The organism is Geodermatophilus sp. SYSU D01176, assembly GCF_054050015.1.
This window is the reverse complement of record NZ_JBJGYN010000039.1, coordinates 1-47,403: the sequence shown is the minus strand read 5'-3', so window position 1 is coordinate 47,403 and position 47,403 is coordinate 1. Positions and strand designations below refer to the sequence as shown.

At 76.0% G+C, this 47,403-nt stretch carries 49 protein-coding genes, 3 tRNA genes and 1 pseudogene; 20 read left to right on the top strand and 33 right to left on the bottom strand.

The annotated features are described in order from the left end of the window. Positions 1 to 400 precede the first annotated feature (400 nt). The 4 genes from ACI78Z_RS18640 to ACI78Z_RS18625 are packed head-to-tail and all read left to right on the top strand — an operon-like array spanning position 401 to position 3,012. Positions 401 to 1,102: an energy-coupling factor ABC transporter permease gene (locus ACI78Z_RS18640; RefSeq protein ID WP_457038029.1), complete on the top strand. Its 702-nt coding sequence runs from the start codon at positions 401 to 403 to the stop codon at positions 1,100 to 1,102. Continuing rightward, positions 1,099 to 1,473: a PDGLE domain-containing protein gene (locus ACI78Z_RS18635; protein WP_457038028.1), complete on the top strand. Its 375-nt coding sequence runs from the start codon at positions 1,099 to 1,101 to the stop codon at positions 1,471 to 1,473. The genes ACI78Z_RS18640 and ACI78Z_RS18635 overlap by 4 nt, the downstream gene beginning before the upstream one ends. A gap of 1 nt (position 1,474) precedes the next feature. Beyond that, positions 1,475 to 2,257, top strand: a complete 783-nt coding sequence (cbiQ, locus tag ACI78Z_RS18630; RefSeq protein ID WP_457038027.1) for a cobalt ECF transporter T component CbiQ — start codon at positions 1,475 to 1,477, stop codon at positions 2,255 to 2,257. After that, positions 2,254 to 3,012, top strand: a complete 759-nt coding sequence (locus ACI78Z_RS18625; RefSeq protein WP_457038026.1) for an energy-coupling factor ABC transporter ATP-binding protein — start codon at positions 2,254 to 2,256, stop codon at positions 3,010 to 3,012. Before cbiQ ends, ACI78Z_RS18625 begins: the two co-directional genes overlap by 4 nt. Here the strand turns inward: ACI78Z_RS18625 and ACI78Z_RS18620 are convergent. After that, a complete protein-coding gene (locus tag ACI78Z_RS18620; protein ID WP_457038025.1) occupies positions 2,982 to 3,485 on the bottom strand; it encodes a hypothetical protein in 504 nt (167 codons plus the stop codon). The two genes, ACI78Z_RS18625 and ACI78Z_RS18620, sit on opposite strands and share 31 nt — an antisense overlap. A gap of 171 nt (positions 3,486 to 3,656) precedes the next feature. After that, positions 3,657 to 4,883 carry a signal recognition particle-docking protein FtsY gene (gene ftsY / locus ACI78Z_RS18615; protein ID WP_457038024.1) on the bottom strand — a complete coding sequence of 409 codons (1,227 nt, stop codon included), beginning with the start codon at positions 4,881 to 4,883 and terminating at the stop codon, positions 3,657 to 3,659. A gap of 71 nt (positions 4,884 to 4,954) precedes the next feature. On the opposite strand from ftsY, the gene ACI78Z_RS18610 reads away from it, so the two are divergent. Continuing rightward, entirely contained in the window at positions 4,955 to 6,634 is a 1,680-nt protein-coding gene (locus ACI78Z_RS18610) for an alkaline phosphatase D family protein (RefSeq protein ID WP_457038023.1), read from the top strand. A gap of 4 nt (positions 6,635 to 6,638) precedes the next feature. Then, positions 6,639 to 7,457 carry an endonuclease/exonuclease/phosphatase family protein gene (locus ACI78Z_RS18605; protein ID WP_457038022.1) on the top strand — a complete coding sequence of 273 codons (819 nt, stop codon included), beginning with the start codon at positions 6,639 to 6,641 and terminating at the stop codon, positions 7,455 to 7,457. 24 nt (positions 7,458 to 7,481) lie between these two features. Here ACI78Z_RS18605 and smc read toward each other — a convergent pair whose 3' ends face one another. The 12 genes from smc to ACI78Z_RS18545 form a co-directional block, all read right to left on the bottom strand. Further along, positions 7,482 to 11,048 (bottom strand): chromosome segregation protein SMC, encoded by a 3,567-nt coding sequence (smc, locus tag ACI78Z_RS18600; protein WP_457038021.1) that lies wholly within the window; start codon positions 11,046 to 11,048, stop codon positions 7,482 to 7,484. A gap of 77 nt (positions 11,049 to 11,125) precedes the next feature. After that, complete coding sequence (locus tag ACI78Z_RS18595; protein ID WP_091445619.1) at positions 11,126 to 11,317, bottom strand: hypothetical protein; 192 nt, start codon at positions 11,315 to 11,317, stop codon at positions 11,126 to 11,128. A 149-nt stretch (positions 11,318 to 11,466) separates the two neighbouring features. Further along, positions 11,467 to 11,736, bottom strand: coding sequence for an acylphosphatase (locus ACI78Z_RS18590; RefSeq protein WP_457038020.1), 270 nt, complete (start codon positions 11,734 to 11,736; stop codon positions 11,467 to 11,469). Then, a complete protein-coding gene (mutM, locus tag ACI78Z_RS18585) occupies positions 11,733 to 12,635 on the bottom strand; it encodes a bifunctional DNA-formamidopyrimidine glycosylase/DNA-(apurinic or apyrimidinic site) lyase (protein ID WP_457038019.1) in 903 nt (300 codons plus the stop codon). Before mutM ends, ACI78Z_RS18590 begins: the two co-directional genes overlap by 4 nt. A gap of 6 nt (positions 12,636 to 12,641) precedes the next feature. Then, positions 12,642 to 13,472 (bottom strand): ribonuclease III, encoded by an 831-nt coding sequence (gene rnc, locus ACI78Z_RS18580; RefSeq protein ID WP_457038018.1) that lies wholly within the window; start codon positions 13,470 to 13,472, stop codon positions 12,642 to 12,644. A 17-nt stretch (positions 13,473 to 13,489) separates the two neighbouring features. Next, positions 13,490 to 13,669: a 50S ribosomal protein L32 gene (gene rpmF / locus ACI78Z_RS18575; protein ID WP_457038017.1), complete on the bottom strand. Its 180-nt coding sequence runs from the start codon at positions 13,667 to 13,669 to the stop codon at positions 13,490 to 13,492. A gap of 1 nt (position 13,670) precedes the next feature. After that, complete coding sequence (locus ACI78Z_RS18570; RefSeq protein WP_457038016.1) at positions 13,671 to 14,318, bottom strand: YceD family protein; 648 nt, start codon at positions 14,316 to 14,318, stop codon at positions 13,671 to 13,673. Positions 14,319 to 14,454: 136 nt separating this feature from the next. After that, positions 14,455 to 15,147, bottom strand: coding sequence for a hypothetical protein (locus ACI78Z_RS18565; RefSeq protein WP_457038015.1), 693 nt, complete (start codon positions 15,145 to 15,147; stop codon positions 14,455 to 14,457). Beyond that, positions 15,144 to 15,626 (bottom strand): pantetheine-phosphate adenylyltransferase, encoded by a 483-nt coding sequence (coaD, locus tag ACI78Z_RS18560; protein WP_457038014.1) that lies wholly within the window; start codon positions 15,624 to 15,626, stop codon positions 15,144 to 15,146. Before coaD ends, ACI78Z_RS18565 begins: the two co-directional genes overlap by 4 nt. Continuing rightward, the gene (gene rsmD / locus ACI78Z_RS18555) at positions 15,623 to 16,177 is read right to left on the bottom strand and encodes a 16S rRNA (guanine(966)-N(2))-methyltransferase RsmD (protein ID WP_457038013.1); all 555 of its coding nucleotides are present in this window, start codon (positions 16,175 to 16,177) and stop codon (positions 15,623 to 15,625) included. Before rsmD ends, coaD begins: the two co-directional genes overlap by 4 nt. A 73-nt stretch (positions 16,178 to 16,250) precedes the next feature. Continuing rightward, a complete protein-coding gene (gene recG, locus ACI78Z_RS18550; protein ID WP_457038012.1) occupies positions 16,251 to 18,422 on the bottom strand; it encodes an ATP-dependent DNA helicase RecG in 2,172 nt (723 codons plus the stop codon). A gap of 11 nt (positions 18,423 to 18,433) precedes the next feature. Then, positions 18,434 to 20,056 (bottom strand): DAK2 domain-containing protein, encoded by a 1,623-nt coding sequence (locus ACI78Z_RS18545; RefSeq protein ID WP_457038011.1) that lies wholly within the window; start codon positions 20,054 to 20,056, stop codon positions 18,434 to 18,436. Positions 20,057 to 20,230: 174 nt separating this feature from the next. Here ACI78Z_RS18545 and rpmB point away from each other — a divergent pair, with 174 nt between their 5' ends. Continuing rightward, the gene (gene rpmB / locus ACI78Z_RS18540; RefSeq protein ID WP_012950027.1) at positions 20,231 to 20,422 is read left to right on the top strand and encodes a 50S ribosomal protein L28; all 192 of its coding nucleotides are present in this window, start codon (positions 20,231 to 20,233) and stop codon (positions 20,420 to 20,422) included. 106 nt (positions 20,423 to 20,528) lie between these two features. Here the strand turns inward: rpmB and ACI78Z_RS18535 are convergent, their stop codons facing one another. The 3 genes from ACI78Z_RS18535 to ACI78Z_RS18525 are packed head-to-tail and all read right to left on the bottom strand — an operon-like array spanning position 20,529 to position 22,685. Further along, on the bottom strand, positions 20,529 to 21,161 hold the full coding sequence (locus ACI78Z_RS18535) for a cytidylate kinase-like family protein (RefSeq protein ID WP_457038010.1): 633 nt from the start codon (positions 21,159 to 21,161) through the stop codon (positions 20,529 to 20,531). After that, positions 21,158 to 21,667, bottom strand: coding sequence for a GNAT family N-acetyltransferase (locus tag ACI78Z_RS18530; RefSeq protein WP_457038009.1), 510 nt, complete (start codon positions 21,665 to 21,667; stop codon positions 21,158 to 21,160). The genes ACI78Z_RS18535 and ACI78Z_RS18530 overlap by 4 nt, the downstream gene beginning before the upstream one ends. Then, positions 21,651 to 22,685, bottom strand: a complete 1,035-nt coding sequence (locus ACI78Z_RS18525) for a thiamine-phosphate kinase (protein WP_457038008.1) — start codon at positions 22,683 to 22,685, stop codon at positions 21,651 to 21,653. Before ACI78Z_RS18525 ends, ACI78Z_RS18530 begins: the two co-directional genes overlap by 17 nt. Before the next feature lie 92 nt (positions 22,686 to 22,777). Here ACI78Z_RS18525 and ACI78Z_RS18520 point away from each other — a divergent pair, with 92 nt between their 5' ends. Then, on the top strand, positions 22,778 to 23,011 hold the full coding sequence (locus ACI78Z_RS18520; RefSeq protein ID WP_457038007.1) for an Lrp/AsnC ligand binding domain-containing protein: 234 nt from the start codon (positions 22,778 to 22,780) through the stop codon (positions 23,009 to 23,011). 125 nt (positions 23,012 to 23,136) lie between these two features. Further along, a complete protein-coding gene (locus tag ACI78Z_RS18515; RefSeq protein ID WP_457038006.1) occupies positions 23,137 to 23,625 on the top strand; it encodes a DUF3515 domain-containing protein in 489 nt (162 codons plus the stop codon). A gap of 70 nt (positions 23,626 to 23,695) precedes the next feature. Here the strand turns inward: ACI78Z_RS18515 and ACI78Z_RS18510 are convergent, their stop codons facing one another. Both ACI78Z_RS18510 and ACI78Z_RS18505 read right to left on the bottom strand, forming a co-directional pair. Next, positions 23,696 to 24,343, bottom strand: a complete 648-nt coding sequence (locus ACI78Z_RS18510; protein WP_457038005.1) for a hypothetical protein — start codon at positions 24,341 to 24,343, stop codon at positions 23,696 to 23,698. After that, positions 24,340 to 25,473: a D-alanine--D-alanine ligase family protein gene (locus ACI78Z_RS18505; protein ID WP_457038004.1), complete on the bottom strand. Its 1,134-nt coding sequence runs from the start codon at positions 25,471 to 25,473 to the stop codon at positions 24,340 to 24,342. Before ACI78Z_RS18505 ends, ACI78Z_RS18510 begins: the two co-directional genes overlap by 4 nt. An 88-nt stretch (positions 25,474 to 25,561) precedes the next feature. On the opposite strand from ACI78Z_RS18505, the gene ACI78Z_RS18500 reads away from it, so the two are divergent. Beyond that, positions 25,562 to 26,320 carry a CDP-alcohol phosphatidyltransferase family protein gene (locus ACI78Z_RS18500; protein ID WP_457038003.1) on the top strand — a complete coding sequence of 253 codons (759 nt, stop codon included), beginning with the start codon at positions 25,562 to 25,564 and terminating at the stop codon, positions 26,318 to 26,320. A 148-nt stretch (positions 26,321 to 26,468) separates the two neighbouring features. Here the strand turns inward: ACI78Z_RS18500 and ACI78Z_RS18495 are convergent, their stop codons facing one another. The 4 genes and pseudogenes from ACI78Z_RS18495 to ACI78Z_RS18480 all read right to left on the bottom strand — a co-directional run. After that, positions 26,469 to 27,620 (bottom strand): cystathionine gamma-lyase, encoded by a 1,152-nt coding sequence (locus tag ACI78Z_RS18495; protein ID WP_457038002.1) that lies wholly within the window; start codon positions 27,618 to 27,620, stop codon positions 26,469 to 26,471. 26 nt (positions 27,621 to 27,646) lie between these two features. After that, positions 27,647 to 28,663, bottom strand: a complete 1,017-nt coding sequence (locus tag ACI78Z_RS18490) for an NAD(P)H-dependent glycerol-3-phosphate dehydrogenase (RefSeq protein WP_457038031.1) — start codon at positions 28,661 to 28,663, stop codon at positions 27,647 to 27,649. Beyond that, the gene (locus ACI78Z_RS18485; protein WP_457038030.1) at positions 28,660 to 29,136 is read right to left on the bottom strand and encodes a lysophospholipid acyltransferase family protein; all 477 of its coding nucleotides are present in this window, start codon (positions 29,134 to 29,136) and stop codon (positions 28,660 to 28,662) included. Before ACI78Z_RS18485 ends, ACI78Z_RS18490 begins: the two co-directional genes overlap by 4 nt. 97 nt (positions 29,137 to 29,233) lie before the next feature. Further along, a pseudogene (locus ACI78Z_RS18480) lies at positions 29,234 to 29,332 on the bottom strand (1-acyl-sn-glycerol-3-phosphate acyltransferase); the annotation flags it as partial. Between the two features lie 272 nt (positions 29,333 to 29,604). Here ACI78Z_RS18480 and cofC point away from each other — a divergent pair. From cofC to ACI78Z_RS18465, 3 genes are read left to right on the top strand one after another with little or no spacing between them, the layout of a single operon-like run. Next, positions 29,605 to 30,246: a 2-phospho-L-lactate guanylyltransferase gene (cofC, locus tag ACI78Z_RS18475; RefSeq protein ID WP_457038001.1), complete on the top strand. Its 642-nt coding sequence runs from the start codon at positions 29,605 to 29,607 to the stop codon at positions 30,244 to 30,246. Between the two features lie 48 nt (positions 30,247 to 30,294). Beyond that, the gene (locus tag ACI78Z_RS18470; protein ID WP_457038000.1) at positions 30,295 to 32,355 is read left to right on the top strand and encodes an RNA degradosome polyphosphate kinase; all 2,061 of its coding nucleotides are present in this window, start codon (positions 30,295 to 30,297) and stop codon (positions 32,353 to 32,355) included. Then, on the top strand, positions 32,345 to 33,292 hold the full coding sequence (locus ACI78Z_RS18465; protein ID WP_457037999.1) for an NUDIX hydrolase: 948 nt from the start codon (positions 32,345 to 32,347) through the stop codon (positions 33,290 to 33,292). Before ACI78Z_RS18470 ends, ACI78Z_RS18465 begins: the two co-directional genes overlap by 11 nt. A 148-nt stretch (positions 33,293 to 33,440) precedes the next feature. Here the strand turns inward: ACI78Z_RS18465 and leuD are convergent, their stop codons facing one another. Further along, complete coding sequence (gene leuD, locus ACI78Z_RS18460; RefSeq protein WP_457037998.1) at positions 33,441 to 34,046, bottom strand: 3-isopropylmalate dehydratase small subunit; 606 nt, start codon at positions 34,044 to 34,046, stop codon at positions 33,441 to 33,443. A 37-nt stretch (positions 34,047 to 34,083) separates the two neighbouring features. Continuing rightward, positions 34,084 to 35,502: a 3-isopropylmalate dehydratase large subunit gene (gene leuC, locus ACI78Z_RS18455; protein WP_457037997.1), complete on the bottom strand. Its 1,419-nt coding sequence runs from the start codon at positions 35,500 to 35,502 to the stop codon at positions 34,084 to 34,086. A 108-nt stretch (positions 35,503 to 35,610) separates the two neighbouring features. Between leuC and ACI78Z_RS18450 the strand changes: the two genes are divergently transcribed. Together ACI78Z_RS18450 and ACI78Z_RS18445 are read left to right on the top strand one after the other, a co-directional pair. Next, positions 35,611 to 36,288, top strand: a complete 678-nt coding sequence (locus ACI78Z_RS18450; protein ID WP_457037996.1) for an IclR family transcriptional regulator — start codon at positions 35,611 to 35,613, stop codon at positions 36,286 to 36,288. 61 nt (positions 36,289 to 36,349) lie between these two features. Continuing rightward, complete coding sequence (locus ACI78Z_RS18445) at positions 36,350 to 37,456, top strand: sulfite oxidase (RefSeq protein ID WP_457037995.1); 1,107 nt, start codon at positions 36,350 to 36,352, stop codon at positions 37,454 to 37,456. A 10-nt stretch (positions 37,457 to 37,466) separates the two neighbouring features. On the opposite strand, the gene galK is transcribed toward ACI78Z_RS18445, so the two are convergent. The 8 genes from galK to ACI78Z_RS18405 form a co-directional block, all read right to left on the bottom strand. Next, complete coding sequence (gene galK, locus ACI78Z_RS18440) at positions 37,467 to 38,624, bottom strand: galactokinase (protein ID WP_457037994.1); 1,158 nt, start codon at positions 38,622 to 38,624, stop codon at positions 37,467 to 37,469. Between the two features lie 150 nt (positions 38,625 to 38,774). Next, positions 38,775 to 39,875: a galactose-1-phosphate uridylyltransferase gene (gene galT, locus ACI78Z_RS18435; protein WP_457037993.1), complete on the bottom strand. Its 1,101-nt coding sequence runs from the start codon at positions 39,873 to 39,875 to the stop codon at positions 38,775 to 38,777. A 143-nt stretch (positions 39,876 to 40,018) separates the two neighbouring features. After that, positions 40,019 to 40,091, bottom strand: a tRNA-Glu gene (locus ACI78Z_RS18430). Between the two features lie 100 nt (positions 40,092 to 40,191). After that, positions 40,192 to 40,264 (bottom strand) — tRNA-Glu (locus ACI78Z_RS18425). 47 nt (positions 40,265 to 40,311) lie between these two features. Further along, positions 40,312 to 40,383, bottom strand: a tRNA-Gln gene (locus ACI78Z_RS18420). Beyond that, a complete protein-coding gene (locus ACI78Z_RS18415) occupies positions 40,369 to 41,688 on the bottom strand; it encodes a CPBP family intramembrane glutamic endopeptidase (protein ID WP_457037992.1) in 1,320 nt (439 codons plus the stop codon). Before ACI78Z_RS18415 ends, ACI78Z_RS18420 begins: the two co-directional genes overlap by 15 nt. A 4-nt stretch (positions 41,689 to 41,692) precedes the next feature. Beyond that, positions 41,693 to 43,195, bottom strand: a complete 1,503-nt coding sequence (gene gltX / locus ACI78Z_RS18410; RefSeq protein WP_457037991.1) for a glutamate--tRNA ligase — start codon at positions 43,193 to 43,195, stop codon at positions 41,693 to 41,695. Then, the gene (locus ACI78Z_RS18405) at positions 43,192 to 44,004 is read right to left on the bottom strand and encodes a fumarylacetoacetate hydrolase family protein (RefSeq protein WP_457037990.1); all 813 of its coding nucleotides are present in this window, start codon (positions 44,002 to 44,004) and stop codon (positions 43,192 to 43,194) included. Before ACI78Z_RS18405 ends, gltX begins: the two co-directional genes overlap by 4 nt. A 66-nt stretch (positions 44,005 to 44,070) precedes the next feature. Here ACI78Z_RS18405 and ACI78Z_RS18400 point away from each other — a divergent pair, with 66 nt between their 5' ends. From ACI78Z_RS18400 to ACI78Z_RS18380, 5 genes are all read left to right on the top strand, one after another. Beyond that, on the top strand, positions 44,071 to 44,451 hold the full coding sequence (locus ACI78Z_RS18400; RefSeq protein ID WP_457037989.1) for a VOC family protein: 381 nt from the start codon (positions 44,071 to 44,073) through the stop codon (positions 44,449 to 44,451). Between the two features lie 25 nt (positions 44,452 to 44,476). Continuing rightward, positions 44,477 to 44,806 (top strand): putative quinol monooxygenase, encoded by a 330-nt coding sequence (locus ACI78Z_RS18395; RefSeq protein WP_457037988.1) that lies wholly within the window; start codon positions 44,477 to 44,479, stop codon positions 44,804 to 44,806. A 204-nt stretch (positions 44,807 to 45,010) separates the two neighbouring features. Continuing rightward, positions 45,011 to 46,129, top strand: a complete 1,119-nt coding sequence (locus tag ACI78Z_RS18390) for a sensor histidine kinase (RefSeq protein WP_457037987.1) — start codon at positions 45,011 to 45,013, stop codon at positions 46,127 to 46,129. Further along, on the top strand, positions 46,126 to 46,779 hold the full coding sequence (locus tag ACI78Z_RS18385; protein WP_457037986.1) for a response regulator: 654 nt from the start codon (positions 46,126 to 46,128) through the stop codon (positions 46,777 to 46,779). The genes ACI78Z_RS18390 and ACI78Z_RS18385 overlap by 4 nt, the downstream gene beginning before the upstream one ends. Before the next feature lie 81 nt (positions 46,780 to 46,860). Beyond that, positions 46,861 to 47,268 carry a hypothetical protein gene (locus tag ACI78Z_RS18380; protein WP_457037985.1) on the top strand — a complete coding sequence of 136 codons (408 nt, stop codon included), beginning with the start codon at positions 46,861 to 46,863 and terminating at the stop codon, positions 47,266 to 47,268. Positions 47,269 to 47,403 lie beyond the last annotated feature (135 nt).

The window sequence follows — 47,403 nt, the reverse complement described above, 5'->3', positions numbered from 1 at the left end:
CCCCCCCCCCCCCCCCCCCCCCCCCCCCCCCCCCCGCCCCCCCCCCCCCCCCCCCCCCCCCCCCCCCCCCCCCCCCCCCCCCCCCCCCCCCCCCCCCCCGGGGCGGGGCCGGGACGCCGGAGGGACGCCCGGGCCGGGGGCTGACCGGCACCCCTCCGCGGAGGGGCGACGTGGCGTTCACCGTGCCGCCGGCACGTTTCGACGACCGGCACGCCGCTGTTTCCGGGCGGTGAACTCCGGCCCGCGTGTCCGGCGCCCGTGTTCCCTCCGTGTTGCGCCGTCCCACCACCGGGTGCGGGTTGCGGCTTGTTGCAAGCCATGTGCAACTGCGAGCGAGCTGCAATAAGGTCTCCGGCAGTCGCCCGCCGCAGCGGCAGGGCAGCCCTCCCGAGGAGGCAGCGTGCACGTACCCGACGGGTTCCTCGACGCCCCGACGTCCGCCGCCACGGCCGCCGTGGCCGCCGGCGGCATCGCCCTCGCCCTCCGCGGCGCCCGGCGCGAGCTCGACGAGCGCACCGCCCCCCTGGCCGGCCTCACCGCCGCCTTCGTCTTCGCCGTGCAGATGGTCAACTTCCCCGTCGCCGCGGGAACCAGCGGCCACCTCATGGGCGGGGTGCTCGCCGCGGTCCTCGTCGGCCCGTGGACAGCGGTGCTGTGCATGACCGTCGTCCTGATGGTGCAGGCCCTCCTGTTCGCCGACGGCGGGCTGACCGCGCTCGGGACCAACGTGACCCTGCTCGGCCTGGTCGCCATCGCGGTCGGCTGGGCGGCCTTCCGCCTGCTGACGGCGGTGCTGCCGACGACGCGCGGCGGGGTGCTCGCCGCGGCCGGCACGGGTGCCTTCCTGTCGGTGCCGGTGGCGGCGCTGGCGTTCGTCGGCCTCTTCGCGCTCGGCGGGGTCGCCGACGTGGCGCTGGGCACGGTGGCCGCGGCCATGGGCGGCGTGCACGTGCTCATCGGGCTCGGCGAGGCCGCGATCACCGTCGCGGTGGTCGGTGCGGTCCTGGCCGTCCGGCCGGACCTGGTGCACGGCGCCCGAGCGCTGCGCCGGGCCGCCCTGCTGGCCGGGCGGCCCACCTCGGTGCCGGCGGGTGCCCGGTGAGCGGCTCCGCGACCGTGCCGGCTCCGACGGGCCGGAGCGAGCCGGGGACCACGGTCCGGCGCGGCCGCAGCCTCTGGCTCGTCGGCCTGGCCGTGGCGCTGGCGGTGGCCGGGGTCGTCAGCTGGTACGCCAGCGCCTCCCCCGACGGGCTGGAGTGGGCCGCCGAGCAGTCCGGCTTCCTCGACACGGCCGAGGACAGCGCGGCGGCGACCTCGCCGCTCGCCGACTACGGCGTGGCCGGCGTCGACTCCGAGCGGCTCTCCGGCGGGCTGGCCGGCGTCATCGGCGTCCTGGTGACCCTGGCGCTCGCCGGGGGCCTCACGCTCCTGCTGCGCCGCCGCGGCCGGTCCGCCACGAGCGCGGAGGACTGAGGTGACCGCGGTGCACGGCGGCGTCCTGGGTGCCGCGTACCTCGCCGGGGACAGCCCCGTGCACCGGCTGCAGCCGCACCTCAAGCTGGTGGCCGTCCTCGGCTTCGCGCTGGTCGTCGTGGCCACCCCCGTGCACGCCGCCTGGTCGTGGGCGGCCTACGGCGGCTACCTGGCGCTGGTGCTCCTCGCTGCGGCCGTGGCCGGCGTCGGGCCGGGCCGGCTGGCCCGGGGGCTGGTCATCGAGGTGCCGTTCGTGCTGTTCGCGCTCCTGCTGCCGTTCGTGGCGCAGGGCCCGCGGGTCGAGGTCGCCGGCATCGCGGTCTCCGCGAGCGGCCTGGCCGCCGCCGGCGGCCTGCTCGCGAAGGCGACGCTGTCGGTGCTCGCGGCCGTCGTCCTCTCCGCCACCACCGAGCCGCGGGCGCTGCTGGCCGGACTCGAGCGGCTGCGGCTGCCCTCGCTGCTCGTGCAGATCCTCATGTTCATGATCCGGTACGCCGACGTCGTCGGCGGCGAGCTGAAGCGGATGCGGGTGGCCCGCGAGTCCCGCGGGTTCGTCGGCCGCAACCTCTCCGCGCTGCGCGTGCTCGGCCCCGCCGCGGGGTCGCTCTTCGTCCGCTCCTACGAGCGGGGCGAGCGGGTGCACCTGGCGATGCTGTCCCGCGGCTACACCGGCCGGATGCCGGGCGCGCCGGCCGCGGCGGTGCCCGCGCAGGCGTGGCTCACCGCCCTCGCCCTCCCGCTGGGTGCGGCCGCCGTCCTGGCGTCCGGTCTGCTGCTCGGGTGACCGGCCCCGCAGCCGAGGCGCCCTCGCTCCTCGTCGAGGACCTCGCCTTCGCCTACCCCGACGGCCACCAGGCGCTCTACGGGGTCGACCTGCGGGTCGGGCGCGGCGAGCGGGTCGCGCTGCTCGGGCCCAACGGCGCCGGCAAGACCACGCTGGTGCTGCACCTCAACGGCATCCTGACCGGTGGCCGCGGCAGCGTGCACGTCGCCGGGCTGCCGGTCGACCGGCGGAACCTGCAGGAGGTCCGGCGGCGGGTCGGCATCGTCTTCCAGGACCCCGACGACCAGCTGTTCATGCCCACCGTCGGCGAGGACGTCGCGTTCGGCCCGCGCAACCTGGGCCTGCCCGAGGCCGAGGTGCGGGCGCGCGTCGCCGCCGCGCTGGCGCAGGTCGGCATGACCGGGGCCGCCGACCGGCCGCCGCACCACCTCTCCTTCGGCCAGCGGCGGCGGGTCGCCGTCGCCACGGTGCTGTCGATGCACCCGGAGGTCCTGGTGCTCGACGAGCCCTCGTCCAACCTCGACCCGGCCGGGCGGCGCGAGCTGGCCGAGGTCCTGGAGTCGCTGCCGGTGACCATGCTGATGGTCACCCACGACCTGCCCTACGCCCTCCAGCTGTGCCCTCGCTCGGTCGTCCTCGACGGCGGGGTGGTGGTGGCCGACGGACCGACCCGCGAGCTGCTCGCCGACCCCGACCTGCTCGCCCGCCACCGGCTGGAGCTGCCCTACGGGTTCGACCCGCGCACCGTGCCCTGAGGGCACGCGGCGAGCGGGTCGGCGGGCAGCAGCGCGGCCCCGGCGGCGTGGCCCGCCAGCAGCTTGACGAAGAAGACCGGCGCGAACCAGGGCGCGCTCGGCGAGGGGCCGAGCGCGCGGTCCAGGAGCACCCCGCCGACCGTGGTGGCCAGCCCGAGAGCCCGCCGCGCGCGGCGGCCGCGGACGGCGGTGAGGGCCGCGGTGGCGACCAGCAGGTAGCCGTACAGGGCGGCGGCCCACCGCAGCCGGGACCGCTCCGGGCCGTCGTCCAGCAGGGCGAGGACGACCGGGTGCAGGTGCCCGGCGGCGAAGGCGAGGTGCTGCGCGGCCCCCTGACCCTCGCGGTGGTACCAGCGCGCCGCCGCGGGGGTGTTGTTGCACCACGCCCCGCCCCACAGGTCGAGCGCCAGCAGCCGCAGCACCGGCGCCGCGGCCCCGGGTGCAGGGCGGTGGGCGAGGCCGGGCGCGAGCACCGCGCCGGCCAGCCCGAGCGCGAGGCTGCCGGTGTTCTCGGCCGGGCCCGCCCCCGGGCCGGCGATGCGGCCCCAGGTCCCGAGCGGCCCACCCCGAACACGCGAGGGATGGCCACCCTCCAGGGGCCCGCGCCGAGCCTCCGGGGCGTTGGGGGAAGGGTGGTCCTTCACCTAGTCCGCGCCGCCGACCAGCGCCTCGGCGAACGCCTCCGGCTCGAACGGCGCCAGGTCGTCGGCGCCCTCCCCCAGCCCGACGAGCTTGACCGGGATGCCGAGCTCGCGCTGCACCGAGACGACGATGCCGCCCTTCGCGGTGCCGTCGAGCTTGGTGAGGACGACGCCGGTCACGGTCACCGCCTCGGTGAAGACGCGGGCCTGGACGACGCCGTTCTGGCCGGTCGTGGCGTCGAGGACGAGCAGCACCTCGGTCACCGGAGCCACCTTCTCGACGACCCGCTTGATCTTGCCGAGCTCGTCCATGAGGCCGCCCTTGGTGTGCAGCCGGCCGGCCGTGTCGACGACGACGGTGTCCACCTCGCCCTCGACCCCGGTGCGTGCCGCCTCGAAGGCCACCGACGCCGGGTCGGCCCCCTCGCGGCCGCGCACGGTGAGGACGCCGACCCGCTCGCCCCAGGTCTCCAGCTGGTCGGCCGCGGCGGCGCGGAAGGTGTCCGCGGCGCCCAGGACGACGCTCTTGCCGTCGCCGACGAGCACGCGGGCGATCTTGCCGACCGTCGTGGTCTTGCCCGCGCCGTTGACGCCGACGACCAGGGCGATCCCCGGCAGCCCGTCGTGCCGGTCCACGCCGAGGGACCGGTCGAGGTCGGGACCGAGCACGGTCGTCAGTTCCCGGACCAGCAGCCGGCGCAGCTCCGGGCCCGACGCGGTGGCCAGCACCATCGACTGGGTGCGCAGCCGGTCGACGATCTGCTGGGTGGCCGCCACGCCGACGTCGGCCGCGAGCAGGGTCTCCTCGACCTCCTCCCAGTCGTCCTCGGTGAGCCGTTCGCGGGCCAGGACGGTGAGCAGGCCGCGGCCCAGGTTCGACTGGGAGCGGGCCAGCCGCGACCGCAGCCGCACCAGCCGGCCGGCCGACGGCGGCGGGGTCTCGAAGACCAGGCCGGGCTCGGGGGCGGCCGGGGGCAGCTCGACCTCGGGTGGCGCCTCGGGCGACACGGCGTCCGGCTCGGCCGTCGTCCCCAGCCCGCTGGCCGTCGCCCCCGACGGCCGGGGCGGCGCCTCGGTCGTGGGGCTGGGCGGGCGCGGCCGGGTCAGCGTGGTGCCGACGGCGGCGTCGTCGTCCAGGCGCGTGGTGCGCCGGCCCCGACCGACGAGCAGGCTGACCCCCAGGACCAGCCCGACGAGCAGGATCGCGATCGCGATCAGCACGAACTCCATGGCCCCCAGTCTCCCAGCACCCGGGACCGGGGTCGGTGCGGAACCCGCGCCGGTGGGCCACCCTGGGCGGCATGCCGCTGCCCGGCCGGGAGAGCCCGGTCCTCCTGATCGGTCCCCTGCTGCGGCACGTCGACCCGGTGTCGGCCACCGTGTGGGTGGAGACCGACCGGCCCTGCGAGGTCGAGGTGCTCGGCCGCCGCGCCCGCACCTTCGCCGTCGGCGGCCACCACTACGCGCTGGTGCTCGTCGAGGACCTGGCGCCCGGGAGCACCACCCCCTACGAGGTGCACCTCGACGGCGAGCGGGTCTGGCCCGTGGCCGGATCGCCGTTCCCGGCCAGCCGCATCCGGACGCCGGGCCGGCCGGGTCCCTTCGTCGTCGCCTTCGGCTCCTGCCGCTACGCCACGCCGAGCACCGTCGACGCCGCCGAGGGCATCCCGCCCGACGCGCTGGACTGCTACGCCGCACGGCTGGTCGGGCAGCCGGAGACCGAGTGGCCCGACGCGCTGGTGCTGCTCGGCGACCAGGTCTACGCCGACGAGCTGACGCCGGCGACCCGGCACTGGCTGTCGCTGCGCCGGCAGGCGCACGCCCCGCACGACGCCCAGGTCGACGACTTCGAGGAGTACACCCGGCTCTACGCGGAGTCCTGGAGCGACCCGCAGGTGCGCTGGCTGCTCTCGACCGTGCCGTCGTCGATGATCTTCGACGACCACGAGATGATCGACGACTGGAACACCTCCGCCGCCTGGCGTCGCAAGGTGACCGGTCAGGACTGGTGGACCAGCCGGATCTGCGGCGGGCTGGTGAGCTACTGGGTCTACCAGCACCTGGGCAACCTCAGCCCGCAGGAACTGGCCGACAACACCACCTGGCAGGCGGTCCAGGAGCACCGGGACGACGCCGAGCCGGTGCTGCAGGCGATGGCCGAGGCCGCCGACCGCGATCCGCGCTCCATCCGCTGGAGCTACGTGCGGCACTGGGGCGAGGCGCGGATGATCGTGATCGACAGCCGGGCCGGCCGGGTGCTGGACGAGTCCGCCCGCGGGATGCTCGACGAGGACGAGTTCGCCTGGGTCGAGGCGGCGATGCGCCGCGCCGTCGACGAGGACGTCGAGCACCTGGTGCTGGGCACCTCGCTGCCGTGGCTGCTGCCGCACGCCATCCACGAGGTCGAGCGGTGGAACGAGACGCTCGTGCGGCGGCACCTCGGCCGGCCGCTCGGCTGGGTCTCCGAGCAGCTGCGGCAGAGCGCCGACCTCGAGCACTGGGCGGCGTTCGGCGACTCCTTCGAGCGGCTGGGCCGGGCCCTGGTCGCGCTGGCCCGGGGCGAGCAGGGCCGGGCGCCGGCGACCGCGCTGGTCCTCTCCGGCGACGTCCACCACGCCTACGCCGCCGAACTGGTCCGGCCCGGGGACCTCACCACCCGCGTGCACCAGCTGACCGTGTCCCCGCTGCACAACCAGGCGCCCCACCCGATCCGGGTCGGCTTCCGGATCGGGTGGAGTCGCTGGGCCCGCCGGCTCACCACGGGCCTGTCCCGGCTGGCGCGGGTCCGACCCTCGGAGCTGGACTGGGCCAAGCAGGCCGGCCCCTACTTCGGCAACCAGATCGGGGAGCTGGTGCTGCACGACCGGGACGCCTCCTTCCGGCTGTTCGTCACCGACCGGGTCGGGGTGGGCCAGGAGCACCTGGAGCTGGTCGCCGAGCTGCCGCTGTCCGACCCCGTCGCGGCGGAGGTGACAGGCTGACGGGGTGACCGACCCCCTGGGCACGAGGCCCGCTCCCGGCCCCGACCAGCCGCCGGTCCCCGTCCGGCTCGTCACCTTCAACACCCACCACGGCGTCGGGGTCGACGGCCGTCACGACCTGCCGCGGCTGGCCGCGGTGCTCGCGGCCGCCGACGCCGACGTCATCTGCCTGCAGGAGGTCGACCGGCACTTCGGCGGGCGCAGCGAGGACGTCGACCAGGCGCTGCTGCTGTCCCGCGCGCTGGACATGCAGCTGGCGTGGGGCCCGGCGATCGACGAGCCGCGCCGCGAGAGGGGGCTGCGCCGCCAGTACGGCAACGCGCTGCTGTCCCGGCTGCCCATCCTCGTCAGCGACGTCCACCCGCTGCCCGGCGGCGGCGAGCCGCGCAGTGCGCTGCGCACCATGGTCGAGCTCGACGGCGCCGCGCTGTGGGTGACGAACACCCACCTGTCCACCCGGTCCCCCGAGGAGCGCGCCGAGCAGATCGCCGCGATCGCGGCGCTGCACACCGAGCCGATGGAGACCGGCGTCCTCGTCGGGGACTTCAACGCCGACCCCAGGAAGGCCCCCGAGCTGGCCGGGCTGACCGGGCGCTTCAGCGACGCGTGGGAGCTGGCGCCCGACCGCGAGGACCGGGCCGGCTGGCGCTTCTGGCACCTGGGGCACGGCGAGACGCACCCGGCCCGGCGCCCGCGCCGGCGGATCGACCAGGTGTGGGTCACTCCCGGCGTCGACGTGACCCGCGCGCACGTGCTCGACGGCGCCGGCGCCTCGGACCACCTGCCGCTCGTCGTCGACCTGCAGGTCCGCTCCGGCGTCTAGCGGCGGTTTCCGCGGAAACCGCCGTCAGGCCGGTTCGGCCTCGCGCAGGCGCTGGCTGATGACCCCGGTGATGCCGTCGCCGCGCATGCTGACGCCGTAGAGCGCGTCGGCGATCTCCATCGTCCGCTTCTGGTGGGTGATGACGATCAGCTGCGAGGTCGAGCGGAGCTGCTCGACGAGGGTCAGCAGCCGGCCGAGGTTGACGTCGTCGAGGGCGGCCTCGACCTCGTCGAGCACGTAGAACGGCGACGGCCGGGCCCGGAAGATCGCCACGAGCAGCGCGACGGCGGTCAGCGAGCGCTCACCGCCGGACAGCAGCGACAGCCGCTTGACCTTCTTCCCGGGCGGGCGGGCCTCCACCTCGACGCCGGTGGTGAGCATGTCCTCGGGGTCGGTCAGGTGCAGCCGGCCGTGCCCGCCGGGGAAGAGGACGGCGAAGACCTGCTCGAACTCCCGCTGCACGTCGGCGAAGGCGGAGGCGAAGACGTCGTGGATGCGGCCGTCCACCTCGCGGACGACGGTGAGCAGGTCGCGGCGGGTGGCCTTGAGGTCCTCCAGCTGCGTGGCGAGGAAACCGTGCCGCTCCTCCAGCGCCGCGAACTCCTCCAGCGCGAGGGGGTTGACCTTGCCCAGCGTGGCGAGGTCGCGCTCGGCCCTGGCGGCGCGGCGCTCCTGGGCGGCGCGGTCGTAGGGCACCGGCTGCGGCTCGGGCTCCCCCGCGGTCTGCGCGGCGGCGACCTGCGCCGGGCCGGGCGGCACGAGGGCGGCCGGGCCGTACTCCGCGAGCAGGGTGGGCAGGTCGACGCCGTACTCCTCGGCGGCCCGGCCCTCCAGCGCCTCGATGCGGTAGCGCTGCTCGGCGCGGGCCACCTCGTCGCGGTGCACCTCGTCGGTCAGCCGCTCCAGCTCGCCGGTGGCCGAGCGGACGGCGACGCGCACCTCGAGCAGCTCGGCCTCGCGGGCGGTGCGCACGCGGGCGAGCTCGTCGCGCTCGGTCGCCGCCCGGGCGAGGGACGACGCCAGCGCGGTGAGCGCGGTCTCCGCGCCGGCCCGCACCCGGGCGGCGACCCGCGCACCGCGTTCGCGCGCGACCCGGGCCGCGGCGGCGCGCTCGCGGGCGGCCCGCTCCTGGCGGGCCTGCCGGCGCAGCGACTCCGCCCGCCCGGACAGCGCCCGGGCCCGTTCCTCGGCGGTGCGGACGGCCAGCCGCGCCTCGGTCTCGGCCTGCCGCGCCGCGGCCGCCTCCAGCCGCAGCCGGTCCCGCTCCGCGGGGTCCGGCTCGTCGGCGACCGGTGCGGCCTCGGCCTCGGTCAGCCGCTGCTCGAGCCCGGCGAGCGCGGTCCGCGCCTGCTCCAGCGCCTGCTCGGCGCGGAGGCGGGCGGCGGCCGAGCGCTCCGCCTCGGCGCCGGCCGACCGGGCGGCGGCACCGAGCTCGGCCAGCTGCGCGGCGACGGTCGAGCGGGTGCGGTCCGCGGCCTGGCGCGCGGCGAGGGCCTCGTCGACGTCGGCGGAGCGCGCACGGGCGGTGTCCCGGGCCGCGGCCAGCCGGTCGGCGAGCTCGGCGGCGCGCGCGGCCGCGGCGGCGAGCTCCCGCTCGGCGTCGTCCACCCGGGCGCGGACCTCGAGCCCGGACGGGGCGTTGGCCTGGCCGCCGACCGACCAGTCGGAGCCGACCAGGTCGCCGTCGGCGGTCACGGCCCGCACCCGGGGGTGGGTGCCGACGAGGGTGACGGCGGCGGCCAGGCCGGGGACGACCGCGACCCGGTCCAGGGCGCGGTCCAGCGCGGGGAGCAACTCCTCGGGTGCGTCGACGAGGTCGCGGGCCCAGCGCACGCCCTCGGGCAGCCGTGGCCAGCCCTCGCGCGGCAGCGCGGGCAGCCCGCCGGTGACGACGAGACCGGCCCGGCCGCCGTCGACGTCCTTGAGGTGGGCGAGGGCGGCGGCGGCGCCGGCGACGGAGTCGACGACGAGCGCGTCGGCCATGCCGGCCAGGGCTGCGGCCAGCGCGACCTCCGCACCGGGGGCGACGGTGACGCGCTCGGCCACCGGTCCCAGCACGCCGGGGAGGTCGGCGGCGAGCACGGCGGCGGCGCCATCGGCCGGCGCGAGGCCCTGGGCGAGGGTGTCGCGGCGGGCCTGCCAGGAGGCGCGGTCGCGTTCGGCGGCCCGCTCGGCGGCGGCCAGCTCGGTGACCGCCGTCGCCGCCTCGGCGTGCGCGGCGACGGCGTCCTGGTGCGCGGTGACCAGGGCGACGTCGCCGTCCTCCTGCTCGGCGACCGCCTCGCGACGCTCGGCGAGCCGCTCGGCGGCGACCTCGGCGCGGTCGGCGGCCTCGCCGGCGGCCAGGGCCAGCCGCTCGATCTCCGACTCCCCCGCCGCCACACGCGACCGGGCCGCGGCGACCTGGCCGGACAGCCGGGCCAGCCCCTCGCGGCGGTCGGCCAGCGCGCGGGCGGCGGCGACCCAGGCGCGCTCGGCCGCGGCGAGCGCGGTCTCCTGCTCCGTGCGGGTGGCGACGGCGGCGGCCAGCCGGCCGCGCTCGGCCGCCAGCCCCGCGGCGAGCTGCTCCTCGGTGGCGGCGACCCGGTCGGCCTCGGCCTCGAGCTGGTCGGGGTCCCGGCCGGCGGCGGCCGCGGGCGGGGCGGCGGAGAGGTGCCGGTGCCGCTCGGCGGCCAGCTGGGCGATGCCGCGGAAGCGCTCGGTCAGGGCGGACAGCCGGTACCAGGTGTCCTGGGCCGCGGCCAGCACCGGGGCGTCCGCGGCCAGCTCGGACTCCAGCGCCGACTCGCGCGCCGACGTGCGCGCCAGCTCGGCCTCGACGGCGGCGCGGCGCTGCCGGGCGGCGGTCTCGTCGGCGACGTCCCTGTCCAGTGCGTCGCGCAGCTGCACGAGGTCGTCGGCGAGCAGCCGCAGCCGCGCGTCGCGGAGGTCGGCCTGCACGCCGGCCGCGCGGCGGGCGGCCTCGGCCTGCCGCCCCAGCGGCTTGAGCTGGCGGCGCAGCTCCGCGGTGAGGTCGGTGAGCCGGTCGAGGTTGGCCTGCATCGCGTCGAGCTTGCGGAGCGCCTTCTCCTTGCGCTTGCGGTGCTTCAGGACGCCCGCGGCCTCCTCGATGAAGGCGCGGCGGTCCTCGGGGCGGCCGGACAGGACGGCGTCGAGCTGGCCCTGACCGACGATGACGTGCATCTCGCGGCCGATGCCGGAGTCGCTGAGCAGCTCCTGGACGTCGAGCAGCCGGACCTTGTCCCCGTTGATCTCGTACTCGCTCTCCCCGGAGCGGTACATGCGCCGGGTGATCGAGACCTCGGTGTAGTCGATCGGCAGCGCGCCGTCGGCGTTGTCGATCGTGAGCGTCACCTCGGCCCGGCCGAGCGCGGGGCGGCCGGCCGTGCCGGCGAAGATGACGTCCTCCATCTTGCCGCCGCGCAGGCTCTTGGCGCCCTGCTCGCCCAGGACCCAGGCGATCGCGTCGACGACGTTGGACTTCCCGGAGCCGTTGGGACCGACGACGGCGGTGATCCCCGGCTCGAGGCGCAGGGTCGTCGCGGACGCGAAGGACTTGAAGCCCTTGAGCGTCAGGCTCGAGAGATGCACAGCGGAAGGACCCCGTCCCTCTCACCCCTCACGAGCTCGGGGTGAGCCTCCGGACGGGGACAGCGACGCCTACGGCGTCAGGCGAGAGCCGGTTCGGCGTTGTCGCCGGCCAGGCTCAGCAGCTCGTGGGCGATGGCGGCGTCGCGCTGGGCGCGCAGCTCCTGCAGTTCCTGCTCCAGTCGACGCACGCGGGCTCGCAGGACGGCGTTCTCCTCGGCTACTCGGAGCTCCGCGGGGGCGACGACGTGACCGAACAGGGCCTTGGCCATGGCAAAAACGGCCTTTCGACTGCGTGGAGGGATGACCTGCGCCCCGTACGACGGTCGGCGCGGTCCGTGTGTTCCCAGGGTGACAGGCCCGGACACGCAGGTCAACGGGCACACTCCAACCCTCCCGTGTCGGGGCGGTGTCGCGTTCGTCACGCCGTCGTGAACCCGGTGCTGCCCTGTGCCGGCTCGTCCCTGACGTCGACCCGCGTCACCGCGCCGGGCGCCCGCGGACCCTGCAGATCGGCCAGGACGGCGGCCACCGCGGCGTCCGGACCCTCGAGGACGACCTCGACGCGCCCGTCGGGCAGGTTGGTCGCCGACCCCGCCAGACCGGCCGCGTCGGCGCGTCCGCGGACGAACCAGCGGTAGCCGACGCCCTGCACCGAACCCGAGACCAGGGCCGTCACGCGCCTGGTCACGACCGTCGGGCTCTCGGGCGCGGCTGGCACGTCGGGCAGCTGTAGCTGGACCGGTTCATGAAGGACTCGCGCACGATCGGCGTCCCGCAGCGCGGGCAGGGCCGGTCGGCCTGGCCGTAGACGGCCAGGTGCCGGGAGAAGTAGCCGCTCTGGCCGTTGACGTCGACGTAGAGCGAGTCGAACGACGTGCCGCCCTGCGCCAGGCTCTCCGTCAGCACGTCCCGCACCCCCTCCAGCAGGTCGGCCACCTGGGCCCGGGTGAGCCGGTCGGTGGGGCGGTTGCCGTGCAGCCGGGCCCGCCACAGCGACTCGTCGGCGTAGATGTTGCCGACCCCGCCGATCAGCGTCTGGTCCAGCAGCGCCCGCTTGACCTCGGTGCGGCGGCGGCGCAGCGCGGCGCTGAACCGGTCGGCGTCGAAGCCCTCGTCGAGCGGGTCGATGGCGATGTGCGCCAGCCGGCCGGGGATCTGCTCCGCGATGGCTCCGCGCGCCTCACCGCCCCCGCCGCACTCCTCCACCGCCAGGCCGCCGAACGTGCGCTGGTCGACGAAGCGCAGCTCGCGGCCGCCGTCGGTGAAGGTGAACCGGGCACGCAGGTGGGTCTCGTCGGGCTGGGAGGGCTTCTCGACCAGCAGCTGGCCGCTCATCCCGAGGTGCCCGACCAGCGCCTGCCCGGCCGGTGTGCCGTCGGCCTCGGCGAGGGGCAGCCACAGGTACTTGCCGCGGCGGTGGGCGGCGGTGAGGGTGCGCCCGGTCAGCGCGGCGACGAAGTGCTCGACGCCCTCGAGGTGACGGCGGACGGCGCGCGGGTGCCGCACCTCGACGGCGGCGACGGTGCGCCCGGCGACCCAGCGCTCCAGTCCGCGCCGGACCACCTCGACCTCGGGCAGCTCGGGCACGTCGGCTCAGCTCGCGCCGGGCCCGGCCGGGACGGTCGCGTCGTCGTCGGCTCCCGCACCGTCGGACCCCGCGCCGTCGGAGAGCGCCTGCCAGGCGGCCTCGGCCGCCTCCTGCTCCGCGGCCTTCTTGGTGCGCCCGGCGCCGCGCCCGTACGCCGTGCCCGCGAGGACGACGGCGGCGGTGAAGGTCTTGGCGTGGTCGGGGCCGGTGTCCTCGACCACGTAGGTCGGCGCACCCAGCCCCAGCCGCGCGCCGAGCTCCTGCAGGCTGGTCTTCCAGTCCAGGCCGGCGCCGCGGGTGGCGGCCTGGTCGAGCAGGGGGTCGAACAGCCGGTGCACGATCTCGGCCGCGGTGTCCAGGCCGCGCCCGACGTGCACGGCGCCGATGAGCGCCTCGACCGCGTCGGCGAGGATCGAGTCCTTCTCCCGGCCGCCGGTGGTCTCCTCGCCGCGGCCGAGCAGCAGGTGCGGCCCCAGACCGCCGTCGCCGAGCCGGCGGGCGACGCCGGCCAGGGAGGTCATGTTGACCACCGAGGCGCGCAGCTTGGCCAGCCGGCCCTCGGGCAGCTCGGGGTGGCGCCGGTACAGCTCGTCGGTGACGACCAGGCCGAGGACCGAGTCCCCGAGGAACTCCAGGCGCTCGTTGGTCGGCAGCCCGCCGTGCTCGTAGGCGTAGGACCGGTGGGTCAGCGCCAACGCCAGCAGGCCGCCGGGCAGCTCGACGCCGAGGGCGTCGAGGAGCCAGGCGGCCGCGCGGTCGGCATGGGCGGCGCCGGCCGGCGAACGACCGGCCGCCCCGCCCGGAGCGGGCTGGGTGCCGGCGGCCGTCGTCCCCACGGCTGGTCCTCGCGAGGTCAGACCGAGAGGACCTGACGGCCCGCGTACTGCCCGCAGTTCGGGCAGGCCTGGTGCGGCGGCTTGGGCTGGCCGCAGGCCCGGTTCGGGCACGGCGACAGGGTGGGCGCGGAGGCCTTCCACTGCGAACGCCGGGCGCGGGTGTTGGAGCGGGACATCTTCCGCTTCGGGACGGCCACGTCAGTTCTCCTCTGGGTCGCCCGCACCGGGGGTGCCCGGTGCGGAGGTGGGACGGTCGGGTTGCGAGCCGCCGAAGCGCTGAGCCAGCCCGGCCCAGCGCGGGTCGAGCTGCTCGTGGGTGTGGTCGGCGGGCAGGTCGTCGAGCCGCTGCCCGCAGTCGACGCACAGCCCGGCGCAGTCCTCGGTGCAGGTCGGCGCCAGGGGCAGGCTCAGGACGACGAGGTCGCGGACCATCGGCTCGAGGTCGATGTGCTCGCCCTCGACGGTGCGGACCTCGTCCTCCTCGCTGGTGGCCTCGGTCGTGCTGCCCTCGTAGGCGAACAGCTCCTGGACGTCGAGCTCGAGGGCGTCCTCGACCGGCTCCAGGCAGCGCGCGCAGGACCCGACGACGGGGACGTCGACCTCGCCGGAGACGAGCACGCCCTCCATCACCGACTCCAGCCGCAGCCGCAGCGACACCTCCGCGCCCTCGGGGACGCCGATGAGCTCGACCCGCCAGTCCGCGGGGGCGGGGAGCGTGCGCTCCAGCTCGTGCATCGACCCCGCGCGACGACCGAGCTCCCGCAGGTCCACGAACCAGGGGTTGGCGCCGGGACGCCGGGCGTCCGGGGACGCGGCGCCTGGGCGGGGCGGCGGTGCGGCAGGCATGTCGGTACTCGCGGTAGGCATCAGGGAGGTGGCCGGCCGGGGCGCGCGGACCTCCGGCGGTCGGACCGGGGACCCAGCCTACCCGATGGGCGGAGCGCCGCCGTTCCGGTGCGGAGGCGGAAGGCGGGCGGGGAGCTCAGGGTTCCCGGAGGGTGGCGCGCGCCTTCTCCACCGAGCGCAGCATCCGCTCCAGCGTGCCGCCGAAGTCCGCCAGCCGGGTGTCGACGTACTCGTCGACCTCCGTGCGCATCCGGGCGACGTCCGCCGCGGTCTGCGCCCCGAGCTCGTCGGCGCGGTCCACCGCACCCCGGTAGACCTCCGTCTCGCTGACCAGCCGCTCGTGCTCGACCTGCGCGGCCGCCAGGATCTCCGCCTGCTGGGCCTGCGCGTCGGCGAGCACCGCCTCGTGGTGACGGCGGGCCTCCTCCACGATCTGCTCGGCCTCCTCCTCGGCCCGGGCGAGGATGTCCTCGGCCTCGGCCTGGGCGCGGGCGAGCAGGTCGTCGCGCTGGCGGCGCGCGGTGGCGAGGATCTCCTCGCGCTGCCGCCGGGCCGTGCCGACCACCTGCTCGGTCTCGCTGCGGGTGCGGCCGGTCAGCCGCTCGGCCTCTGCCTGCGCCTGCTGGAGGATCTCGGTGCGCTGCTCCACGATCGCGCCCGCCTTGTGCACCTCCTCGGGCAGGTTCTCCCGGAGGTCGTCGAGCAGGTCGAGCAGGATGTCACGGGGGACCATGCACGAGCCGCCGGACATCGGCACGCTGCGCGCGTTCTCGATGACGCTGCTCAGCTCGTCGACGGTCTCGTACAGCCGGTAGACGACCTCCGTCACGTCGCCTCCCCCCGGTGCGCGAGGAGCCGCTCGTGCACGGCCTTGGGGACCAGCCCCGAGACGTCGCCCCCGAAGGTGGCGATCTGCTTGACCAGGCTCGAGGACAGGTGCCCGACCTGCGGGGCGGTGGGCACGAACAGGGTCTCCACCCCGGCCAGCTCGCGGTTCATCTGCGCCATCTGCAGCTCGTACTCGAAGTCGCTGACCGCGCGCAGGCCCTTGACGATCACCGGGATGTCGTTGGTCCGGCAGTAGTCGACGAGCAGGCCCTGGAAGCTGTCGACGGTCACGTTCGGCACGTCGGCGACCGCGTCGCGCAGCAGCGCCATGCGCTCGTCGACGCTGAACAGCCCGGCCTTGCCGGGGTTCACCAGGACGGCGACGACCAACTCGTCGTAGAGGGCCGCGGCCCGGGTGATGACGTCGACGTGGCCGTTCGTCACGGGGTCGAACGACCCGGGGCAGACCGCTCGCCTCACGGACAGCGACCGTACCGGAGCACGGCCTCGCCGTAGCGGCGATCGCGCAGTCCGCGCAGGGGTGTCGGCCACTCGAAGGGCGCCTCGCGGCTGGGCCGCTCGACCACCACGACGGCGTCCTCGGCCAGCCACTCCCCCGTGACCAGCGCCTCCAGCACGCCGAGGACCTCGGTCAGCGGTGTGGCGTAGGGCGGGTCGGCGAGGACGAGGTCGAAGCGGGCCGGCGGTGGCCCGGCGACGACGGTGGGCACCGAGCCGGCCACCACCCGCCCGCCGGGCAGACCGACCGCGTCGAGGTTGGCCCGCAGCACCGGCAGCACGCGCGGGCCGTTCTCGACGAACACCACGTGGGCCGCCCCGCGGCTGAGCGCCTCCAGCCCCAGGGCGCCGGAGCCGGCGTAGAGGTCCAGGACGGAGGCGCCCTCGAGGTCCAGCAGCGTGCCGAGGCTGTTGAACAGCCCCTCCCGGGCGCGGTCGCCGGTGGGCCGCACGCCCGACGGCGGCACCTTCAGCCGCCGTCCGCCGGCGACGCCGGACACGAGACGGGTCACGCGCCGTCCTCGCTGACGCTCGTCGACCGCATGCCCGGGGGGGCTGCGCCCATCCGCGAGCACGCGAGCTCGCTCACGCCTTCTCCAGGTACTCGGCGCGCTCGTCGGTGGCCAGCGCGGCCACTTCCATCGCCAGACCGGGGAAGTCGGCCAGCCCGCGGTCGGTGGCCAGGAGGGCCGTGGCCTCGGTGCGGGCCTCGGCGATGAGCTGCTCGTCCTCCAGCAGCGAGAGCATCCGGATGCCCGAGCGGCGGCCGGACTGCGCGGCGCCGAGCACGTCGCCCTCGCGCCGGGTCTCCAGGTCCAGCCGGGCCAGCTCGAAGCCGTCCGAGGTGCTCGCCACCGCCGCCAGCCGCTGCCCGGTCGCCGACGAGGTGGACGCCTCGGAGACCAGCAGGCACAGGCCCTGGTGCCGGCCGCGGGCGACCCGGCCGCGCAGCTGATGCAGCTGGCTGACGCCGAAGCGGTCGGCGTCCATGACGACCATCACGGTGGCGTTGGGCACGTCGACGCCGACCTCGACGACGGTGGTGGCGACCAGGACGTCGACCTCGCGGGCGGCGAAGGCCCGCATGGTGGCCTCCTTGGCCTCCGGGGTCATCCGGCCGTGCAGGACCTCCACGCGCAGGCCGGCCAGCGGACCGGCGCGCAGCTCCTCGGCGACGTCGAGGACGGCCAGCGGCGGACGGCGGTCGGACCCGCCCTCGGGCGGGGCACCGTCGGCGTCGTCGGGCTCCTCCTCGGTGGCGGCGTCCTCACCGATGCGCGGGCACACGACGTAGGCCTGGCGACCCGCGGCGACCTCCTCGCGCAGTCGCTCCCAGGCCCGGTCCAGCCAGGCCGGCCTGTCCTTGACGGGGACCACCGAGCTGGCCACCCCGCCGCGACCGCCGGGCAGCTGGCGCAGCGTGGAGGTCTCCAGGTCGCCGTAGACGGTCATCGCGACCGTCCGCGGGATCGGCGTCGCGGTCATCACCAGCACGTGCGGGGGCCGGTTGCCCTTGGCCCGCAGCGCGTCGCGCTGCTCGACCCCGAAGCGGTGCTGCTCGTCGACCACCACGAGGCCGAGGTCGGCGAAGTCCACGCCCTCCTGCAGCAGCGCGTGCGTGCCGACGACGATGCCGGCGCTGCCGTCGGCCACCGAGGCGCGGCCCTGCCGGCGGGCGGCGGCCTTCTGCGAGCCGGTGAGCAGCACCACGCGGGTGCCGGCGGGGTCGCCGTCCAGCTCCCCGGCCCGGCCGAGCGGGCCGAGCATCGCGCCGATGCTGCGTGCGTGCTGGGCGGCGAGCACCTCGGTGGGAGCCAGCAGCGCCGCCTGCCCGCCGGCGTCGACGACCTGGGCCATGGCGCGCAGCGCGACGACGGTCTTGCCCGCGCCGACCTCGCCCTGCAGCAGCCGGTGCATGGGCTGCTCGCGGGCGAGCTCCGCGGCCAGTTCCTCGCCCACCTCGCGCTGCCCGTCGGTGAGCGCGAAGGGCAGCGCCGCATCGACGGCGTCCAGCAGGCCACCGGCCCGCCGCGGCCGGGCCACACCGGGTTCCAGCGCGGCGGCGCGGCGGCGGGCCGCCAGGGTCAGCTGCAGGGTGAGGGCCTCGTCCCACTTGAGCCGGTGCGCGGCCCGTTCGTGGTCGGCGTCGGAGATCGGCCGGTGGACGTCGAGCAGCGCGGCCGGGAGGCTGGGCAGCCCGTGGCGGCGGCGCAGCTCCTCGGGCAGCGGGTCCTCGACGAAGCCGAACCCGCCGGAGGCGTCGAGCAGCAGCTTCACCGAGCGCTGGATCACCCAGCTGGAGACGTCCTTGCTCGCCGGGTAGATGGGGATGAGCGCCCGGGCCCAGTCCTCGTCGTCGGCGTCCCCGGTCATGAGGTGGCAGTCGGGGTGGGCGAACTGCAGCCGGCTGCGGTACTCGCTCACCGTGCCGGCGAACAGGCCCCAGGCGCCCGGCACCAGCCGCGTGTGCCGGTGGTTGAAGAAGACCAGCTTCATCGTCCCGGCGCCGTCGCCGACGGTGACCTCGGTGAGGGTGCCCCGCCGCTGCTTCATCGGGCGGCTGTCGACCGAGCGGACCTGGGCCAGCACGGTGACCCGGTCGCCGACCTGCAGGTCGTCCAGCCGGGTCATCTCGCCCCGCTTGGCGTAGCGGTGCGGGTAGTGCCGCAGCAGGTCGCGGACCGTGTGGAGCCCCAGCGACTCGGCCATCGCCCTGGCCGTCTTGGCCCCGAGCACCCGGTCCAGCCGGGTCGTCATCCCGACGGCCACTACTCCACCCCCACCTGCAGCCGGACCCCCTCGGGCGCGCCGTCGTACCGGGTCACCTCGACCGTCGGGTGCCGGCCCGCCAGGTGCCGGCAGACGGCGTCGGCGAGGGCGCCGTCGGCACCGGCGACGAGGGTGACCAGCTCGCCGCCGGCGGACAGCATGCGGTCGAGCAGCTCGCAGGCGACCGCGGCCGGCTCCGCGCCGATGAGCAGGACGTCGCCCTCCGCCGAGCCCAGCACGTCACCGGGCGCGCAGCGGCCCGCGCTGGTCAGCGCCTCCTGCTCGGCGACGGTGACCTCGGCCCACCGGGTCGCCGCGGCCGCCTCGGCCATGGTGATCACGTCGTCCCCGAAGCGGCGGGCGGGGTCGGCGACGGCGAGCGCGGCCAGGCCCTGCACCGGCGAGCGGGTGGGGACGACGGCGACGTCCCGCCCCTCCTCGCGGGCGCGCTCCGCCGCGCGCGAGGCCACGGCCGTGACCGTCGGGTCGTTGGGCAGCACGACCACGCCGGCCGCGCCGGACCCCAGGACCGCGGCCAGCACGTCGTCCTCGGTCACCCCGCCCGGCCCGCAGGGGACGACGGTGGCGCCCTCGTCGGCGAAGAGCTCGGCGAGCCGGCCCTGGGGGACGATCGCCAGGACGGCCCGCGCGTCGGGCACCGGCGCCGGGGGGCGCACGGGGGCCAGCGGGGTGACCGAGATGCGGTACGGCCGGCCGGCCTCGATGCCGGCCTCGATCGCGGCGCCGATGTCGCTGACGTGCACGTGCACGTTCCACTCGCGACCGCCGGGGGTGTCGACCCCGACGATCACGAGGCTGTCGCCGAGGGCGGCGAGCCGGTCCTGCAGCCGCGCCACGGCCGCCTCGTCGCTCCCGGCGAGCAGGTACTGCACCTCGCTGCCCGGCCCCGCGGGGGGCTGGTGGGGCCGGTCGTCGTGGTCGTGGCCGTGGTGCCCGTGGGGGCGGTGCTCGGGGTGCCGCTCCAACGACGGTCGGGCCGGCTCGACGCCGGTCACCGTGGTCACCAGCGCGTCGAGGACCAGGCAGAGCCCCGCTCCCCCGGCGTCGACCACGCCCGCGTCGCGGAGCGCGGCCAGCTGCCCCGGGGTCGCCTCCAGGGCGGCGCGGGCACCGTCGGCCGCGGCCCGGACGACGTCGCCCAGGGCGGTGTCGCCCGCGGCGACCGCGGCGACCGCGGCCTCGCCACCGGCCCGCGCCACCGTGAGGAACGTGCCCTCCTCGGGGTCCGCGACCGCCCCGTAGGCGGCATCCGCGGCCTTCTGCAGGGCCGCGGCGAGGGTGGGCCCGTCGGCCGGGGGCTGTCCCGCCAGCTGGTCGGCCAGCCCGCGCCACAGCTGGGCGAGGATGGTGCCGGAGTTGCCGAGGGCGCCCAGCACGGCGCCGCGCGCCACCAGCGCCCAGGCCGGCTCGGTGCGGCCGGGGCCGGCCTCGTCCAGCGCGGCCAGGGCGGCCTCGGCGGTGGCCAGCAGGTTCGTGCCGGTGTCGCCGTCGGGCACGGGGAAGACGTTGAGGTCGTCGATGCGCCCCCGGGCCGCGGACAGGGCGGCGACCGCGGCCCGGCACCACTGGCCGACCGCGGCGTCGTCGAGCGCCGGCAGCACGGCCGGAGGGTACCCACGCGGAGCGACGGGACCGGGCGCACGACCGGCCCAGGGCAGGTTCCCGCGGCCCTCCGCGACGTCCTCGCCGGGGAGCGGTTAGACTCTCCGTTGGTCTGTGTGCGGGCGCGTCGGCGTGCCGCCGTCCGTGAAACGAATCTCTGGGAGTGATCCACCGTGGCTGCCGTGTGCGATGTCTGTGGCAAGGGGCCCGGTTTCGGTATGTCGGTGTCGCACTCGCACCGCCGCACGCCGCGCCGTTGGAACCCGAACATCCAGTCCGTGCGGGCGCTCGTCGCCCCGGGCAACCGTCGCCGCATCAACGCCTGCACCTCGTGCATCCGCGCAGGCAAGGTCGTGCGCGCCTGACGGTCGCTGAACCGGCTGGACGGAGCCCGGAGGTCCTCGGACCTCCGGGCTCCGTCGCGTTCCGGGCCGGCTGACCTCGCACCCTCCCCGGCGGAACGGGGGCGGCTCAGCCGATGCCGCGGGCGCGGGCGGCGTCCACCACCAGGTCGATCACCGTCTGCAGCGGCAGGGCGGTGCTGTCGATGACCAGGTGGTAGTTGCGCGGCGAGGCCGGGTCGACGCGGTAGTTCCGCCGCACGTACCCCTCCCGGGCCGCGTCGTTGGCCCGCATCTCCCGGCGCACCTCCTCGTACGGGCGCCCGGAGTGCGCCACCGCCGCCTCCAGCCGCCGTTCCGGCGGGCCGTCCAGCCGGACGTGCAGCGCGTCGGGCCGGTCACCGAGGACGAGCGCGGCGGCCCGGCCGAGGACGACCCCGCCCGCCCCCTCGGCGATCTCGCGCACCACCCGCTCGGTCTGCAGGCGGAAGGTCCGCTCGTCGAGCTGCTCGGTCACCGGGACGACGCCGCCCATCGGGTCGGGCATCGTGCCGAGCGAGGCGACGATCCGCCACAGCCCGCGCGCCACGGTCTCGTCGTTCGCCTCGGCCTCGGCCAGCGGGACGCCGAGCCGGCCGGCCACCTGGGCGGGGATGGCGCGGTCGTGGAAGACCAGGCCCAGCCGCGCGGCGACCGCGGGCCCGACCTCCGCGCCGCCGGCGCCGTAGGAGGCCGAGATCGTCACCACGCCGGCTCCGGTCACCGCTCCTCCTCCCCTGCCAGCCGCTTGCCGAGGAACACCGCGCCGGGGGCGTCGGCGTAGATGCCGTACCCGGGGGCGGGGGTGTAGCCGAGCGCGGCGTACAGCGCCAGCGCCTCGGGCTGCCGGGAGCCGGAGTTGAGCACCACCGAGCGGGCGCCGGCGGCGGCCGCGCTCTCCTCGAGCGCGCCCATGAGCAGCTGCGCGAGCCCCTGCCGGCGGAACGCCGGCGCCACGTACACCCGCTTGACCTCGGCCACGCCGGGCTCGTGCACCCGCCAGGCACCGCACCCGGCCGGGACGCCGTCGACCTCGGCGACGAGGAACAGCCCCACGGGCGGCGCGAACTCGGCCGGGTCCACGACCGCCTCGTCGGGGCCGCCGTAGCGGGTCACGTACTCCTGCTGCACGCGGGCCACCATGTCGCGGGCCAGCGGGTCGTCGTAGGGCACCGCCCGCAGCGCGACGCAACGGCCGTCGGCCAGCCGGACCTCAGCGGAAGTGCGCATGCCCGGTCCCCTCCGCCCCGACGGCCGCGGCCACCGCCTCGGCCGGCTCGCCGTCGACCCGCACGCCGGGCTCCCCCGCGTGCACGGTGCCGATCGGCGACCAGCCCCCCGGCAGGTCGGCACCGGCGGGGAAGGTGGCCACCAGCGCGTGGTCCTCCCCGCCGGTGAGCACCCACGCCATCGGGTCCCCGCCCAGGGCGGCCGCCACCTGCTGCAGCGGGCCGGGCAGCTGCAGGGTGGCCCGGACCAGCGCGGCCCGGTCGACGTCGACGAGCACACCGCTCTCCTCGGCCAGGTGCCCGGCGTCGGCCAGCAGACCGTCGCTGACGTCGCACATCGCCGTCGCGCCGGCCTCCGCGGCGGCCGGTCCGGCCGCGTACGGCGGCGCCGGACGGCGGTGCGCGGCCACCGCCGCGGCCGGGCTGGTGAACCCCCGCCGCAGCACGGCCAGCCCGCACGCGGACCAGCCCAGCCGCCCGGCCAGGGCCAGCACGTCGCCGGGCCGGGCCCCCGAGCGCAGCACCGGGGCCCGGCCGCCCAGGTCGCCCAGCGCGGTCACCGACAGGACGACGGCGCCGCTGTCCGGGGCCGCCGCGACCGTGTCCCCGCCGACGACGGCCGCACCCAGCGGCGCGCACTCCGCGGCCAGCCCCGCGGCCACGCCCTCGAGCCACGTCGTGGGGGTGTCCGGCGGGCAGGCCAGCCCGACGAGCAGCGCCGTCGTCACCCCGCCCATCGCGGCGACGTCGGCGAGGTTGGCCGCGGCCGCCTTGTGCCCGACGTCCTCGGCCGAGGACCAGTCCCGGCGGAAGTGCCGGCCCTCGACCAGGACGTCGGTGGTGGCGACCACGCGGCCGTCGGGTGCGCGCAGCACGGCGGCGTCGTCACCGGGTCCGACGTCGGCCACCGGGGCGGTGCCGGAGCGGGCCAGCACGCGCGCGATGACGCCGAACTCGCCGACGACCCGCACGCTGTCGGCGGGGTCGTCGCGCGGGACCAACGGACGGGGACGAGTCACCGGTCACTCCAGGTCGCTGGGGTAGGTTGCGCAACTGTCCGCCCACCGGCGCGGACACCGCACCCGCAGCGCCGCCCGAGGAAAGGTCTCCCGTGGTCCACGCCTACATCCTCATCCAGACCGAAGTCGGCAAGGCCGCCCAGGTGGCGTCGACGATCAGCGAGATCTCGGGTGTCACCACGGCCGAGGACGTCACGGGCCCCTACGACGTGATCGTGCGGGCGGAGGCGGAGACCGTCGACGAGCTCGGCCGGCTGGTCGTCGCCCGCGTGCAGTCGGTCGACGGCATCACCCGCACGCTGACCTGCCCCGTCGTCAACATCTGAGCGCCCTGAGCGAGAACACCCCGGCCCCGGAGCAGACCTCGCGGCCGTCCCGGCCGGACGACCCGCTGCGGCGCATCGCGCTCGTCGTCACCGCCGTCGTCCTGCCGCTGGTCGTGGTGCTGCTGGTGCTGACCCGTGTCCTCGGCGGGGACGACGACGCCGACGGCGCGGTCGCCGACATCGAGGGCACCCCCGTGCCGGAGCGGGCCGACCTGCCGCCGCTGCCGGTGGAGGTCCCGCCGGTGACCCCGGAGGCCGACGCGCACTGCCCGGCGCTGATGGGCGCGCTGCCGCTGGAGCTGGCCGGTGAACCGTCGCGGCCGGTGCAGTCGGACTCCCCCTACGCCTACGCCTGGGGCGAGCCGCCGGTCGTGCTCGTCTGCGGGGTGGCGCGGCCGGCCGCCCTGGCGCCGACGTCCCCGCTGATCCAGGTCAACGGCGTCAACTGGCTGGTCGACACCAGCGACCCCGACCGCATCGTCTGGACCGCCGTCGACCGGCCCGTGTACGTCCAGGTGACCGTCTCCGCCGACACCGACAGCGCGCCGGTCACCGCGCTCGGGCCGGTCATCAACGACGCCCTCCCGATCCAGCCGGTCGACGCCGCCGGCTGAGAGAGGGCCCTCCTGCCCCCGCCACTCGCGAGCTCGCGGCGGGACCCTGCAGGAGGGCCGCGCAGCCTCCTCACGACGAGGGCAGCCGGTCCAGCTGGGCCGCCACCACGGCCCGGACCTCCGCGCTCGCCGACTCGATGGACCCGGCGACGGCGGTGACCGCCACGCTGAACACCCCGCGCGTGCACCACGCGAACGCCGCCGGCGAGGGCACCCCGTCCGCGGGGGCGCCCTCGGCGAGCTCCAGCAACCGGCACCCGTCCGGCAGCCCCGGCGGGCCCTCCCGCAGCATGCCGCCGTACACCTCGGCGTCGTGGTCGGCGACGTCCGCGGTGAAGGCCGCCGCGCCGTCGGGGGTCTCGAACTGGTGGGTGAAGACGGTGGTCAGCGGGCCCGAGCCCGACCCCCAGTAGCGCTCCCAGCCGAAGCGGTAGCCGTAGTCGTCGAGCACCTCGCGCTCGCGGGCGGCGTCCTCGGCGTAGCCGGCGACGTCCTCGACCGCCTTGGCCCCCGCCGGCGGTGAGAGGTGGTCGTCGGGCACGCGCGGCAACCCCGAGGGGACGTCGGGGACGACGAGCTCCTCGAGCTCCGCCGGCGTGGCCGGCGTCGCGGCGGTGGGTGCGGCGGCGGCGCCGCCGTCGGGCGGGGTCGAGCAGCCACCCAGGAGGGCCAGCAGCAGCGCCAGCCCGCCGTGCCGGACGACCGCCGGCGGGCTCACGCCCGGCTGCCGTCCAGCGCCGGGGCGCCGGCCAGCGCGACCTCGACCAGGCGGTCCACCAGCGTGCCGAAGTCCACACCGGACGCGGCCCACATCCGCGGGTACATCGAGATCGGCGTGAACCCCGGCATGGTGTTGACCTCGTTGACGACCAGCCGCTCGGCGCCGTCCGGGCCGGTGCCGAGGAAGAAGTCGACCCGCGCCAGGCCGCGGCAGTCCATCGCCAGGTAGGCCCGGCAGGCCGCCTCCTGCACCGCCCGGGTCTGCTCGGGCGTGAGGTCGGCCGGCACGTCGAAGTCGGCGGCGTCGTCGAGGTACTTGGCGGCGAAGTCGTACCAGTCGGTGCCCGCGTGCAGCCGGATCTCGGCCGGCAGGCTCGCCTGCGGCGGCCCGCCGCCGGGCCCGGCCAGGACGCCGCACTCGACCTCCCGCCCCGGGACGGCGGCCTCCACGACCACCTTGGCGTCGACGGCGGCCGCGGTGGCGACGGCCCCGGGGAACTGCGACCAGTCGGTGACCTTGGTGATCCCGATGCTGGACCCGGCCCGCGAGGGCTTGACGAACACCGGCAGGCCCAGGCGCTCGCGGGTGGCCGCGTCGAGGACGTCGGGGTCGGCCGACAGCGCCCCCGCGGCGTCGCGCAGCACCACGTGGTCCCCCTGGGGCAGCCCGGCGGCGGCCAGGAGCTTCTTGGTGAACTCCTTGTCCATCGACGCCGCGCTGGCGAAGACGCCCGAGCCGACGTAGGGGATGCCGCTCATCTCCAGCAGCCCCTGGATGGTGCCGTCCTCGCCGTAGGCGCCGTGCAGGACCGGGAAGACGACGTCGAGCCCGATCCGCGGCCCCGCGCCGTCCAGCCGCAGCAGGCCGGGGTCGGCCGGGTCGCCGGTCAGCGTCACCGGCGTCCCACCGGGGACCTCCGGCAGCTCGCCGTCGACGATCGCCAGCCGCAGCCCGGGGTCGGGCAGCACCCACGCGCCGGCGCGGGTGATGCCCACGGGGACGACGTCGTACCGGTCGGGGTCCAGCGCCGCGAGGACGGCCCCGGCGGAGACGCAGGAGATGGAGTGTTCCGCGCTGCGGCCGCCGAAGACGACCGCGATGCGCAGCTTGCCCGCCTGTCCGCTCATCGCGGCCGACCCTAGTGGAGACCGGCCGGAGCGCCTGGGCGACGGGCGGACGAGGCCGTGGCGACCGCGGTGTGGCAGCCTCCTCCCGATGGGCGAGAACGCGGTGGCTCCGGCGGTCTACCCGCGTCGGCTGCGGCTGGCCGGGGCGGCCGTCCACGTCTACACCGCGAGCGGGTCGGTGCTCGGGCTGCTGATCGTGCTGGCGGCCTTCGACGGCAACGCGGTGGCGGCCCTGTGGCTGGGCCTGGTCGCGCTCGTCGTCGACGGCACCGACGGGATGCTGGCGCGCCGGCTGCGGGTCAAGGAGACGATCCCCTGGTTCGACGGTGCCCGGCTCGACGACATCGTCGACTACCTGACCTACGCCTTCGCGCCGGTCGTGCTGCTGTGGACCACCGGGTCGCTGCCCGGCGGCGCGGTGGGGTGGGTGGTGGCGGCGCTGCCCCTGCTGGCGTCGAGCTACCAGTTCTGCCGGGTCGACGCGAAGACCGACGACAACACGTTCCTCGGCTTCCCGAGCTACTGGAACGTGGTGGCGTTCTACGCGATCGTCCTCGACCTCGGCCCGGGGGTGGTCGCGGCGGTCCTCGTCGTCTGCTCGGTGCTGGTGTTCGTGCCCGTGCGCTACCTGTACCCGTCCCGGACGACGGCCCTGCGCGGCCTGAGCCTGGTGCTGACGGCGGTGTGGCTGGTCGCCTACGCCGTCCTGCTGCTGCAGGTGCCCGACCCGCACCCGGTCGTGGTGGCGCTGTCGCTGGCCTACCTCGGCTACTACGTCGGGGTGAGCCTGTGGCTGACCGCGCGGGCGGCCCGACGGCGCCGCGGGGAGCTCGCCGCCACCGGCTGAGCGGGCTCACGGCGGTGTGCTGATCGGTCGACGGTGCGGGCCGTCGCAGCGGCGAGATCGGCGGTCTCGCACGGTCACCGGCCGCGGAGCGGGCGAGACCGCCGATCTCGCCGGTCGACCGAGCCCCAGGCAACCCGGGAACCGCTGCTCAGACCCCGTCGAGGGCGGCGTCCAGCGCGGTGGCGAGGTCGGTGACCACGTCGGCGGTGTCCTCGATCCCGCAGGAGAACCGGACGAAGCCCGGCGGGACGGCGTCCCCGCCCCACTGGGCCCGCCGGTCCAGCGTGCTGTGCAGGCCGCCGAAGCTGGTGGCCGCCGCCCACAGCCGGCTGGCGGCCACCAGCCGCGCGACGGCGGCCTCGTCGGGCAGCACCGCCGAGACGACCCCCACCGGCCGGGCCATCTGTCGCGAGGCCAGCGCGAACGAGGGGTCCTGCGGCCGCCACGGCCAGCGGACGCCGGTCACCGCGGGATGGGCGGCGAGCAGTTCGGCGACGGCGCGGGCGTTCTCCGCCTGCCGGGTCAGCCGCAGGTCGAGCGTGGCCATCGAGCGGTGCCCCAGCCACGCCTCGAACGGCCCCGGGGTCGCGCCGGTGTGGTCCCGCCAGCTCTTCAGGCGCGCGTACACCGCGTCGTCGGTGGTGCTCACGTGCCCGAGCAGCAGGTCGCTGTGTCCGGTCAGCGCCTTGGTGTCCGCCCCGATGGTGAGGTCGGCACCGAGGGCGAGCGGGCGCTGGCCCAGCGGGGTGGCGGTGGTGTTGTCGACGGCGAGCAGCGCGCCGGCGTCCCGGGCCGCCTCGGCCACCGCGACCACGTCGCAGACGTCGAGCTGCGGGTTGCTCGGCGTCTCCAGCAGCACCAGCCGGGCACCCCGGAGCTCCCCGCGGGCGGCGACGTCCTCGATCTCCGGGGTGGGCACGTACTCCACCCGCAGGCCCAGCCGGTCGAGCTCCTCGCGTCCCAGCAGCCGGGTCGTGTAGTAGCCGTCGGCCGGGAGGACCACCCGGTCCCCCGCGCTCGCGCAGGCCATGAGCGCGGCCGTGATCGCGGCCATGCCGGTCGCGAAGGAGAGGCAGCGACCGCCGTCCAGCTCGCCCACGGCGGCCTCGAACGCGCGCAGCGTGGGGTGTTCGGTCCGCGCGTAGGCATCCGCCCCGCCGGCGCGCGGCGGTCGGTCCCCCAGGTGGAACGGAGCGGCGAAGACCGGTGAGGGGCGCAGCGGCGCACCCGGCACGGCCGGCTCCTCCCCCGCCCGTACCGAGCGGGTGCCGTCGCCCCACTCCTCCGGCAGCTCGCCCACGCGGGCCCCGTCCTCGCTCGGGCCGCTCACTCGGGCTTGGCCTCTCGCGACATGATGTCCTTCACGATCTGCGTCACCGGGACGCCGTCGTGGCACACCCGGACGACCGCCTCGGTGAGCGGCACGTCGACCCCGTGCGCCCGCGCCAGCTCCAGCACCGGCTCGCAGCTCTTGACGCCCTCCGCGACCTGGCGGGTGCTGCGCTGCACCTCCTCCACCGACATGCCGCGCCCCAGCCGCTCGCCGAACGTGCGGTTGCGCGACAGCGGGGAGCTGCAGGTGGCGACCAGGTCGCCCAGGCCGGCGAGCCCGGCGAACGTGGCCGGCTCGGCGCCCAGGGCCGCGCCCAGCCGGGCGGTCTCGGCCAGGCCGCGGGTGATCAGCGAGGCCCGGGTGTTGTCGCCGAACCCCATCCCCTCGGTGATGCCGCAGGCCAGCGCGATGACGTTCTTGACCGCACCGCCGAGCTCGCAGCCCACCAGGTCCTGGTTGGTGTACGGGCGGAAGTAGGGGGTGTGGCAGGCGGTCTGGACCTGCGTGGCGCGGGCGTGGTCGGCGCAGGCCACCACGGTCGCGGCCGGCTGTTCCTCGGCGATCTCGCGCGCCAGGTTCGGACCGGACAGCGCGGCGACCCGATCGGGCCCGGCGCCGGTGACCTCCCGGATCACCTCGCTCATCCGCTTGGTGCTGCCCAGCTCGATGCCCTTCATGAGGGAGAGCAGGACCGAGTCCGGCGGGAGCAGCCGCGCCCACTCGGTGAGGTTGGCCCGCAGCGACTGGGAGGGGACGGCGAGCACCACGATCTCGGCGTCGGCGAGGGCCTCGGCGGCGTCCGCGGTGGCGCGCAGCCGGTCGGGCAGCCGGATGCCGGGCAGGTACTCGGCGTTCTCCCGGGTCTCGCCGATCGCGTACGCCAGCTCCGGCCGGCGGGCGTGCAGCAGCACCGAGCAGCCGGCGTCGGCCAGCACCTTGGCGAAGGTGGTCCCCCACGAGCCCGCCCCCAGGACGGCGGCGCGGGTGCCCGTCCCCCCGAGCCGGCTCACGCGGCGCTCCCCGGCAGGTCGCCCGGCAGTGCCCGCCGGGGGTGGGGCGTGGTCCTCGGAGGCGCCGGCTCCCCGCGGAGCTCGGCCAGCTGGTCGCGCACGGAGGCCATCATCCGGTCGGTCACCTCGCGCAGCAGCTCCCCGGTCATGGGGCGGCCGCCGCGCACCTGCGCCCGCAGGTCGGTGAGGTCCACCGGCTCGCCGACCAGGTAGTCGGCCCGTGCGCGCAGCCGCAGGTGCAGCTCCTTGGTGTGGTAGTCGTGCAGCCGCTGCGGCCCCCACTGGGCGACCGGCACGACGGCGGCGTCGGTGGTCAGCGCCAGCCGCGCCACGCCGGTGCGGGCCTCCATGGGCCACCAGTCCGGGTCCCGGGTGACCGACCCCTCCGGGTAGATGACCACGACGTTGCCCGCGGCGAGGTCGGCCTCGGCGGCCGCCAGCGACGCCCGGGCGTCGGCCCGGCCACGGGCCACCGGGATCTGCCCGGCGGCGCGCAGGGATCTTCCCGGCCCAGCCGGTGAACACCGACTCCTTGGCCAGGAAGTGCGGAACGCGGCCGCAGTCCCACACCAGCCGGGCGCAGGCGAGCGGGTCGAGCACCGACACGTGGTTGGCCACGACGAGCACCGGGCCGGTGCGGGGGAAGCGCTCGGCGTGCCGGTAGCGCATCCGGAACAGCAGCACGGTGACCGGGTAGACGACCGCGACGCAGAACAGCAGGGCCGGCGGGAGCGGCCTGCGGGTGCGCCACCGGGACGGCGGGGCTGCCGTGCGGCACGACACCCCGGCGTCCGGAGACCCCTGCTGCGTCACCGGCTCCTCCTCCCTGCCCGCCCGGTCCTGGTCCGGCCGGGACCTGTGACAGCCATGATCGGCCCTGGACGGGTGCGCCGGGTGCACCGGGTCCGCCCGCCCCGCGCCGGTGTGTTGACATTGTGGCCGTGCGGGCCTGGTCGGTCGTCGTCCCGGCGAAGCGGCTGGCGCTGGCCAAGACCCGCCTCACGCCGCTGCCCGAGGGTCTGGAGGGCCCGCCGCGGGACGCGCACGACCGGCTGGTCCTGGCGCTGCTGGCCGACACCGTCGCCGCGGCACTGGCCTCGCCGGCCGTCGCCGGCGTCCTCGTCGTCACCGACGACCCCGCCGCGGCCGCGGAGGTCGCCCGCCTCGGCGCCCGCACGGTGCCCGACGAGCCCGACCGCGGCCTCAACCCGGCCCTCGCGCACGGCGCCCGCGCCACCGGGGGGACCGCGGTGGCGGCGCTGTCCTCGGACCTGCCGGCCCTGCGCCCGGACGAGCTGACCGCCGCACTCGCCGCGGCCGAGCAGGCGCCGCGCTGCTTCGTCCCCGACGCGCAGGGCACCGGGACGACGCTGCTCACCGCAGCCGGCGCCGACCTCTCCCCCGCCTTCGGGCCCGGGTCGGCGCAGCGGCACGCGGCCGGCGGCGCCGTCCCGCTGACCGGCGCCTGGCCGGGCCTGGCACGCGACGTCGACACCCCCGGCGACCTGCGCGCCGCGCTCGCGCTGGGGGTCGGGCCGCACACCGCCGCGGTGCTGGGCCGGCCGGCCCCGCGCACCGGCTGATCCGTCGCGCGTTCCCCACCGGCAACCCGGCTGCGGCACGATGAGCCCGTGCCCTCGACTCGATCCGGCCTGCCCGCCGACCGGTACATCAACCGCGAGCTGTCGTGGCTGGACTTCAACGCCCGCGTGCTCGAGCTCGCGGAGGACGACTCGCTGCCGCTGCTGGAGCGGGTGAAGTTCCTGGCGATCTTCGCCGGCAACCTCGACGAGTTCTACATGGTGCGCATCGCCGGCCTGAAGCGCCGGCAGAGCACCGGGCTCACCGTCCGCTCCCCCGACGGGCTGACCATCCGCGAGCAGCTGGCGCGGGTGTCCGAGCGGACCCGCGACCTGGTCCACCGGCACGCCGACGTCTTCACCAAGGACATCACCCCGCGCCTGGAGGAGGCCGGGATCCGCATCGTGCACTGGTCCGACCTGGGCGAGGACGAGACCAAGCGGCTGCGGGAGTACTTCCGCGACCAGGTCTTCCCGGTGCTGACCCCGCTGGCGGTCGACCCGGCGCACCCCTTCCCCTACATCAGCGGCCTGTCGCTCAACCTCGCCGTCCAGGTGCGCGACCCCGACACCGGAGCCCCGCGGTTCGCCCGGCTCAAGGTGCCCAACAACGTGCCCCGTTTCGTGCCGGTGGGGCTGGTGGAGTCCTGCGCGACGTTCCTGCCGCTCGAGGACCTGATCGCCGCACACCTGCCGACGCTGTTCCCCGGCCTCGACGTCATCGACCACCACCTGTTCCGGGTCACCCGCAACGCCGACCTGGAGGTCGAGGAGGACCGCGACGAGGACCTGCTGCAGGCGCTCGAGCGCGAGCTGGCCCGCCGTCGCTTCGGCCCGGCGGTGCGGCTGGAGGTCGCCGAGCCGATGGACCCGCAGATCCTCGGCGTGCTGATCTCCGAACTCGAGGTGGACAAGTCCGACGTCGTCCACGTGCCCGGCCTGCTCGACCTCGCGGCGCTCTGGGAGCTCTACGGCCTCGACCGCCCCGAGCTCAAGGACGAGCCGTTCGTCCCGGCCACCCACCCGCGCCTGTCGGAGGGCGAGACGCCCAAGAGCGTGTTCGCCACGCTGCGGGAGGGCGACGTGCTCGTCCACCACCCGTACCACTCGTTCGCGACCAGCGTGCAGCGGTTCATCGAGCAGGCCGCCGCCGACCCGAACGTGCTGGCGATCAAGCAGACGCTGTACCGCACGTCGGGCGACTCACCGATCGTCAACGCCCTCATCGACGCCGCCGAGGCCGGGAAGCAGGTGGTGGTCCTGGTCGAGATCAAGGCGCGCTTCGACGAGGAGGCCAACATCAGCTGGGCCCGCTCGCTGGAGCGCGCCGGCTGCCACGTCGTCTACGGGCTGGTGGGGCTGAAGACGCACTGCAAGACCGCGCTCGTCGTCCGCCGCGAGGGCAGCCTGATCCGCCGGTACTGCCACATCGGCACCGGCAACTACAACCCCAAGACCGCCCGGCTCTACGAGGACCTCGGCATCCTCACCGCCGACCCGCGGGTCGGCGCCGACCTCACCGACCTGTTCAACACCCTCACCGGCTACTCGCGGCAGACGACCTACCGCCGGCTCATGGTCGCGCCCCACGGCATCCGCCCCGGGCTGGTGGAGAAGATCCGGCGGGAGGCCCGCCACGCCCGCGAGGGCCGTCCGTCCGGCATCCGCATCAAGGTTAACTCGCTGGTCGACGAGCAGCTCATCGACGCCCTCTACGACGCGTCGTCGGCCGGTGTGCCGGTGGAGCTGCTCATCCGCGGCATCTGCTCGCTGCGGCCGGGCGTCCCCGGGCTGTCGGAGACCGTGCGGGTGCGCTCGATCGTCGGCCGCTTCCTCGAGCACTCCCGGGCGATGTGGTTCGCCGGCGGCGGTGAGGGCGAGTGGTGGCTGGGCAGCTCCGACCTCATGCACCGCAACCTCGACCGCCGCGTCGAGGTGCTGCTCCGGGTCTGCGACGACACCGCCCAGCGTCAGCTGCAGGACGTCTTCGACGCCGCGATGGCCGACGGCGTGCGCTGCTGGGAGCTCGGCAGCGACGGCACCTGGGCGCGCAGCGGCGAGCACGACTACCAGGCCGCGCTGATGGCGGCGGCGGTCGACCATGCCGGCTGAGGGGAGCCCCCTGGTCCGCGCCGCCGGTGGCGCCCTGTGGCGCCCGGCGGACGGCGGCGGGATCGAGACCGCGCTGGTGCACCGCCCGAAGTACGACGACTGGTCGCTGCCGAAGGGCAAGCCCGACGACGGCGAGCACCTGCTGCAGACCGCGGTGCGCGAGGTCGCCGAGGAGACCGGGCTGGACGTCGTCGTCGGACGGCGCAGCGTGCGCACCGAGTACGAGGTGCCGGAGGGCCCCAAGCGGGTCGACTACTGGCTGATGCGCGTGGTCGGTGGGGTGTTCGAGCCGAACGACGAGGTCGACGAGCTGCGCTGGCTGCCGGTCGAGGAGGCCTGCGCGCAGGTCAGCCACGCCCACGACCGCGCGGTGCTGGCCGACCTGGCGCGCACCGACGTCCCGCTCGAGCCCTCGCTGCTGCTGGTCCGGCACGCCAAGGCCGGCAGCAAGTCCGACTGGGACGGGCCCGACGAGCTGCGGCCGCTGGACGGCAAGGGGCGCCGGCAGGCCGCGCAGCTGGCGCAGGTGCTGCCGGTCTTCGGCCCCGTCGAGCTGCTGACCGCCGAGCGGGTCCGCTGCCGGCAGACCCTCGAGCCGCTGGCCGAGCGGACCGGCCTCGACGTGCGCCCGCTGCCCGAGGTCGGCGAGGAGGAGTTCGCCGGCGACCCGCAGGCGGCCCTCGCCGCCGTCGAGCGGCTCCTGGCGCCGCGCGACCGGCCCGGGGTGACGGTCGTCTGCAGCCAGGGCGGGGCCATCCCGTCGGTGCTGGCGGCCCTCGGCGTCCGCTTCGCGGGCGTTCCGGGGTCGCTGCTCCCGCCGGCGGCGAAGGGCAGCACCTGGGCGCTCGGCGGCCGGCCGGGGGCGCTCGCGGCCGACTACTACCGCGACTTCTCCGCCGACGGAGCCGACGAGCCCGCCGTCACCGGCCTGCGCTGAACGAGGACCCCGCACTCTCGCGCCGTTCTCGACACCTCAGCGCTGCTGCAACGGCGCGGACGCGGGTGGAACAGCGCGGGAGTGGTCCGCCGGAGGAGTCGGTGACCGTGGCGGACCACCCCGCACGCACCGCCGGGCGGCCTCGACCTCAGGCGGGGAGAGCGGGCAGCGCCTTGGGCAGCCAGGCCGGACGACGCGCCTCGTACTCCTCGATGTCGGCCAGGTGCCGCTCGGTGAGCCCGACGTCGTCGAGGCCCTCCAGGAGCCGCCAGCGGGTGTAGTCGTCGGCCTCGAACGGCACGCTGCGCTCGCCGTAGGTGACCCGCTTCTCCTGCAGGTCGACGGTCACCGGCGTGGTGGGGTCGGCCTCCACCGCGGCCCACAGCGCCTCGACCTCGGCCTGCGGCAGGACGACGGTGAGCAGCCCGGACTTGGTCGAGTTGTTCTTGAAGATGTCGGCGAACCGCGAGCTGATGACCACGCGGAACCCGCCGTCCAGGAGCGCCCAGCAGGCGTGCTCGCGGGAGGAGCCGGTGCCGAAGTCGGGGCCGGCGACGAGGATCGACGCGTCGGCGTACTGCGGCTGGTTGAGCACGAAGTCCGGCTCGTTCCTCCGCCAGGCGACGAACAGGCCGTCCTCGAACCCGGTGCGGGTGATCCGCTTGAGGTACTCCGCCGGGATGATCTGGTCGGTGTCGACGGCGCTGCGGCGCAGCGGGGCCGCGGTGCCGGTGTGCGTGGTGAAGGGCTGCATCGGACTCAGACTCCTGCTGGGGTGGTCGGGCGGGTGGTCACACCGTCGCGGGGACGTCGGACAGGTCGGCAGGGGCGGTGAGCCGCCCGGTCAGCGCGGTGGCCGCGGCGACGGACGGCGACACCAGGTGGGTGCGGCCGCCCTTGCCCTGGCGACCCTGGAAGTTGCGGTTGCTGGTCGAGGCCGACCGCTCCCCCGGCTGGAGCTGGTCGGGGTTCATGCCCAGGCACATGGAGCACCCCGCACCCCGCCACTCGGCGCCGGCCTCGGTGAACACCCGGTCCAGGCCCTCGGCCTCGGCCTGCAGCTTCACCCCGACCGACCCGGGGACGACGAGCATCCGGGTGTTCGGGTCGATGTGCTTGCCGCGCAGCAGCTCGGCGGCGATCCGCAGGTCCTCGATGCGGCCGTTGGTGCAGGAGCCGAGGAAGACGGTGTCCACCTCGATCTCGCGCAGCGGGGTGCCCGGCTCCAGGCCCATGTAGGCCAGCGCCTGCTCGGCGGCACGCCGCTCGTTCTCGTCGGCGAACGAGGCCGGGTCGGGCACCGACTCCGCGATCGGCAGGCCCTGGCCGGGGTTGGTGCCCCAGGTGACGAACGGCGTGAGCTCAGCGGCGTCCAGGACGACCTCGGTGTCGAAGACGGCGTCCTCGTCGGTGCGCAGCGTCTTCCAGTACTCCACCGCGGCGTCCCAGTCGGCGCCCTGGGGGGCGTGCGGGCGGCCCTGCAGGAACGCGAAGGTGGTCTCGTCCGGCGCGATCAGCCCGGCGCGGGCGCCGGCCTCGATCGACATGTTGCAGATCGTCATCCGGGCCTCCATCGACAGGGCCTCGATCGCGCTGCCCCGGTACTCGATGACGTGGCCCGCGCCGCCGTTGGTGCCGATCTCGGCGATGACCGCCAGGATGACGTCCTTCGCCGAGACCCCTTCGGGCAGCTGGCCGTCGACGGTCACGGCCATCTGCTTCGGCCGGTACTGCGGCAGCGTCTGGGTGGCCAGCACGTGCTCGACCTCGCTGGTGCCGATGCCGAAGGCCAGCGCACCGAAGGCGCCGTGGGTGGAGGTGTGGCTGTCGCCGCAGACGATCGTCATGCCCGGCTGCGTGAGCCCGAGCTGCGGGCCGATGACGTGCACGATGCCCTGGTCGCGGTCGCCCATCGGGGCCAGCCGGATGCCGAACTCGGCGGCGTTCCGGCGCAGCGCCTCGACCTGCGCGCGGCTGACCGGGTCGGCGATGGGCTTGAGGATGTCCAGCGTCGGGACGTTGTGGTCCTCGGTGGCCATCGTCAGCTCGGGGTGGCGCACCGTGCGGCCGGCCGCGCGGAGGCCGTCGAAGGCCTGCGGGCTGGTCACCTCGTGCACCAGGTGCAGGTCGATGTAGAGCAGGTCCGGCTCGCCCGCGGCGCTGCGCACGACGTGGGCGTCGTAGACCTTCTCCGCCAGGGTCTTCGGCACGGCTGGTCCCTCCGGGGTCGGGTCTCGCGACGGCGCGGACGACCACGCTGGCCATCTCACGCTGTGGGATGCGAGTATTGCTGTGTGGGACAGCCTAACCCCGTCGCCGTGCTGGACAAAGCGGTGGCCATCCTCCGCGCCGTCGCCGCCGAGCCGGCGACCCTCGCCGAGCTCGTCGAGCGCACCGGACTGCCCCGCGCGACCGCGCACCGGCTGGCCGTGGCCCTCGAGGGGCACCGCCTGGTGCGGCGCACGCCCGCCGGCGCGTGGGCGCCCGGGCCCGCGCTGGGCGAGCTCGGCCGCGGCGTCGCCGACCTCGCCGAGCTCGCCGGCCGGCACCTGGTCACGCTGCGCGACACCAGCGGGGAGAGCGCCCAGTTCTACGTCCGGGACGGCGCCAGCCGGGTGTGCGTCGCCGCCGCCGAGCGGGCGCACGGGCTGCGCGACACCGTGCCGGTCGGCGCGCGGCTGCCGATGACCGCGGGCTCGGCGGCCCACGCACTGCTCGCCTTCGCCCCCGCCGACGAGGTCACGCCGCTGCTGCCCAGTGCCAGCTTCACGGCCCGCACGCTGCTCGACGTCCGCCGCCGGGGCTGGGCGCACAGCGTCGCCGAGCGGGAGCCGGGGGTGGCGTCGCTGTCCGCGCCGGTCCGCGACCCCGCCGGTGTGGTGCTGGGCGCGGTCTCCATCTCCGGGCCGGTCGAGCGGTTGGGCCGCCGTCCCGCGCCCGAGGTGGTCGGCGCGGTGCTCGAGGCCGCCGGCGCCATAGCCCGCGCCGTCCGCTGAACGAGGCCCCCTGACCGTCCGGGGAGTTCCCCTCCGGAGCTCTCCGGCCGAGACTGGGCCCATGACCGCCACCGAGCCCACGTACCGCGGCCGCGCCCGGATCGCCGAGCCCGGGGAGGGCATCGGCCTCGACGAGCTGGCGCTGGCCACCCGCAACCACGGCATGCCGCTCGAGGCGCTGCGCTACGACGTCACGCCGCCGGGGCTGCACTACGTGCTCACGCACTACGACATCCCCGCCGTCGACCCGGCGACCTGGTCGCTGGAGGTCACCGGCGCCGTCGCCCGTCCGCTGCGGCTGACCCTCGACGACCTGCGCAGCCGGCCGGCCGTCACCTCACGGGTGCTCCTGGAGTGCGCCGGCAACGGCCGGGCCCGCTACGAGCCGCGGCCGGTGAGCCAGCCCTGGCTGCTGGAGGCCGTCGGCACCGCCGAGTGGACCGGGACGCCGCTGGCCCCGCTGCTGGAGGAGGCCGGGATCGCCGAGGACGCGGTCGACGTCGCCTTCACCGGCGCCGACCACGGCGTCGAGCGCGGCGTCGAGCAGGACTACGCCCGCGGCCTGCCGCTGGCCGAGGCGGTGCGCCCGGAGGTGCTGCTGGTCTGGGGCATGAACGGGATGCCCCTGCCGCCCCAGCACGGTGCGCCGCTGCGGCTGCTGGTGCCCGGCTGGTACGGGATGGCGCACGTGAAGTGGCTGACCCGCATCGAGGTCCTCGACCGGCCCTTCGACGGCTTCCAGAACGCCACCGCCTACCGGCTCAAGGTCGACGCGGGTGACGCCGGTGTACCGGTCACCCGCATCGCGCCGCGCGCCCTGCTCCACCCGCCGGGGTGGCCGGACTTCATGACCCGCGAGCGCTTCCTGCGCCCCGGGCCGGTGGTCCTCACCGGCCGGGCCTGGTCGGGCCGGGCGCCGGTCACCGGCGTCGAGGTCAGCACGGACGGCGGCGCCGGCTGGTCCCCCGCCGAGCTCGCCCCGGCCGACCCGGCGCACCCGTTCGCCTGGCGGGCCTGGCGGTTCCCGTGGACGGCGGAGCCGGGCAGCTGGGAGCTGCTGGTCCGCGCGAGCGACGCCGAGGGCAGCCAGCCCACCGAGCAGGTGTGGAACCGGCAGGGCATGGCGAACAACCTGGTGCAGCGGGTGCCGGTGACGGTGCTCGGTTGACCGACGGCGATCAGGCCAGCCGGCGTGCCCCTGCCGACGGCACGACCGCGAACGACCGCGGCGCGGCGAAGCCCTCGCGCCGGAACCGGTCGGCGACCGCCCGCGCCACCGCGTCGGTGCGGTCGGTCCCGACCAGCACCACGGCGCTGCCGCCGAAGCCGCCGCCCACCATGCGGGCACCGGCGGCGCCGGACTCCAACGCGGTGGTCACGGCGGTGTCGAGCTCGACGGTGGAGATCTCGAAGTCGTCGCGCAGCGAGGCGTGCCCGGCGGTGAGCACCGGCCCGATCGCCGCCCGGTCCGCGGTCCCGCGCAGGATCCGCACGACCTCCAGCACCCGGGCGTTCTCGGTGACGATGTGCCGCGCGCGCCGCAGCAGCACCCCGCCGTCGGCGGTGCCGTCGTCCAGCGGGGCCAGTGCGGCCACGTCCGGGACGTCGCGCAGCGCCTTCACCCCGAGCCGCTCGGCGGCCTGCTCGCACTCGCGGCGCCGGTCGCCGTAGCCACCGGTGGCGTGGTCGTGCGTCGTCCCGGTGTCGACCACGAGCAGCTCCAGGCCGGCCGCCCGCAGGTCCAGCGGCACCTGCTCGGTGCTGCGGTCGCGGGTGTCGAGGAACAGCGCGTGGCCGGCCGTGCACAGCAGCGACGCGGACTGGTCGAGGATGCCGGTGGGCGCCCCCACGAAGTCGTTCTCCGCTCGCCGCGCGACGTCGACCAGGTCGGCGACGGCGAGGTCGGGGGCGGCGAGGTCGCGCAGCGCCAGCGCCACCGAGCAGGACAACGCGGCCGACGACGACAGCCCCATGCCGACCGGGACGTCGCCGTCGACCAGCACGCCGACCCCGCCGGGCACGCGGTCGCGCAGCGCGTCGACCACACCGGCCGGGTAGCCGGCCCAGCCGCCCGGCCGCCCGGCCGCGAGCTCGGCGACCGGCACCTCCACCCGGTCGCCGGGGTGCTGCGCGGAGACCAGGACGACCAGCCCGTCGCCGCGGCGGGCGACCGCGGCACGGGTGGTGTGCGGCAGGGCCACCGGCAGCACGAAGCCCTCGTTGTAGTCGGTGTGCTCGCCGATGACGTTCACCCGGCCCGGCGCGGCCCAGACCCCCTCCGGCTGCCCGCCGAAGGCCTCGGCGAAGGCCGTGCGGGCGGCGTCGGCGGCGCTCACGAGCCCACGTCGTCCATGGTCCGGCTCCGCGGCTCGCTCCGCTCCTCGGTCTGTCACCCGGGTCGCCTCCGCGTTCGCTCCGCTCCTCGCTCGCTGGCGCTCGCTGCGATGCTCACTCACCGTCGGCTCCCGGGCATCTCCCTAGGGTGCTCACTCGCCTGTCGACTTCACGTTCCGGAGCTGCTCGGCGACGTCCTCGGGGGTCGTGTCGCTGATGAACGCGCCCATGCCGGACTCCGAGCCGGCCAGGTACTTCAGCTTGCCGGGCGCCCGGCGCAGCGAGAACAGCTGCAGGTGCAGCCACCAGTCCTCGCGCCCCCGGGTGACCGGCGCCTGGTTCCAGGAGGCGATGTAGGGCATCGGGGTGTCGAAGCGGCGGGCGAAGCGGCCCAGCACGTCGAGGTACAGGCCGGCGAGCGCGTCGCGCTCCGCAGTCGTCAGCGCGGGCAGGTCGGGCACCCGGCGGTGCGGGAATACCAGCAGCTCGTAGGGCCAGCGCGCGGCGGCCGGCACGAACGCCGTCCAGTGCTCGTTGGCGGCGACCACGCGGGGTCCGGCGCGCTCGGCGGACAGCACGTCGGCGAACAGGTCGCCGCCGGTCTCCCGGCGGTGCCGCTGCACCGAGGCCAGCACCTTCTCCACCCGCGGTGCCAGGAACGGGTAGGCGTAGATCTGCCCGTGCGGGTGGGAGAGGGTCACCCCGATCTCCTCGCCGGAGTTCTCGAACACGTAGACCTGCTCGACCCCGTCGATCGCCGACAGCTCCGCGGTGCGCTCGGCCCACACGTCGACGACCAGCCGGGCCCGGTCGGCACCGAGCGTGGCGAAGGACCGGTCGTGCTCGCTGGTGAAGACGACGACCTCGCACCGGCCGAAGCCGGGACGCAGCCCGGTCAGCGGGGCGCCGGGCGCGGTCGGGGGGACCGCGCGCTCGACCGCGGTCGCCAGCGACGGGAACCGGTTCTCGAAGACGACGACCTGGTAGTCGGCCTCCGGCACCTCGGTGGGCTCGCGGCCGGGCCGGGTCGGGCACAGCGGGCAGAGGTCGGCCGGGGGCAGGAAGGTCCGCGTCTGCCGGTGCGAGGCAAGGACCACCCACTCGCCGAGCAGCGGGTCCCACCGCAGCTGCGAGCGGGTGCTGACCGGGGGGAGGTCGCGCGGGTCCTCGGCGGTCCGTGGCGGTGCGGTGTCCCCGGCGTCGAAGTAGAGGATCTCCCGGCCGTCGGCCAGCCGACGACTCGTCCGGATCACTGGTGCGCCCCGCCTTCCCGCCGTTCGTCACCGTGCGTGAACGGCGTCCCGACGCTAGACCCCGCTCCAGCAGCCCGGCCACTCCGCGGTGGTCCGGGACGGCGAGAGCCCCCGGTCGGGTGACCGGGGGCTCTCGCTCGCTGTAGCCCCGAAGGGATTCGAACCCTCGCTACCGCCGTGAGAGGGCGGCGTCCTGGGCCGCTAGACGACGGGGCCGCGCGGTGCCCATGGTGCCACGTGCCGCCGCGGGCCCGTGCACCGGGGCCCGGGAACGACGAGAGCCCCCGGCCGGATGGCCGGGGGCTCTCGCTCGCTGTAGCCCCGAAGGGATTCGAACCCTCGCTACCGCCGTGAGAGGGCGGCGTCCTGGGCCGCTAGACGACGGGGCCGTGCGGTGGTGCTGAGGAACTGTGTCTCCAGGCAGACAACTTCCTCGCTGGGGTACCAGGACTCGAACCTAGACTAACGGAACCAGAAACCGTCGGGCTGCCAATTACCCCATACCCCAAGGGTGGTGCTGCGCCTCGCGGCGCCGGACAACACCATACCCGATGCCGACGGGCGGCCAGGGCACCCCCCGGGGTGACGGTGGTCGCAGGTCGAACGCGGCGCTGCGCACCTCCGGCCGCAGCCGCCGGCGGTACCGGGCGACGAGGGCGACGTACGCGGCCATGGCGAGCAGGTCCACGAGCACCACGAGGACGCCGGTGCCCGAGGGGACCGACTCGGTGGCCACCCCCTCCCCCAGCGAGCCGGCCAGGACGAAGACCACGACGTTGTTGACCGCGTGCAGCACGATCGCCGCCTCGAGGCCGCCGGTCAGCCAGACGACGGCCGAGGCGGCCAGCCCGAAAGCGAACCGGTCCAGGAAGGTCCAGACGTCGGGCGGCAGGTGGGCGGCCGAGAACAGGGCGGCGGTCAGCACCGCGGCGACCACCGCACCGGCCCGGGGCCGGCCGACCCACGCGGCGATCGCCTGGCTGAGGTAGCCGCGGAACACGTACTCCTCGGCGGCGGACTGCAGCGGCGTGGTCAGCAGCACCACGAGCAACAGCCACCCGAACCCGTCCACCGGGCCGGTGGCATCCCAGTCCCCGGCCACGTGACCCAGCAGGACGCTGAGCAGCAGGCCGGCGCCGAGGGTCGGCAGGGCCAGCAGCGCGTACGGCGTCAGCAGCCGCCAGCGCAACCGGGCCAGCACCGACGACGACCACCCGATCGGCATGCCGTGCGCGGCGGCCCAGGACAGCCACACGCACGGGATCGCGACGATCAGCGAGATGTTGGTGAGCAGCAGCAGGCCGGGGTCGGTCAGGTCGGTCGGGTCGATCGCCGTGGGGTCGGGGAAGGCGCCGGCGGCGAAGCCGGCCAGGAAGACCAGCGCCGTGGCGAGGAGGGTGGCGACGAGGTACACCGCGACGAACAGCAGCAGGCCCAGCAGCGGCCGCCACCAGTGCCAGTTCCGCGAGCGCATGGCCTGCAGGTACTCGACCGGCTCGTCGTGCGGCGGGGTGCCCGGCGGCGGCTCCCACCGCATCCCCGGCGGCGGCCCCCACGGCGGCCCGGGTGGCGGCCCCCACGGCGGGGCGGGTGGCGGCGCCCACGGCGGGGCGGTGTGCGGGCCCGGCTGCAGCGGGACCGGCCCGAGCGGCCACGGCACCGGCCCGGCGGCCACCCCGGTGGCGGGGGACGCGTACACGCCGTGCAGCGCCCCGGGGACGTACGGCGGCGCGCCGTAGGGACCGGTGGGGGGCGGCCCGCCGTAGGGCTCCTCCTCCGGTGCCCACCAGCCGGGCGGGCCCGCCGCGCTCATCCGGTCACCCGGGGACGGCGGTCCGGGCCGCGGCGAGGCGGGCGAGGGTGCGGTCCCGGCCGAGCAGCTCGAGGGACTCGTACAGCGGCGGGGACACCGTGCGCCCGCTGATGGCGACGCGCACCGGCCCGAAGGCCTGGCGCGGCCTGCGCCCCAGCCCCTCGACGAGGGCCTCCTTGAGCGCGGTCTCGATGTCGGCCGTCGTCCAGTCGGGCAGCTCGCGCAGCACCCGCTCGGCGGCGTCGAGCACCTCGGCCGCCTCGGGGCCGGCGAGCTGCTTGGCGGCGGCCGCCGGGTCGATCTCCACGTCGTCGACGAAGAGGAAGCCGAGCAGGCCCACGGCGTCGGACAGGACGATCATGCGCTCCTGGGCCAGGGGGGCGATGGCCTCGAGGACGCGCTGCTGCTCGGCGGTCGGCGGGTCGCCGACCAGCCCGGCGCGGGCGAGGAACGGGGTGACCCGGGCGGTGAACTCCCCGACCGGCAGCGCGCGCAGGTGGCTGGCGTTGATCGCCTCGGCCTTCTTCAGGTCGAAGCGGGCCGGGTTGGCGCTGACCCGCGTGACGTCGAAGGCCTCGGCCATCTCGGCCATCGAGAACACGTCGCGGTCCTCCGCGATCGCCCAGCCCAGCAGCGCGAGGTAGTTGGCGAAGCCCTCGGGGACGAAGCCGCGCTCGCGGTACACGTCGACGTTGGACTGCGGGTCCCGCTTGGAGAACTTCTTGTTGCCCTCCCCCGTCACGTACGGCAGGTGGCCGAAGCGGGGTGCGCCGTCGGCCAGGCCGATGTCGGTGAGCGCGCGGTAGAGCGCCAGCTGTCGCGGCGTGGAGGGCAGCAGGTCCTCCCCGCGCAGGACGTCGGTGATGCCCATGAGGGCGTCGTCCACCGGGTTGACGAACGGGTAGAGCGGCACGCCGTTGGCCCGGACGATCACGAAGTCGGGCACGGAGCCCGCGGCGAAGCGGATCTCGCCGCGGACCAGGTCGGTCCAGGCGAGGTCCTCGTCGGGCATCCGCAGCCGCAGCACCGGCTCGCGGCCCTCGGCGCGGAAGGCGGCCTTCTGCTCGTCGGTGAGGGAGCGGTCGGCGTTGTCGTAGCCGAGCTTGGGGTCCTGCCCGGCGGCCAGCCGGCGGGCCTCGACCTCCTCGTTGGTGGAGAAGGACTCGTAGGCGTGCCCGGCCGCGAGCAGCCTGGCCGCGACCTCGCGGTAGATCTCGTGCCGCTCGGACTGCCGGTAGGGGCCGTGCGGCCCGCCCACCTCGGGGCCCTCGTCCCACTCCAGACCCAGCCAGCGCAGGCTGTCGAGCAGGTGCCGGTAGGACTCCTCGGAGTCGCGGGAGGCGTCGGTGTCCTCGATGCGGAAGACGAAGGTGCCGCCGGTGTGCCGGGCGTGCGCCCAGTTGAACAGCGCCGTCCGCAGCAGTCCGACGTGCACCGTGCCCGTCGGCGACGGGCAGAAGCGGGTGCGCACACCGGTCGGGTGGGGCGGGTCGGTGGGAGATGTCACCGTGCGCCCCCCGCGGTGGAGACGGTGTCGGCGCCGGTGACGCCGTTGGTCAGCGTGCCGAGCCCCTCGATGCTGCACTCGACCCGCTGGCCGGGCGCGATCGGCCCCACGCCGGACGGGGTGCCGGTGAGCACGACGTCGCCGGGCAGCAGGGTCATCACCTGCGAGATGTAGGAGACCAGCGCCGGGACGCCGAACAGCAGCTGGCTGGTGCGGCCGGACTGGCGCAGCTCGCCGTCCACCGTGCACGTGACCTCGAGGTCGGCGGGGTCCTTGCCGAGGCCGGCGAGGTCGGTCTCGATCCACGGGCCCAGCGGGCAGAAGGAGTCGAAGCCCTTGGCGCGGGTCCACTGCCCGTCGCTCGCCTGCATGTCCCGCTCGGTGACGTCGTTGGCGATCGTGTAGCCGAACACGCTGCCCGGGACCTGCTCCGGGGTCAGGTTGCGGGCACCCCGGGCGCCGATGACGACGGCCAGCTCGACCTCGTGGTGCACGTTCGTGCTGCCCGGCGGGATGCGGATGGCGTCGCCGGGGCCGATGACCGTCGTCGACGGCTTGAGGAACAGCAGCGGCTGGGACGGGGCGTCCCCCGTGGCCATCTCCGCGACGTGGGCGGCGTAGTTCTTGCCGACGCACACCACCTTGCTCGGCAGGATCGGCGAGAGCAGCCGGACGTCGGCCTGGGCGTAGCGCTGGCCGGTGAAGGAGATGGTCCCGAACGGGTGGCCCTCGATCTGGGCCACCTGACCGTCTCCGTCGAGGACGCCGAAGGACATGCCGGAGGGCGAGGCAAAACGGACGATGCGCACGCACCGAGGCTACTGACCTCCGGGTCCCGGGCCGCGCCCGCGCCGGTCGGGTCCTACGGTCGCAGCATGGCGTGCCGGCTCAGCGAGATCGTCGTCGACGCCCGCGACCCCGGGACGCTGGCCGCGTGGTGGGCCGAGGTCCTGGGCTACCGGGTGCTCGGCCGCGACGAGGAGGGCGCGGTGGAGATCGGCCCGGAGGCCGGTTTCGGCGGGCCGGCGCCGACGATCGTCTTCGCCCCGGTGGCCGATCCGACACCGGGCAAGGCGCGGCTGCACGTCGACGTCAGTCCCACCGACCGGGACCAGGACGCCGAGCTGCAACGGCTGCTGGCCTTGGGGGCAACCCCGGGGGACGTGGGACAGTCCGACGCGGCGAGCTGGCACGTGCTCGCCGACCCCGAGGGCAACCCGTTCTGCCTGCTGCGCCGCCGTCTCGACCCGCTGTGACCGATCCGAGAAAGAGGAGACCGACGTGATCCTGATCGTCATCAAGTTCCCGGTCCGGCCCGACCGCATCGACGAGTTCCGGCGCCACGCCGACGAGTACGCCCGGGCGGTGAACGCCGAGGAGGGCAGCCTGTTCTTCGAGTGGTCCCGCAGCGTCGAGGACCCGAACACCTTCGTCTGCATCGAGGGCTTCCGGGACTCCGACGCCGGCGCCTCGCACGTGGCCACCCCGCACGCGAAGGCCGCCTTCGACTGGATGTCGGACCTGGTCGCGGAGCAGCCGCAGATCATCTACATCGACGCCCCGCAGGTCAGCGGCTTCGGCCCGATGGGCGAGGTCAAGCCCAGGGGCTGAGGTGGACCGGTCGCGGGGGGCCCGGCGGCCCCGTCCAGGGCACCGCCCCGAGCCTGCGAGGGGCGGGGAGGACGGGGTCCTCGTACCGGCCGGGACCCGGACAGCGGCTCAGCTGTCGCCGGGGACGGCACCTGGACGCGGTGTCGGCCGGTAGGTCGACGGTGTGATTGACCTCTGCGCGTCGGCGGCGCGAGAGTGATCACCGTGAACCGCGCCCTCGCGGTGCTGACCCTCCTGGCGCTGCTCACCGTCGTGGTGGAGGCGACCGACGACCCCGATCCGCTGCTCGCCGTCGCCCTCGGGGTGACGTACGCCGCGCACGCGCTCGTCGCGCTCCCGTGGCTGGCCGTCCAGCCGGCCCCGCGCCGGTACTGGCTGGCGGCCGGCCACGTGTGCCTCCAGCTACCGCTGGGCGCCCTCCTGTTCGGCGCGGCGCACGCCGGTGTCGGGGCGACCCTGCTCCTGCTGGTGCTGGTCAGCCAGAGCGTGCTGCTGCTGCCGCTGCCCGCCGCGGCGGTGGTCACCGCGGTCGTCCCGCTGGTCCACCTCGGCATGGGCTGGGCCGACTTCGCCCGCAACGCGCTCGGGCTGCTCGGCGCGGCCGTGTTCACCGCCGTCGTCACCGCGCTCCTGCAGCAGGCGCAACGGGCGCGCGCCGAGCTGGCCGCGGCCAACGAGCGGCTGCGCGGGTACGCCGCCCAGGCCGAGGAACTCGCCACCACGCGCGAGCGCAATCGGCTGGCGCGCGACATCCACGACGGCCTCGGCCACCACCTGACCGTCGTCCAGATGCAGGTGCAGGCCGCGCGGGCGCTGCTGTCGTCGGACCCCGCCCGCGCCGACGACGTCCTGGCCAAGGCGCAGACGCAGGCGAGCGAGGCGCTGGCCGAGGTCCGCCGGTCGGTCGCCGCGCTGCGCGAGCCCCGGACGTCGCCGCCGCTGCGCACCGCACTGGAGGCCCTGGTCGCCGAGGTCTCGGCGGCCGGCACCCCGGCCGCGCTCGAGGTCGTCGGCACCCCACGCCGGCTCCCGGCGGAGGCCGAGGAGTCCCTGTTCCGGTCGGCCCAGGAGGGGCTGACCAACGTGCGCAAGCACGCCGCGGCGACCTGCGCCCGGGTGGTGCTGGACTACGGCGACGACGGCACCGTCCGCCTCGCGGTCCGGGACGACGGCCGCGGCCTCCCCCCTCCCGGGGGCGACGGGAACCGGGATGCCTTCGGGTTGGTGGGGCTGCGGGAGCGGGCGGCCCGCCTGGGCGGCCGCGTGACCGTCGGCTCCACCCCGGGCGCGGGCACGGAACTGCTGGTCGAGGTGCCGGGGTGAGCGCCGTCCTCGTGCTCGTGGTCGACGACCAGGCGCTGTTCCGCGAGGCGCTGGTCACCCTGCTCGGTGCGCGGCCCGAGGTCGAGGTGGTGGGCGAGGCCGGCGACGGGCAGCAGGCGCTGGAGCGGGCCGCCGAGCTGCAGCCCGACGTCGTGCTGATGGACCTGCACATGCCCGTGCTCGACGGCATCGCCGCGACCCGGCGGCTGCGGGTGGAGCAGCCCGGCGTCCGGGTGCTGGCCCTGACGACGTTCGACGACGACGAGGACGTCTTCGCCGCGCTGCGGGCCGGTGCGCTGGGCTACCTGCTCAAGGACGTGTCCTCCGACCGCCTCGTCGAGGCGGTGCTCTCCGCCGCCCGCGGGGAGTCGGTGCTGCAGCCGTCGGTCGCGGCCAAGGTGGTGGCCCGCTTCGCGCAGCTGGACGACGCCCCGCGGGCCCGGCCGCAGCCGCTGGTCGTGCCGCTGTCGGAGCGGGAGCTCGAGGTGCTGCGGCTGCTGGCCGACGGGCGCAGCAACCGGGAGATCGCGACGGCGCTGTTCCTGGCCGAGGGCACGGTCAAGAACCACGTGACCAACCTGCTCGGCAAGCTCGGCGCCCGCGACCGCACCCAGGCGGCGCTGCGTGCCCGCGCCCTCGACCTGCTCTGACGACGGTCATGCCGGACCGTGACCGTCGATCGTGACCTCCGGCACCTGGCAGGGACGGCGCGGGGCCCGACGCTCTGCGGCATGACGACGCAGACCTCTCCCCAGCACACCCCCAGCCGCGGCCGGCACACCTGGCACCTCGTCCGCCACTACCTCGAGATGGTCGTCGCGATGGTGGTCGGGATGGCGGTGCTCGGGCCGCTCGAGACCCTGCTCTGGCCCGGCCTGGACGACCGGGTCGACGTCCACGCGATGGTCATGGCCACCAACATGGCGGTCGCGATGGCCGCCTGGATGCGGTTCCGCGGCCACTCGTGGCCCGCGATCGTCGAGATGTCGGCGGCGATGTACGTGCCCTTCGCCGTCCTGCTGGGGCCCTACTGGGCCGGCGCGGTGTCCGGGTCGTTCCTGTTCACCGCCGGGCACGTGCTGATGCTCCCCGCCATGGCGCTGGCGATGTGGTGGCGCCTCGACGAGTACACGCACTGACGATGGGTGGTGGGGGGGGGGGGGGGGGGGGGGGGGGGGGGGGGGGGGGGGGGGGGGGGGGGGGGGGGGGGGGGGGGGGGGGGGGGGGGGGGGGGGGGGGGGGGGGGGGGGGGGGGGGGGGGGGGGGGGGGGGGG

Coding starts and splice junctions, on each gene's coding strand:
- ACI78Z_RS18505 (WP_457038004.1), bottom strand. CDS start 25,473: ATGAGCGGACAGGCGGGCAAGCTGCGCATCGCGGTCGTCTTCGGCGGC.
- ACI78Z_RS18500 (WP_457038003.1), top strand. CDS start 25,562: ATGGGCGAGAACGCGGTGGCTCCGGCGGTCTACCCGCGTCGGCTGCGG.
- ACI78Z_RS18595 (WP_091445619.1), bottom strand. CDS start 11,317: ATGGCCAAGGCCCTGTTCGGTCACGTCGTCGCCCCCGCGGAGCTCCGA.
- recG (WP_457038012.1), bottom strand. CDS start 18,422: ATGACGACCCGGCTGGACCGGGTGCTCGGGGCCAAGACGGCCAGGGCG.
- ACI78Z_RS18530 (WP_457038009.1), bottom strand. CDS start 21,667: ATGCGCACTTCCGCTGAGGTCCGGCTGGCCGACGGCCGTTGCGTCGCG.
- ACI78Z_RS18465 (WP_457037999.1), top strand. CDS start 32,345: ATGCCGGCTGAGGGGAGCCCCCTGGTCCGCGCCGCCGGTGGCGCCCTG.
- ACI78Z_RS18610 (WP_457038023.1), top strand. CDS start 4,955: ATGCCGCTGCCCGGCCGGGAGAGCCCGGTCCTCCTGATCGGTCCCCTG.
- ACI78Z_RS18400 (WP_457037989.1), top strand. CDS start 44,071: ATGGCGTGCCGGCTCAGCGAGATCGTCGTCGACGCCCGCGACCCCGGG.
- leuD (WP_457037998.1), bottom strand. CDS start 34,046: ATGCAGCCCTTCACCACGCACACCGGCACCGCGGCCCCGCTGCGCCGC.
- ACI78Z_RS18380 (WP_457037985.1), top strand. CDS start 46,861: ATGACGACGCAGACCTCTCCCCAGCACACCCCCAGCCGCGGCCGGCAC.
- ACI78Z_RS18570 (WP_457038016.1), bottom strand. CDS start 14,318: ATGCCTGCCGCACCGCCGCCCCGCCCAGGCGCCGCGTCCCCGGACGCC.
- ACI78Z_RS18415 (WP_457037992.1), bottom strand. CDS start 41,688: ATGAGCGCGGCGGGCCCGCCCGGCTGGTGGGCACCGGAGGAGGAGCCC.
- ftsY (WP_457038024.1), bottom strand. CDS start 4,883: ATGGAGTTCGTGCTGATCGCGATCGCGATCCTGCTCGTCGGGCTGGTC.
- ACI78Z_RS18445 (WP_457037995.1), top strand. CDS start 36,350: ATGACCGCCACCGAGCCCACGTACCGCGGCCGCGCCCGGATCGCCGAG.